A 51,419-nucleotide genomic window follows, 5' to 3' on the forward strand; every position below is an offset into this window, starting at 1 on the left:
CAATATCGATGCCAGCACAATTTTTAATAATTTTCTCTAAACTACTCATTGATTACGATTTAATGAAATAGAAATAGGCTCAAAGTATATTATGTGAAAAGATATTACTACCATGGGGGAAATTCATTTTAATAGAACTCACCAATATTGTTTACTATAATACTTTGAAACAAAACTCGAAGTCAGGTAATTAACACTAATTGATTTACTGTTACACTGCCTAATTCTAATTCAGATTATATACAAAGTTAACGTCATTTTATATTGCTTTTTTTGTATAAAAAATTATACCTCGAAGTGACAAACAAAACCCAACTTAGCAACCATAGACCTAGCCCCGATAGAAGTAAAAATCCTTTTGTGCCGGGGTTCGGCACAAAAGATTGAAACGGATAGCGGGAAATAGCTTCAAAAAATCACTCTTATATATATGTATAAAATTAACTTCATTCAAAAGCACAAAAAAACCTGCCTAGTTTAGAACGAGACAGGTTTTATAGATTAAAACAAATTCTATTTCCTAAATATTACTTAGTAGAAAACTTGAAAGAAGTTTTTGTTTTATAGTTTTCACCCGGGTTTAAAACCGTAGTTGGGAAATCTTTTTGATTTGGAGAATCCGGATAATGCTGTGTTTCTAAACAAAGTCCTGTTCTATGCGCGTATGTTTTACCGTCTCTGGTTGGTAAAGTTCCGTCCAAGAAGTTTCCTGTGTAAAGTTGGATTCCAGGCTGGTCAGTGTACACTTCCAATAATCTTCCGCTAGTTGGATCATAAGCAGAAGCTGCAAAACGGAATCCTTTGTCTTGGTTATTCAACACCCAGCAGTGATCGTAACCCAATCCTTTTTTCAATTGGTCATTTGTTACTTCAATATCTTTACCAATAGCCTTTGGTTTTCTGAAATCAAAAGGAGTATTAGTCACATCGTCTAATTTACCTGTTGGAATAAGATCAGCATCTACAGGTACTAATTTATCTGCATCAATAGTAATTTCATCATTTAAGATTGTTTTAGTGAAATCTCCAGATAAGTTGAAATAAGAATGCTGTGTTAAATTCACCACTGTTTTCTTATCAGTTGTAGCCTCGTAAAGCACATCCAAAGAATTGTCTTTGTTTAAAGTATAAGTAACAAAAACTGTTAGATTTCCAGGATAACCTTCTTCCAAATCTTTACTGATATACTTCAACTTTAAAGTTGCAGCATCACCACCTTTAGCCTCTTCAACAGTCCATATTCTTCTATGAAATCCTTCAGGACCTCCGTGCAACGCATTTTTACCATTATTAGTTGCCAATTGATATTCTTTACCATCCAAAGTAAATTTACCTTTAGCAATACGATTTCCATAACGACCGATTAAAGCTCCAAAATAAGGATTGTCTTTAGTATATTGTTCGAAATTATTAAAACCAATTACCACTTCTTCAAAAACCCCAGCTTTATTAGGCACTTTTAAAGAAGTAATAATTCCTCCATAAGTCATAATATCCACTTCCATTCCTTTTTGATTTTTCAACTTATAGCTGTCAATCTTTTCTCCTTTAGCAGTAGTACCATAAGCTGATTTCTCAATAGTAACACTGTCTTTTTGAGTAACATTTTGCTCTTGGTTTTCTTTCTTATCACCCTTACACTGAACAGAAAGTCCCGCTGTAGTAATAACAGTCAATCCTAAAACACAACTTTTTAATAGATTCATAATTTTTTATTTTTATTGGTTAATAGAGAAGTCATAAAGCCAAAAGCTATCTTAACTTCTGACTTTATGACTTGGTAAATTTATTATTTAAAAAAGATTATAATCCAGTTTGAAATAAATGGTAGTATGCTTCATTTGCATTCAAAGTATCTTTGAAATTACGAATTCTAGTATCGTTATCAATAACTACTAATTCGATTCCAGCAATATCAGCAAAATCTTCCATGAACTCAGTAGTTACCGCCTGACTGTATACTGTATGGTGTGCACCACCTGCAAGAATCCAAGCAGTAGCAGCGATATCCAAGTTAGGTTTACAATCCCAAAGTACACGAGCAACAGGTAATTTTGGTAAATCAGCCATTGGTTTTACAGCAGTTACTTCGTTCACAATTAAACGGAAACGAGTTCCCATATCTACTAATGATACATTGATAGCCTCTCCAGCAGGTGAATTGAATACCAAACGAACTGGGTCTTCTTTTCCACCAATTCCTAATGGATGAATTTCGCAAGAAGGTTTTCCATCAGTAATAGAAGGACAAATTTCTAGCATGTGAGAACCTAAAACATATGATTTCTCAGGTGTAAAGTGATAAGTATAATCTTCCATGAAAGAAGTTCCTCCTTCAAGACCGATGTTCATTACTTTCATAACGCGAACCATAGCAGCTGTTTTCCAGTCACCTTCACCACCAAAACCGTAACCATCAGCCATTAAACGCTGAGTTGCAATACCTGGTAATTGTTTTAATTCTCCTAAGTTTTCAAAAGTATCAGTAAAAGCACCAAAACCACCTTCTACTAAGAAAGCTCTCAAACCTAATTCGATTTTAGCAGCATCTTTTAATGATTGTCTTTGCTCTCCTCCTACTTGTAATTTTGGAGCTAAATTATATGATTCTTCATAAACCGCTACTAAAGCATCTACTTGCGCTTCAGTAACTAATTTCATTTTATTAACGATATCAGAAGAGTCGTAACCGTTTACGGACATTCCAAAACGAATTTGAGCCTCAACTTTATCTCCACAAGTAACAGCAACTTCACGCATGTTGTCTCCAAAACGCGCTACTTTTAAGTTTTGCATTTCATCCCAACCTAAAGCTACTCTAGACCAGTTTCCTAATTTAGTTTGTACTCTTTTATCTTCCCAGTGTCCAACAACAACTTTACGTTTTTTACGCATTCTGGACATAATGTAACCAAACTCTCTGTCTCCGTGAGCTGATTGGTTCAAGTTCATGAAATCCATATCGATAGAAGCCCATGGAATTTCAGCATTGTATTGTGTATGTAAATGACATAATGGTTTTTTAAGAATGCTTAAACCGTTAATCCACATTTTTGCCGGAGAAAAAGTGTGCATCCAAGCGATGATACCAACACAGTTTTTGTTTGAATTGGCTTCCATACAAATATCAGTGATTTCACTAGGTGATTTTGCCACTGATTTGTAAATCACTTTTACAGGAACATGAGAAGAAGCATCAATTCCTTTTGCAATTTCCTGAGAATGCACAGCAACCTGCTTTAAAGTTTCTTCACCATATAAGTTTTGGCTTCCTACTACAAACCAAATTTCTTTTTTAGAAATATCTATCATTTTTTATTTTGTTTATTTATTGTTCTTATTTTACTTAAACCTCAACCCATTCCAAAGGAGAAGGAGTCGAAATGGAAGTCTATTTTCTCTATTCTATTTTCTGCAATCTAAAATTTACTGTCCGTAATAAGCATCTTTTCCATGCTTACGATCGTAGTGTTTTCTAATCAAAGAATCCTTCAACTTAGGAGCAGCAGGATTAATTTGCAAAGTCAAATATGCCATTTGAGCTACAACTTCTAAAACTTTAGAATTGTAAACTGCTTTAGCAGCATTTTTTCCCCATGCAAATGGACCGTGATTTCCAATTAAAATCATTTCTACTTCTTCATAAGAAAGATTTTTTTCTTTGAAACAATCCAAGATTTGAATTCCTGTATTGTGCTCATAGTTTCCTTCAATAAGATGATCGGCCATTGGCGGAGCACAAGGAATATCAGCTGTCAAGTGATCGGCATGAGTAGTTCCGAAAATAGGAATATCTCTTTGTGATTGTGCCCAAGCTACTGAAAAAGTAGCATGCGTATGAGCAATACCACCTATCTTTGGCCAATGTTTGTATAAATAAGCATGTGTTTTAGTATCCGAAGAAGGACGTTTGTCTCCTTCGATAATATTATTATCAAAATCAACAATAACAATATCTTCTGCTTTTAAATCCTCATAAGGAACTCCACTTGGTTTAATAGCAAAAACGCCATTTTCTCTGTCTACAGCACTTACATTTCCAAAAGTGTACACTACTAAATTCAACTCGTTCAGTTGCATATTAGCCTCGTAACATTCTTGTTTTAACGCTTGAAATTTTGAACTCATACTACTTATTATTTTATTATCGATTCTTCCTAAAAAATATTTAAATTTTGGTTGTCAGGAACCCACTTTTTATTCTATCGTTACAAGAGATCTTTTTTCGATCTGGGTTTCTATAAATTGAGCTAATTCAGAATAAGAATCCATCAATTCCTCGTATTTTTCAATTTTGTCTGCTTGAGGGAAATATTCGCTTTCAAAATCACTTCCCATTTTTTTAGCAGCTTCAATCACGTTTGGATAAATTCCGGCAGCAACGGCAGCATAAATAGCAGCTCCTAAAGCCGGTGCCTGATCAGAAGCACAAACTTTAATTGGCTTGTTCAACACATTAGCCAAAGTTTGCATGATAAATGGTGATTTTCTAGCTACACCACCAATTCCGATAACGCTATCAATACGAACACCTTCTTCTTCAAAACGGTCTACAATTTTCTTAGAACCAAAACAGATTGAATTGATTAAAGCTTTGAAAATATGTGGTGCTTTTGTTCCTAATGATAAATTAGTCATCGCACTTTTCAATCCTTGATTAGCATCAGGAGTTCTTCTTCCATTTACCCAGTCCAAAGCAGTTGGAATACTTTCAGACAAAGGAATTGCCTCAGCTTGCTCTGTTAAAGTCTTGATGAAATTAGATTCTACTTCTTCTTTTAATTGTGCTTTTTGCTCTTCAGATAAAATAGCTGAATTGTAAACCAAATTATCCAATGGCCAAGAAAGCGTATCTTTAAACCAAGCCAATACATCTCCAAAAGCAGATTGCCCCGCTTCAAGACCGATATATCCTGGAATAACTGAACCATCTACTTGTCCACAAATACCTTTAACAGTTTTGCTTCCTACATTTTCTTTAGCAGAAACAATAATATCACAAGTTGAAGTTCCCATTACACGAACTAAAGCGTACTCGTCAATTTTAGCACCAACAGCTCCTGAATGTGCATCAAAAGTTCCAACAGCAATAATAGTGTCAGTAGTCAAACCTAATTTTGTTGCCCATTCCTGATTTAAAGTTCCGGCAACTAGATCTGAAGTATAAGTCTCATCGTATAATTTCCCTCTTAGCTGAGCCAAATACGGGTGTAATTTCCCTAAGAATTCCTCTGGTGGTAAACCATTCCAGTCTTCGTGCCACATTGCTTTATGCCCTGCTGCACAACGGCTTCTTTTGAATGTTTTTAAATCTTTATTGTCAATTAACAAATAAGTCATTAAATCACAGTGCTCTAACCAAGTATAAGCAGCATTTCTAACTGCTTCATCCTCACGAGCGATGTGTAATATTTTTGCCCAAAACCACTCAGAAGAATAAATTCCTCCTTCGTATTTTGTGAAATTTTCTCCACCCCAAGTAGCAGCAAGTTCGTTAATTTCATCAGCTTCGTTGATAGCCGTGTGGTCTTTCCACAAAACCATCATTGCATTTGGGTTTTCAGCAAATTCTGCTGTCAAAGCTAGTGGAGTCCCATCTTCGGAAACTGGAACAGGCGAAGAACCTGTTGTATCAATACAGATACTTTTTATCAAAGAAGGATCAACCTTACTTGATGTTACAATATTTTTAATTGTTGATTCCAATCCTTCGATATGATCCAAAGGATGTTGACGGAATTGATTGATTGACGGATTGCAATATTGTTTGTTTTTCCATCTTTTGTAATGGCAAACATCTGAGGCTAATTCTTGCCCGTTTTCGGTATCAATTAATACGGCACGAACTGAATCCGATCCGTAATCTAAACCTATTACATAATTTTTCATCTTCATTATTTAAAATATGGCTACAAATATATAACAAAAAAACATTAAGTGTACCACTCACACTTAATGTTTTTTATTAAATTTTGAACAATTAAGTTAAAATTTTACTCAACTAAAGTTTCTCGAAAAAATAAGACCTATTTCATCTTTAATTTCAATACTACAAAAGAATAAGCCGGTAAAGTTACTGATGCCTTTTTTCCACTTAATTTATATTCTTTTTCAACAGGAATAATTTTAGTTGGCTCAGCCAATGTATTGTATTCTTCAAGATTTTGGCTAGTTAAAAGAATCATTTTCCCTTTAGATTCAACACTTTTTCCTGATAAATTAACTTCAAGATCTTGAGCTTTCGCTGATGTATTAACCAGTTTTAAAATCAACTCTTTTTTATCTACATCTTTTGCTGCAGTTGCATACAAATCATTTTGTCCTGTTAAAGCTTTTCCATCCTTTGTAATAGCTACTACATCAGTTCCTTTATTGTTTGAATACATTTTTTGAACATAATAATTAGCTGTACCGTAAGAATTTAAATTATCAAACCAAATCATATCCGGTGCCCATTGAAAAGCATCAACATGAGCCATTAAAGGCGCATAAGAAGTTAAATGAACTACATCAGCATTACGTTCTAAACCTGTCATAAATGCCGATTCAGAAAGTGCTGACAACCAATTATTCTCTTTGAATCCGTCCTCTACTCCTTTAGGATGTGCTGCATATTCTCCAGCAAAAATCTTAGGCCCTTTTCTGTCATACTTATCATATCTTGTCGCATTTTCTTTAAACCATTCCGGATTTTTATAATAATGCTCATCGATAATATCTGCATTTAATTTTTTCAATTCATCCCATCCATAATCAAAAAAAGCTCCGTCAGGCGAAGGTCCTGAACCTGAAACAATCGTCATAGTAGGATATTTTGCTTTTATAGCTGCTGCAAAAACCTTATATCTTTCAATGTATTGTGGTCCCCATTGTTCGTTTCCAACACCAATAAACTTAAGATTAAATGGCTTTGGATGCCCCATATCGGATCTTAATTTTCCCCATTTAGAAGTTACAGCACCATTAGCAAACTCGATCAAATCCAAAGCATCCTGAACATAAGGATCTAATTCTTCCATTGGAACTAATTCACCCGAATTATACTGACAGGCAATTCCACAACTTAAAATTGGCAATGGCTGTGCTCCTACATCTTCCGCAAGTTGGAAATATTCAAAAAATCCTAAACCAAAAGACTGGAAATAATCAGGTGCTTGTTTGTTTTTAAACTCCACATTCCATCTGTTGATCATGGTTTCTCTGTCTTCAACAGCACCAACGGTTTTTTTCCATTGGTATCTGTTTTCCAATGTTTTTCCTTCAACGATACATCCACCAGGAAAACGTATAAATCCAGGTTTCAAATCATATAACAATTGAACAATATCTTTACGCAAACCATTCTTTCTATTATTCCAGGTTTCTTGTGGAAATAACGAAATCATATCCAAATCGATTGTTCCTGTTCCTTCAAAAGTAATTTTCAATTGTGCTTTTGCTTCAGTTCCTATAGCTACAATTTGAGCTGAATAATCTTTCCAATTAGTCGATGATGGAACAATAACAGTCTCTCCCAAAACCTTTTTGTCAGCATCAATAAATTGTACAATTATTTTTTTGATAGCATTGTTATGATTCGCTGCTTTTAAGGAAAGATTGTATTTTGCATCTTTCTTAATACCCATTCCTCTAAATCCCTCATTTAAAATTTGGTATCCTTTATCATTATTGATGATAATTCTACAAAAATCAGGATTATTTGTATTTTCAGAAGTACGCATTGGAGTTGCCATCCCCGATTCCTTATTCAAAGAATGAACATTACTATTAGGTTGTGACCAGCCCATAAGCGGAGCATCAAACCCAAAAGTTCTATTCTTAACCATTTCGGCATATAAACCTCCATCGGCAGCAAAATTGATATCTTCGAAAAAGATACCATACATCGTTGGTTGGATTTTAGTAATTGATTTTGTTAAATCTACTTCCAGATTCGTTTTTTGGGCTGTTGCCAAAAAACTACTAAGTAACAAACCGTAAACGGCACTTTTAGTTCTTAAATTTAATTTCATTTTTAGTTTTTAGATATTTTTTCCAAATATATTTTTCTTATTCCTAATTTTTTAAAAAATCCCAGATTATTTCATCTTTAACTTCAAAACAGTTACTGAATAAGCCGGTAAAGTCAATTGTGCTTTTTTTCCATTCAATTTAAATTCCTTTTCTGTAGGACTTATTTTTTTAGGATTAGCAAATGAATTTTCGTCATCTAAATTAGCACTTACTAAAGTCACAAGCGTTCCCTTAGAAGCTAATTTATCCCCATTTAAATCTACCTCAACACTTTGTGTATCTGATTTTGTATTTACTAATTTTACGATTACTTCTTTAGTATTGCTATCTTTTGCAGCCGTGGCGTACAAATCATTTTGTCCTGTTACTGCTTTTCCATCTTTCGTAATTGATAATAAATCAGTTCCTTTATTTGTCGAAAATATTTTTTGTACATAATAATTAGCCGAACCATAGGCTTCCAAATTATTGAACCAAATCATATCCGGAGTCCATTGCCAAGCTTCTTCATGTGCCATCAAAGGAGCATAAGATGTCAAATGTACCACTTCGGCATTTCTTTCCAAACCAGTCATAAAAGCAGCTTCAGAAAACGCACATTCCCAATTGTTTTTATTATCAGGACTGGCAATAGCAACACTTTGAGCAGCATATTCTCCAGCGAATATTTTAGGCCCTTTTCTATCATAACTATCATAACGGGTAGCATTTTCTCTAAACCATTTTGGGTTTTTATAATAATGCTCATCTACAATTTCAGCATTTAACTTTTTAAGTTCTTTCATGCCGTACTCAAAATAATCTCCTTCCGGGAAAGGTCCCGCACCAGAAACAATAGTGATATTTGGGTATTTAGATTTAATGGCTTTTTCAAACACTTTGTATCTTTCAATATAAGCAGGCCCCCATTGTTCATTTCCAACACCAATAAATTTAAGATTAAATGGTTTTGGGTGTCCCATTTCTGATCTGATTTTCCCCCAAGGCGTTTCAACAGATCCATTTGCGAATTCAATTAGATCCAAAGCATCTTGCACATAAGGATCTAAATCTTCCATTGGAACCAATTCTCCTGTATTGAACTGGCAAGCCATTCCACAACTTAAAATCGGAAGCGGCTGCGCTCCAATATCTTCAGAAAGTTGAAAATATTCAAAAAATCCGATTCCAAAAGTCTGAAAATAATCCGGAGCCAGTTTATGACTGAACTCGGTATTCCATCTATTGATTAATGTTTCTCTTGTCTCAATATCTCCAACCGTTTTTTTCCATTGGTAACGTTGTGCCAACGTTTTTCCTTCAACAATACATCCTCCAGGAAATCTTAAAAAACCAGGTTTTAAATCATAAAGCAACTGAACAATATCTTTACGCATTCCATTTTTTCTGTTTTTCCAAGTATCTTCCGGGAATAATGAAATCATATCTAAATCAATCGTTCCTGTACCTTTAAATGTGATTTTCAGTTGCGCTTTTGCTTCTGTTTGAGTTGCAGTTAATTGTGCTGTATAATTTTTCCAATCCGATGATAAAGGAACAATAGTAGTTTCTCCTACTGTTTTTCCATTTTTATCGATAAATTGAATATTAATTTGCTTGATGGCTCCATCATGATTGGCAGCTTTCAAAGAAAGATTGTACTTGGCATCCTTTTTAATACCCATTCCTCTGAATCCTTCATTGATGATTTGATACCCTTTATCATCTTTTACAACAACTCTGCAAAAATTAAGATTGGTTTTATTTTCAATTACTTTAATAGTGGTTGCAATTCCCGATTGCGTATTAAACGAATGTCTATCACTATTAGGCTGAGACCATCCCATTAGAGGATTTTCAAACTCAAAAGATCGGTTTTTAATCATTTCTGCATATAAACCACCATCAGCAGCAAAATTGATATCTTCAAAAAAGACACCATACATTGTAGGCTGAATTTTGGTGATTGAATTAGCGATATTAACTTTTAAATTTGTTTTCTGAGCATTCGAATAAAAGCCATTTAGCAAAAGCCCGAAAAGGGCAATTTTAGTGATTAAATTATGGTTCATGTTTTTTAGTCTTTTATTTAACTTGGTTCCTTTTTAGTTTCAAAACTTAATCTTTATTCATTTTATTAACTCAATTATTCAATCAAAATTGGCCATAAATCAGCATCCCACTTTAACTCTTTAACAATTAAAACAGGTTTTCCGTTCTGTTTTACATCGTAGCCATGATAAAAGATATAATCTACGCCATCAAAAGTATAGGCGCTGTTATGCCCTACACCATAATAATTTTCGCCACCCTGAACCACTAAAGTACCTCCTCCTTCAGTTAATAATTTACCATCTTTATCAACATAAGGTCCTACAATATTTTTTGATCTTCCAATAACTACCTTATAAGTGCTTTCTTTTCCTCTACAACATAAATCCCATGACAGGAACTGATAATAATAGCCGTTCTTTTTAAATATAAAAGGAGCTTCTAAGGCTGCATCTCCTGGGTTAGCATCGGCTAATTCGAAAGTTCTCTTTCGTTTTGCAATAGTGTGCCACTTCTGCGGCTGTGCAATTGACAATAAATCGGGATTCAATTTCACCATTTTCAGTCCTTCCCAAAAAGAACCAAAAGCTAGCCAAGGCGTTTTATTTTCATCGAATGTCAAATTGGGGTCTATGGCATTCCATAAATCACGATTTGGAATTGATTGAATGACAATTCCGTGATCAACCCATTTGTAAGCAGGATCTTTTGAATCCAAAGTCGTATTAGTTGTAACTCCAATAGCCGAAGTATTTTTTGCGAAAGCGGAAACCGAATAATACAAATAATACGTATTGTTGTGAAAGGAAATATCCGGTGCCCAAATATGATTCTTAAAATCAGCCGCAACAGAATCAGCCCAAACAGGCTTTTCATTAAATATTGCCGGCTCTTTATTCCAGTTTTTTAAATCTTTTGAACTAAAAACACTAATTCCGCGACCCGTACAGTACAAATAATAGATGTCTTTTTGTTTGATCATCACTGGATCGTGAACGCTAATATCTTGAGCTGAAGAAAAACAGCAGATTAGCAGCGTTACTAACGAGAATAGGATTTGTGAGTTTTTATTCAATTTCATTTTTGGTTTATTTTTGAATTCCTTCTGATGTCATAATTACTCGTTTCATGGTTCCATCTTCATTATAAAAAAGACGATCTACACAAACTGATCTTCTGAAACTACCTCCCTCAGTAGGAATAACTCCATTATGATAAATAAAATATGACTTGCCTTTAAAGTCAATTATAGCTTGATGATTGGTATTGGAATTCCCGGCAACTTCGTTTAATATCCCTTTGTATTCCCAAGGCCCTTTAACCGATTTACTCATGGCATAGGCAATTTTTTCAGGGAATTCAGTTGCAAAGGACAAATAATACCAATTTTTACGTTTGTGAATCCAAGGTGCTTCGGTAAATTTTGGTAAATCGACAGTTTGCATTGGTCCGTCCATTTCAATCATGTTTTCTTTTAATTTCACATAGTGACAAACGGTATTTCCCCAAAATAAATAGGCCTGACCATCATCATCTATAATAACAGATGGATCAATATCATCCCAACTGATTTTGGTTTCAGTGGTCATATCATTAGTGATTAATGCTTTTCCTAAAGCATCTGTAAAAGGACCAGTTGGACTATCCGAAACGGCAATTCCTATTGCTTTTCCATGAATTGCTCCATGCGTAATAGCAACATACCAATAAAATTTTCCATTTCTTTCAATGACTTGTCCTGCCCAGGCATCGCCTTTAGCCCAAGCAAAATCAGAAGTTTTTAAAGGCACCGGATGTTCTTGCCAATTGACCATATCCGAAGAAGAATACACCAACCAATCGTTCATTCGATAAGTATTAACACCTTTTTCAGGAACATCATGTCCTGTATAAAGATATACCTTGTCTTTATAAACCAAAGCAGCTGGATCAGCGGTGTATTTATCGGTAATGATAGGGTTATTCATTTTCAGCGACGGCTGATTTTTAGTTTGAGCTGTTTCTTTTACAGCAGCTGTTTTACAAGAAACAACTGCTGATAAAAGACTCACACTTAATAATAGTGTTGTGATTTTCATTATAATAATTTTATTTCCCTTCTAATACTACAACAGAGAATGCTGGAATAGTTACTTCTAATTTGCCTTTGGCATTCTTAAACCCTTTAAATTCTTTAGGTTCAATTGCATTGGGTTTATCAAATGAATTATAATCTTGTAGTTTTTTAGAAGTTAAAATTGTTGCTGTAACATTTTTCAAACCCAATTCGGCCAAATCAATTTCTATCTTATTTTCTTTCTTAGCATCAATATTTACTAAAGAAACGTGTACCAATCCACTTTTATCCTTTGAAGCCGAAGCCGAGATTGCAGGAAGAGTTTTTCCTTCAAAAGTATATTCTGGAGATTTGAAATCAATAGACAACAATTCAGCATCTTGATGCACACGGTACATTTTCATGATATGGTATGTTGGCGTCAAAATCATTTTTGCCTTATCAGTCAAAATAACCGCTTGCAATACATTCACACATTGTGCTAAATTAGCCATGCGTACTCTGTCGGCGTGATTGTTAAAGATGTTTAGCGTCGAACCTGCTAAAACAGCATCTCTCATTGTATTTTGTTGGTATAAAAATCCAGGATTAGTTCCTTGTTGTACTTCGTACCAAGCTCCCCATTCGTCCACCATCATGGCTACTTTTTTCTCAGGATCATATTTATCCATAATAGCAGCATGTTTGCTAACATATTCTTCCATTTTCAAAGCCGAAGTCATCGTTTTAAAATAGCCATCCTCATTAAAATCTACAGCATCTCCTTTTTTAGACCAATTGATTACAGCATAATGGTGTACTCCAACTCCACCCAACATATTTATGGGAATGTTTTTCATCAAAACTTCTGTCCAATTGTAATCGCTTCCATTAGCTCCAGAAGCAATACGAGTTAATCCACCAGTATTCTCCCAATCTGACATGAATGTTGCAAATTTTCTATATTCACCAGCATAATATTCTGGAGTCATATTTCCTCCACATCCCCATGCTTCATTACCAATTCCCCAAAATTTCACTTTCCAAGGTTCTACTCTACCATTTGCTTTACGCAAATCACTCATCGGACTTTTCCCTGAGAAATTAGTGTATTGAACCCAATCAGCTAATTCCTGAACGGTTCCACTTCCTACATTTCCAGACAAATACGGTTGAGCACCAAGCAATTCACACATATTTAAAAAATCATGTGTTCCAAAACTATTATCCTCAGTTACACCACCCCACCATGTGTTTACAATTGTTGGTCTTTTTTCTTTTGGTCCAACACCATCTTTCCAGTGGTATGTATCAGCAAAACAACCTCCTGGCCATCTTAAATTTGGTATTTTTAATTCTTTTAAAGCGGCAATAATGTCATTTCTAACTCCATTTGTATTTGGAATTTTAGACGTATCACCTACAAAAAAACCTCCGTAGATACATCTCCCCAAATGTTCTGCAAAGTGACCATAAATATTTTTGTTAATAGTAGTAGGCTTTTCAGCCTTTTTGATACTCAGAATTGTGCTTTCCTTTTGCGAAAAAATAAGTTGATTACAAAAAGTAAAAATCAACAATAAGAACAGATTTTTTTTCATTCTAATTACATTTTTGATTGGTTATAAGTGTATTTTTAACATTTGTAAATATACTCAAAATAAAAGGATTAAAACAAACTAAAAGTTCGAAATAAAAATACCATAATAAATAGTGAGTTATTATGGTATTTTTTTTAGATAAATTACAAAAAACAAATATTATTCTAAACAAATGCCTTTTCCTATGCTGTAGAAAAAGCATTTATTTTAAAGAACTAATCTATTTTTTTACCCCAAACCGGTCTGCCGTCTGAAGTCAGCCCAGAATAAGAAATAGTGACTTTACGAGTGCTTTTTTCCCAGTCCCAAGCATCACTCACTTTGCATTTTACACCATTTACAGTTAGTGTTTTGTTGGTGCTGTCATACGCCCAGGTTCCAGTAACTCCTCCGCTTACTTTCTTATCTGCTGTCAAATATATTGTAATTGATTTTTGAATGGTTGCGTATTGATAGTTCATTGTAATTTGCTCCCATGTTCCAATGAATGCTGCATCGCTAATAGTAGTTTCTGGTACTGCTGCATATCTTTCAGCATCAACTACTGGCCACCCATCTTCTGTCCATTTTATGGCGCGAACGTGTCCCATCATTACTGCATTTGATGCATTTATACCCGGTACATCCTTTGGCAAACGAGCCTGAGAAGCATAGAACCATTGTTTGGTATCTGGGTTTTGGAAAATAGAACAATGAGAGAAACCTACCCATCCAGTGTGGTTATTAAAAGAATAAGGATGTGTAAGCATGGGCCAAGCATCTGCTCCATTGGTTACATTGGCACCGTTGATTCCTACATAAGGACCTGTAATGCTTCTGGAACGACAAACTCTGGTGTTGTAAGGAACATCAAGACCATCATAGGCCAAAAAAAGATAATAATAGCCTGTTGTTTCGTTGTACATTATCTCTGGACCTTCGGAACCTTGCCAACGACTAGTAGCACTTCGGGTAGCAATACGAGTTCCGTAATCACTTAAGGTTTTTAGTTGGTCTGGTTTACCTGTGGTAGGATTCAGTTTCAAGGCTGCAATTCCCGAATGCCAAGAACCATAAATCAAATAATGTTCCCCTTCTGGAGTGATGGTAAAAGTGGGATCGATGGCATTGAATTTGAAATAAGCATTTTCCCAATTTCTTGTACCCGTGTAAGAATAAGGTTTTAATCCATCCGGTTCAGAGCACACTACCATTCCTTTGTCAACCCAAACATTGGTTGCTAAATCGTCTGATTCTGCTAATCCAATAAAGGCTCTTTCTGACCATGAATAAGTAAAATCGGCACCTATAATTGGTTCATCTACCACTATGCTGTAATACATTCTGTATTTATTGCCTACCTTTTTAATAAAAGGCGCCCAATACCCATATCTAGGATTAGCTATTGGCGCTAGAGCAGGAACCATTCTGGCTCTTTTGTTATTCAAAGAATCTTTAACCCAAGCAGGTGCCGTGGTCATTGAGGATCCCATAAATTCCCAATTCACAAGGTCTTTGGAACGTCTGTACATAAAATGTCCGTTTCCGTCATGTGCGTTTCCATAAGAAGCATCGGTTTGATACATATAATAATACTCCCCACATTTTTCAACAGAAGGATCGTGTACATTGGCTAAATTCCATTGCGAACGGTTACTCCAGGAAGCAATAGAAGTATAATTATCCGAATAAGTAGGTCCTGGAAATGTAGGTGGAACAATCACTACTGGCGGAACAACCACAGGGTCTGGAGTAGTGGAATCATCACTGCTGGAGCAACCCACTACAGAAAGTACCAAGCCTAAAATTGCCGGGTAAAATCCTAATCTTACGATGAATGCTATTTTTTTCATTTTCTGTTTTTATTTTCCCTCAAGCATTACAACTAAAAAAGGAGGGATGATTAATTTAGTTTGTCGTTTTTGATTTTAAATCCTTTAAAAGTTGTTGGTTGAATTTTTATAGGATTATCAAATGTATTGTGGTCTTGTAATTTTGTAGATATTAAAATCGTTGCCAAAGTGCTTTTGATTCCAAACACTGTAATTTCTATTTTATATTCTTTTTTAGAGTTGACAGATAAATAAGGCTTTTTTCCTGTTCTCTTTAAGTTATAATATCACACAGTAAACTTTTTAAGAGCTTACCATGTGATATTAAAAAACAAATTAACTAACTAATATTAATAACCATCATTTTGACTTGTTCCAGGATTGTTGTCCATTTCCAATTGCGGTATTGGGAAGAATTCTCTTCCTGCTGCATAAGAATTAAATTCAACGTCTCTTGTTTTTAACCATGCTAATTTTACTGGATCTTGCAACCAACCCCAACGACGAATGTCATCAAAACGATGTCCTTCTAATGGAAATTCCAGAAATCTTTCGTGCCCAATTTGATCTCTCATGGTCACTTGTGTCAATCCTGGTTTTACAGTAGCTAAATTTGGCAAACCTACACGAGTTCTAACCATTTGAATAAAACTATAAGCACCTTGTGTATCGCCAGTTTCGTTTAAACATTCAGCATACATTAACAATATGTCCGCATAACGTAATAAACGTTCGTTTATACCAGAACGCCAGTCGAATTCGTTCGCATAAGCCCCGTCTGAATTTTCATATTTTCTACAAAATAAATCATTTAAATCAGCTGAATTCCCTGCATAAACAGTAGCGAAGTTTTGTCCATAAAGCTGCATTCCTCCAGGCTTGTTATAGAACATTGTAGCATCTAAACGTGGATCTACTGTATTTGCAGTCGTTTTTTCTTGTTGGAATTCGTTGTATAAAGTCCAAGTAGGTTGTACGTCTGTCCATCCAAAGGCTCTAGGTCCATAAGTAATGGCTCTTGCTGATGTTTTCCCCCATCCCGAAGCAGGAGCACCACCCCAACCTAAATCAACACCGCCTGCAGATCTGCTGAATTGTACTTCAAATAATGATTCTGAATTGTTTTCGTTAGTGTCAGTAAAGTTATCACGGTAATTAGAAACTAAAGAGTAAACTCCTAAATCGATTACTTGTTTAAATGCTATTTTAGCATTTGCAAAATCTTTAGTAAATAAATAAGCTTTCCCCAAATACCCTAAAGCAGCACCTTTGGTAGCACGTCCTTTTTGACCTGCATCTAAACCAGAAACAGTAGTGTAAGATGTAGGTAATAATTCAGCTGCCTTTTTAAAATCGGCAATTACTTGTGCCCATCCTTCTTCGTTGGTTTTTTGAGGATAAAAGGCTGCGATTTCAGTTGGTACCGGTACTTTCTTAAACATATTAACTGCGTGAAACAAGTACAATCCTCTTAAAAAATAAGCCTGACCTAAAATTCTGTTTTTAAGAGCTGCATCAGTCATATTAATACTCGGAACATTGGTCAAAACTTGATTGGCGCGGTAAATCCCTTGATAGTAGGTTTCAAAAGCCCAACCATAAATGGCCGAATTTGATACATTCGAATTGAAACGACCTACATTGTACATCGCATCCCATGGGCTGTTACTTCTACAATCGTCTCCTTTTAAGTCTAGTAATAAAGGAGTACTTCTCATGTAAGTACCATCAGTTAATAAACTACCGTAAGCAGCATTTACACCTTCTATAGCGTCTTGGTCATTTTTCCAGAATGAATCTGCAGCATCATTGTTTGGGTCAACTTGAATTAAATCCTCATCGCTAACACAGCTTGTTGTTATGATAACTAGTGAAAAGAAACCAGCTAAATAATTATATATTTTATATTTCATTTTGATTCGTTTTTAATGGTTTGCTAATTTTAAAAATTTACTTCAAGTCCTAAAGAAACAGTTCTAGGATTTGGGAATGAACCTCCATCATAACCTCTTGAGAAAGATCCGTCGTTGCTGTTAAAATCAGGGTCGCCTCCACGGTATTTAGTAATAGTCCATAGATTTTGTCCGTTTACAAACACTTTTGCTTTTTGAATAAAACTTTTAGCAGGAAATGGAATTTGATATCCAATTTCCATAGTTTGCAATTTTAGATAGTCTCCTTTTTCAATAAATCTATTAGAATCTCTTCCATTGGCATTAGGATCACCAATGATTGGTCGAGGTACATCTGTATTAGTATTTGTAGGTGACCAATAATTAAGCATATCAGTATGGTGATTTCCATATTGTCCAGCCATTAAGTTACGATAGATACTATTGAATACTTTGTTTCCACCAGCACCTTGCCAAAACATAGAAAAATCCCAATTTTTGTATGTACCACTAAAGTTGAAACCATAACTGTATTTCGGAATTGTTTTCCCTTGATAGGTCCTATCAAGATCACTAATCATTCCGTCTCCATTAATATCTTTGAATTTAATGTCACCCACTCCTGCGTTGGTTTGTGTTGGAGCAGCAGCAATTTCGGCAGCACTTTGAAAAATCCCATCGGTTTCATACGCATAAATTTCACCCATAGATCGTCCCACTTCTGTTTTTGAAGCAGCACCATAGATTGGATTCCCATTGATACCAATTTGCAATACTTCGTTTTTTAAAGTTCCTAAATTGGCAGAGATGCTGTATTTGAATGCATGATTATTGTTGTTATAAGTTGCTGCGAATTCGAGACCTTTGTTTCTCATAGCACCTGCATTTGTTGTAATACTTGCTGGGAATGCACCAGTAGAGTATGGCAACGGAACTCCAATTAAAAGATTTGTCGAATTTTTCACAAAATACTCAGCTGTAAACTGTAAATCATTGTCAAATAATCCAAGTTCAACAGCTACATCGGTAGTTTTTACATCTTCCCATTTTACATTTGGATCTAGAGAAGCAACAACAGTTGTACCTGGAGCCAATGCATTATTGAAATCATATCCCGCAAAACTATTGATTGTTGTAGCGAAGAAATACGGAGCAATAGTATTATTTCCTAATTTACCATAACTAGCTCTCAATTTGACATTGCTTACCCATTCCGGCAAGTGGATGAATTTTTCATTGCTTAATTTCCAGGCTCCTGAAAAAGAGTAAGCATTAGTAGAATTGAAATTTTCACTAAAAAGAGATGATTTATCTTGTCTAAAGTTGGCTTGAAACAGATAACGGTCATCATACGAATAGTTAATACGGCTTATATATGATTTACCAGTTATAGTTACGTTACTTTCTCCCGTACTAGTATCATCAGCATATTGTAGTTTACTTATTTCACCATAATCATAACCTACACCTCTTGACCAGTGATTGAATGAATCACTGCGTTCTTGTACATAACCAGCTAACACATCGAATTTATGTTTATTGATTTCTAATCCATAAGTCAATATGTTGTTAAAGAATGTTTTGTCCGTACTTCCAGTTGAGACATCTAGAGAAGCTTCTTCTTTTGTAGTAATATAATACCATCCCAAATCACTTTGCGGAACGTACTTTCTGTTTTCATAATCCAATCGATCAAAACTGGCATCAATTTTATATTTTAAACCTTTTACAATTTCAAATTCTCCCCATACATCTCCAATAAAACGGTTTCTTTGTCCCTTATTTTCGATTAAGTTATTAAATCCAATAACGTTAAGCGAAATAGCTCTTTGTGTCAAGTTGGTTGTACCACCATAACCACCTAATCGGTTCGCATCATATACTGGCATTGTAGGTACCGCTCCAACTAAAGCTCCAATTGCAGTTTCTCCAACATAACTATTGAAGTTTTCTTTGTCAGATTGAGTATATCCGATTTTTGTACCGTATTTGAATTTCCCTTTTTTACCATTTAAATTCAAATTCATAGACATTCTTTCATAATCCTGAGGAGATTTGATATAGCTACTATTTTTGAAATAATCCATATTCAGGTTGTAAGCCAAAGTTTCGGCACCTCCATTAAAGGCCAAGGAATGATTTTCAACAACTCCTGTTTCATAAGCTTCTGCCTGCCAATTTGTGTCAACATTAGAAATATAACTACTACTAGTTGGGTCATTACCCGGAGCTACTGTTAATCCTGCGTTTTTTTCAGAAGCACTTGTAATCGTTTGATAACCGACTCTATCGGTTACATCCCAAGTTCTAGCCACATTTTGAAAACCTACAAGCGATTTGTATTTAATGTCTAGTTTTCCTGTTTTTCCCTTTTTAGTAGTAATAATTACGACCCCATTAGCACCTCGAACACCATAAATAGCTGCCGAAGACGCATCTTTCAAAACCTGCATCGACTCAACATCACCAGGTGCAAAATCAAATGGAGCATCTACAATCATTCCATCAATTACAAAAAGAGGATTGTTGTTACTAAAGGAATTTAACCCTCTAATTTTGATATTAACAAATCCGCCAGGTTCACCTGAAGATTGTACGGTAACACCCGGTGCCTGACCTTGTAACATTTTAGCAACATCATAAGTAACTGTTTTTTTCGCACTTTCCATGTTTACAACAGCAACAGATCCAGAAAGATCTGATTTTTTTTGTGTACCATATCCGATTACAACAACTTCATCCAACTTAGCGTAATCATCTAAAAGTTTAACTGTAATATTGGTTTGATCACCAACTTTAATTTCTTGATTTACATACCCAATATAAGAAATTACAAGTACTGTATTTGGTCCGGGGACATCTATAGCAAATTTTCCATCAAAATCAGATTGCACACCATTTTTAGCACCTTTTATTAAAATATTCACTCCAGGCAGCGGTGCACCATCAGAATTATTTATAACTCCTGAAACCTTTATTTTCTGTTGTACCTTTTCTTCAGGTTTAACTTTAGTTATTACAATTTTATTTTTTCCAATAAGTTCAAAATTAAAACCTTCACTGGCAAGGTTTTCATTTAGCAACTTATCAGCACTAATTGTTCCTTTTTTAAGTTTTATTTTTGGAACATTTTTAAACATATCTTCCTGATAGATAAATGTAAAATCGGTTTGTTCTCTTAAAAGATCAAAGACCTCATCAATGGTTACAATCTTATCTTTATCTACAACAATTTTTACATTCTGCGTAAAAACTTTACTTGAAGAAAAACTAAAAGCAGTCGTACAAAAAAGTAATATAAAAGCTTTCATAGTGGTTAGTAAAAATTTTCTCTTAAAAAAGAAAAAATGGTTAGTAAATTCAATTTTCATATATTTGTGTTTATTGGTTAAATAATTAATTAATAATCTGATGGGGGGATAAAGTAGAGTACTGTCCAGGTATTACTTTGTTCCCTTTCTTTTTTATTTTATTATAATTTTCTGGTCTTTTATCTCATATTCATTTATAAAGTTAGTTTTCTTAATTATTGTCAGGATCTCTTTTATATTATCATTTTTGCTAAGTACTCCATTGAATTTAACTTTTTCAATTTCTGAATTTTGAAACACCACTTGAACATCATACCATCGAGACATAACATTCATAATTTCTTTTAATGTTTTGCCCTTAAAGCTAAAGATTCCTTTTGTCCATAATATTTCATTATAAGCATCAATTGGATTAATAGTAATATTTCCATTTTTAAGATTAATAATAGATTGTTGATTAGGAACCATGTATTTCTTTGAATTAAAACCGCTAACAGTTACTTTTCCTTCAACTAAAGTGGTATATATTTTATCTTCATCTTTATACGCTTTTATATTGAACTCCGTACCCAATACCTCCACTTCCTGATCTTTATTTAAAACTTTAAACTTAGCCCCTTTATGTTCTGTACTTGGTGATACATCAAAAAAAGCTTCTCCATAAATTAATTCTACTTCACGTGCTCGGCCATCTGCAAAAGCTACTGGGAATTTTAGCTTAGAGTCAGAATTCAACCAAACTTCTGTTCCATCAGCTAATTTCACATGAAATTGCCCTCCTCTTGGGATTGTCAAATAATTATATGCTAATCCTGATTTTGCCTTGTTGTTATTATTATAAACTAATTCTTTGCCATTGCTAACCACATTGTCTTTCTCATAAACTTTATCTTTTTCCAATGTTACAACCGATCCGTCTTCAAGAGTTAATATTGCTTTGTCTTTTCCCGTTTGAATAGTATTGTTTACTACTATTACAGGTGCCGCTATGGGTTTATTTACTAAACTTGTTCTGTAGAAATAAGTGGTCGTTACTATTCCTAAAACAACAGCTGCAGCTGAATAATAAATAACTTTACGTAATTTTTTAAGCTTTTTTGCTTTCTGTTCTCTGGCAAATGCTTCTAATAGTTTGCTCTTTATTGTATGGGAATCAAATTGCTTCATATTATATTCGATTGCATAGTTAATTTTAACATACTGATTAAATAACTCTTTATTATTCGAATCTTCTACCCATATTTCTAACTCAGTCAACTCAGATGCTGAAGCTTGATTGGTTAAAAATTTAGCTATTATATTTTCAATTTTAGCACTTATCATTTTTATACTATTTTCTATTAATACGTGTGGATTTTACACTACCCTAACTTTTTTATATTTTTTTTTATACATTGCATAAAAATTAAGCTAATTATTTCTACTTCACACAATGCAAGAGGTATATTCTGACAACACACAACTTATACATGCTTTAAAAACGGGAGACCCTAAAGCTTATACCTTTCTGGTAAATACTTACCATCATAAACTATGCGTTTATGCTTACAGTTTTACGCATGATCATAATTTATCAGAAGATATTGTACAGAATGTATTTATGCGTATCTGGAACAAACGAAAAAACTTAAAAGAAGATTTTGTACTTATTAGTTTTCTATATAAATCGGTTTATAATGAATTTATTGATCAGTATCGTAGCCAAAAATCAGTTTATCCTCTAGAAAAAAAATATATTGATGCTCTTAATACTATTGTAGAAAATGAAGATGAACATTCTCTTGAGCGCATCATAAAATTGGTAAAACGGGAAATTCAAAATCTCCCACCTAAATGTAAGGAAATCTTTTTATTAAGCAAAGAAGAAGGTCTCACTAATATAGAAATAGCTGAGTACAAGAACGTTTCTATTAAATCAGTTGAAGCTCATATAACCAAGGCCTATTCTATATTACGTAATTCCCTTGGAGAAAATACAAACATTTATTTGTTTTTATTGTTTAGATAATTCGTATCAAAATTTAGCTGATTTATTTTTAAAAGTATAAATTTTCCGACGTTGTATTATCTATATTAATATTGAATCTGATTTGTTTTAGAGAAATTCTAAGGTTTCTTTAAAAAAGTTCACTAAGTGCTCATTCTACACTAATTAATTATGAAACGTTTAAGTAAGTTTATATATTTACACTAAAATAGATGACAAAGATGTTAAACAATTATAATTCCGAAGACAAAGTTTTACTATCAGTCGATTGTATCATCTTTGGATTTGACAATGAAGGCTTAAAAATTTTATTAATCAAAAGAGATTTTGAACCAGAAAAAGGCAAATGGTCTTTAATGGGTGGTTTTCTTAAAAAAGATGAGTCTTTAAATAAAGCAGCCATACGAGTTCTTAATTTTTATACAGGATTACAAGACATCTACATGGAGCAATTCTATGCTTATAGTGAAGTAGATCGTGATCCGGTAGAAAGAACCATTTCTGTTGCCTATTATGCATTAATCAATATTGAAAACCATAATGCTGAATTAATAAAGAACTATGAAGCACAATGGTTTAGCATTTCAAAAATGCCAAAATTAATTTTTGACCATAACGAAATGGTTTCTCATGCCATGAGAAGATTGAGATACAGAACATCAACAAAACCTGTAGGCTTCGAACTTTTACCTGAAAAATTTACTATGCGTCAGTTGCTTGAATTATACGAAGCAGTTCTTGACAAAAATTTGGATAAACGAAATTTTATTAGCAAAATCAATTCCTTGGATATTCTAGTCAAATTAAATGAAAAAGATATGTTGTCTTCCAGAAAAGGTTCTTATCTCTATAAATTTGACAAAGAAAAATACGATGCGCAATTGTTGAATCATTTTGTACTAAACTTATAAGAAAACAGTATTCAAATAATTAGAAACAAAAAAGGAAGTCTTGAATAAAGACTTCCTTTTTTTATGCAACAAAATTTACTTGAAATAATCTTAATTCTTTGACTAACTACAATTTCAATAATTAAAGATTATCCCTTAAACTGACCACACTATTTTAAATGACAAAAAAATAGTGCAATCAATCTATTTGATTTAAAAATTAGCGATTCCTTTTTTTATAATCAGCTAAAAATGTTGCTAAACCAATATCAGTTAAGCCTATTTCAAAACTTTCCCAATAGTAGTTTATGTTTAAACATTTACGTTATTTTCAATTAAATATTGAACAATCTCTTCACTCACTTTTTTACTGTTAAAGCCAAATTTTTCGTCTAAAACAGCTGCAGGAGCGGAATAACCAAAATGTTCCAATCCAATTATTTTTCCACTATCACCAACCAAACCTTCGAGATTAACAGGTAATCCCGCTGTAAGACCAAATACTAATTCCCCTTTTGGAATCACACTTTCCTGATACGATTTAGACTGCGATTTAAACAATCCTTCTGATATAATAGAAGCTACATTTAGCTTTAATCCTTTTTCATTTTCTAAAATTGCTGCCGCATCTAATAAGGTGGAAACCTCTGAACCGTTTGCAATTAAAGTAATATCTGGATTTGGAGTTGACTTTACTAAGTATCCACCTTTCGCTGCTTGTTTTGCGTCCTCATATCTGGATGTTCCAGTTGCCGGAATATCTTTAATTCCCTGTCTTGACAAAATTAAAGCCGTTGGAGTAGTAGTATTTTTTAAAGCCATATCCCAAGCTACAGAAGTCTCAATAGCATCAGCTGGACGCAATGCTACCAAACTTTGATGTCCCGAATGATTTTTTAGTTTTTCCAATAAACGAATTTGCGCTTCTTGCTCAATTGGTTGATGTGTTGGGCCATCTTCCCCTACTCTAAATGAATCATGAGTTAATACATATTTTACAGGAAGTTCTTGAATAGCTGCTAAGCGAATAGCTGGTTTCATATAATCAGAAAACACAAAGAAAGTAGCTACTACTGGAATAACTCCTCCGTGTAATGCAATTCCATTTGCAATGGCTGTCATAGTAAGTTCGGCCACACCTGCCTGTAAAAACGCTCCGTTGAAATTATTTTTTTGCAGAACAGATGATTTTTTCAAAAAGCCATCCGTTTTATCACTATTCGATAAATCCGCAGACGAGACAATTATGTTTTCAACATTTTCAGCTAAATAAGCCAACACTGCTGACGATGCATCTCTAGTTGCTGCATTTGCTTTTTGAACTACAGTACTTAAATCTAATTCAGGTAATTTACCCGATAAAAACAACTCTAATTTTTCTGCCAATGCTGGATTTACTTTTTTCCACTCCGCAACTTGGCTTTTCTCTTTAGCAACTTTTGCAGTTTTCTGAGCTAAAATAGTTGCATAATGAGCTTTAACCTCATCATAAGTATCGAATGGCTGTTCAGGATTAGCGCTTAAATTAATCAGTGTTTTTACATAATCTGCTTTGGTATCTCCAATTGGTTTTCCATGTAATTCACATTCTCCTTCATACATTCCGCCATCTACAGTAACACAGCCTTTACCCATAATCGTCTTACCAATGATCAATGTTGGTTTTTCAGTTTCAGCATTGGCATCGCTCAGCGCTTTTCTTATTTGTTCGTGATCATGGCCATCAATTGTAATTACTTTCCATCCCCAAGCCTCATATTTCTTAGCAGTATCTTCAGATGTTACTTCATCGGTCATTGAAGAAAGTTGCACATCATTAGAATCATAAAACATAATAAAATTATTCAATCCTAAATGTCCCGCAATTCTTCCTGCTCCTTGCGAAATTTCTTCTTGTACCCCACCATCCGTTATAAAACCATATATTTTATGATTAAACAATCCTGTAAATCTGGCTTCTAAAAATTTAGCTGCAATAGCCGCACCAACTCCCATTGTATGTCCTTGTCCCAATGGTCCTGAAGTATTTTCAATTCCCCTAAGTACATCAACTTCGGGATGGCCTGGAGTAACAGAACCCCATTGTCTAAAATTTTGCAAATCTTCTTTCGAATAATTTCCTAACAAATGATATTGAGAATACATCAACGCCGATAAATGCCCTGCGTCCATGAAAAATCGGTCTCTAAAAGGCCAATTCATTTCAGTAGGATCAAAATTTAAATATTCACTATACAAAATGTGCATGAAATCGGCACCTCCCATAGCTCCTCCCGGATGTCCTGAATTTGCTTTTTCAACCATCGAAATAGCTAAAGCTCTGATATTATCAGCAGCTAAATTGTCAATTTTTTTATTCATAGTATAATTATAAATTATTTTAATAATGTCATGATTTAGAAATCTCAAAGAAAATGGTAAAACAAATTATTTTTATCAATCCATCTTTAAACACATTACAAACCAAAATCAATAATTGAGTTATTGAACGAAATGTAATTACTTTATTTAAACAATAAAATTTTGAAGATTTTGAAAAAAATAATAAGTGTAAAAAACACATTTGCAAATGTAAACAAATTTTTGAATTACAAACAAAAATTTATCTAAAATAAAAAAACCGTTCCGAAAAAATCGGAACGGTTTTTTTATTTTTAGTCTGAGTTTAGTACTACAAGATATAATCGGTATTAATAAAGTTTGATTCTTTACTATTCAATAATTCTTGTAATATTTCGTTATTGTAAGCATTGTCTTTAGAAGCTACAAAAGTTCTAATAGAGAATGAACGCAAGGCGTCAAAAACACTTAATGTACCTACAGCTGAGTCTTTACGACCTGTAAACGGATACACATCCGGTCCACGTTGACATGAACTGTTCAAGTTTACTCTACATACTAAATTTACTAAAGCATCAATAAGTGGTGCAATTGTTTTAATATTTTTTCCAAATAAACTTACTTGTTGACCATAGTTAGATTCTGCCATATCGTTCAAAGGCTCTTGGATATCTTTGAAAGTCATAATTGGCACCACTGGTCCAAATTGCTCTTCATGATACACTCTCATTTCTTTATTTACAGGGAATAAAACCGCTGGAAAAATATAGTTATCAAAGTGTTCTGCACCTTTTGAATTTAAAATTTTAGCTCCTTTAGCTGTTGCATCATCAATTAAACTTTGAATATAAGCTGGTTTTTCAGTCTCCGGAAGTGGAGTCAATGAAACTGATTTCTCCCAAGGATTTCCAAAAATAAGTTCGTCTACTTTTTGAGAGAATCTTTTATTAAATTCTTCTGCAATCGATTCGTGAACATATAAAACTTTCAAAGCCGTACAACGTTGTCCGTTAAAAGATAAAGTTCCTGAAATACATTCTGAAATAGCCAAATCTAAATCGGCGTCAGGTAAAATAATAGCAGGATTTTTAGCTTCTAATCCTAAAACTAAACGCAATCTGTTTTTATTTGGATGTTGATCTTGCAATGCAATTGCCGATTTACTATTTCCAATTAAAGCCAAGATATCAACTTTCCCGGATTTCATGATTGGAGAAGCAATTTCTCTTCCTCTACCGTAAACGATATTGATAACCCCTTTTGGAAAACTACTTCTAAAAGCTTCTAACAATGGTGAAATCAACAATACTCCGTTTTTAGCAGGCTTGAAAATCACCGGATTTCCCATAATCAAAGCAGGAATCAACAATGAAAATGTTTCATTCAAAGGATAATTGTATGGACCTAAGCACAAAACAACTCCAATTGGTCCTCTACGAACCATAGCATTTACTCCTTGACTTTTAGTAAAATGAGCATTACTTCTATCTAATTGTTTGTAATGTTCAATCGTATCGTAAATATAATCTACCGTTCTGTCGAATTCTTTTTCCGAGTCACCTAAAGTTTTCCCAATTTCCCACATCAATAATTTAACCACTTCAGTACGGGTAGTTTTCATTTGAGAAACGAAATTTTCCATGCATTTGATTCGGTCAACTACTTTCATCGTAGGCCATAAACCTTGACCATTATTATAAGCTAAACTTGCTGAATTAACAACTTCTGCCGCTTCTTCCTCGCCCATAAAAGGGATTGTACCTAACAAAGTAGGAGCATATTCTTCGGTAGAAGAAATAGTAGAAAAAACTTCAGTTGTTTTACCTGTCCATTTTTTCAACTCGCCATCAACTAAATAAGTATCTTGGTGTAATAATGTTTTTATCTTAAACTCTTCTGGAATTGAATTCATCTAGTTTTAATATTTTAGTTAGTGTTAAAATGTATCAGTGATTAAGGAGCAACTACTTCTCCATCCCAATCTAACATACCTCCCAATAAGTTATAGGCATTTTCAAATCCTAATTCATTCATAATTTCGCAAGCCTTTCCGCTTCTAGCACCAGAACGACAATAGATATAGTAATTTTTACTTTTATCTAGTTTTTCTATTTCAGAAATAAAACCTTGACCTTTATGAATATCAATGTTTATGGCATTAGGAATAATCCCTTCGTCACATTCGTCTTCTGTTCTTACATCTAAAATTACTGCATTCTCATCTGCTTCGAGTTGAGCAATCCAATCTTCTTGTGTTAAATTCATAATATTGTTGTGTTTTTTGTAAAAATACGATGTTTTTGTAAAAAAATGGGACTCCAAATTTGATTTAGGGAATAATTTAAAGAAAACGTTTTAGTAGGATTATAATAATCAACAAATTTTACAATTACTTAACATTTTGTTAAAAAAAAATGCGTTATCCTTATTAGAAATGCAATATCTGCAATTTAATATTTCCAAATTCAGCATACAATTCTTAGCAAAACAGTCAATAACTGTCACGATATTTTAATTACTTTTACCAAAGTCTTAGAATTTTACCCAAAAAATCATCATATTAACAAGATATAGCCTCAAAACTTATAGTCATGTCAGAAGAAATAATCAGCCTAAAAAATGCCTTCCCTAATTTCTCTAATGAGCTCATTGAAGAAATTGTAGCCAATTCCAGTTTTCAGTCCTTTAAGGCGGGGGAAGTAATAATGCGTACCGGCCAATACATTAAAAGCACCATTTTAATACTTAAAGGCCAATTAAAAATATACAGAGAAGGCGAAGATGGCGAAGAGTTTTTAATGTATTATTTGCAAGCGGGACAAGCCTGTGCTATTTCGTTAATCTGTTCGACAAAAAATCAAACGAGCCAAATTACAGCTAAAGTAGTAGAAGATGTCGAAGCGGTAAGTATTCCAATTGCCTTAATGGACAAATGGATGATGAACCACCGCTCCTGGTACGAATTTGTAATTTACACCTACCGAACCCGATTTGAGGAAGTTCTGGAAGTCGTCGACAATATTGCTTTTAGAGCTATGGACGAACGGCTTGAATTCTATTTAAAACGTCACGCTAAAGCTTGTGGCTGTAAAGAAATCAATTTGTCACATCAGGAAATTGCTCTCGAATTAAATACTTCCAGAGAAGTGGTTTCGCGTTTATTAAAAAAAATGGAACAACGTGGTTTGGTTAATTTACACCGGAACCAAATTGAATTATTAATGTAATTTTTGCCCGTGTGACAAATGTTACTGTGGCTGGCCGAAATACTCCCAACCTTTGTAAAAAAATTACAAATGGAATATATCGGTTATTTTGCTTCAATAATTATTGGAATTTCATTAGGATTAATCGGAGGCGGAGGCTCCATACTGACTATCCCTATTTTAGTTTACTTATTCAAAATCAATCCAGAATTAGCTACAACTTATTCCTTGTTTATTGTTGGAGTAACTGCTTTGTATGGCGGTTACAGCCATTACAAACTGGGAAATCTAAAACTAAAAACAGCCTTGTATTTTGCGATTCCATCGGTGATTTCCATATTAATTATTAGAGAAGTTATCTTTCCACAAATTGCTTCCACCCTATTTACGATTGCCTCTTATGCGGTTTCCAAAGATTTATTAATCATGATTGTCTTTGCAATTCTGATGATTAGTGCTTCGATATCGATGATAAAAAAGAGTAAAACTGAAATTAAAAATTCTAAAACTAATTATACACAACTGGCTTTCATTGGTTTTCTGGTAGGAATTGTAACTGGGTTTCTGGGAGCCGGTGGTGGGTTTTTAATTATTCCTGCTTTGTTATTTTTTGCCAATTTACCTATGAAACAAGCCGTAGGAACTTCGTTATTGATTATTTTCATCAACTCAGCAATAGGCTTTGCTGGCGATTTATACCTCAACACTCCTATTGATTATGGTTTTCTGTTATTGATTTCTGCCATGGCATTTTTAGGAATGTTTCTCGGAATCTTAATTTCTAAAAAAATAGACGGAAATAAACTGAAACCCATTTTTGGATGGTTTGTATTGGTAATGGGAATTTATATCATTATTAAAGAAGTTTTACTGTGATGGTTTTATTTAACTGCGAAGTATTTTTAAACCGCTAAGAACACTAAGGTTTCGCAAAGTTGTAGGTCTTAAAGTATTTTACTGATAGCTATCAATATTTACTCTGATGCTTACTTTAATTCAAATAATCTATTATTAAAATCTTCTAAAACATATACCTTATCAAATTGTGTTTTCATTTCTAGTATTAAATTTTCATCCATTTCAAATGAACTTTCTCCATTACTTCCAATTACTAGTAATAACCATTGAATATTTATACCACTTTCTTTATAACTCGAAATTTTTGTCTCTTTCTTTCTAATTGAATTTTCAATAATATCAATAGTTACTTGTTTTTGCCACCAAGCTCCCATATTTGCAACTATATTTTTTTTCGAATGTGGTTGTTTATTTATTCTTTCTATAATAGGATTCTCTATGAAATGGTCATTTAAGATATATTCTTTAACTACTGTTTTAATAGTTTCTATTAAATATCTCTTTTCATTTAACTTAAAATTCTCATAAGGTTGAATAAAACAAGAAGCTAGAAAATTTGGCAATTCAATATCTATTTGTAATTCAGTTTCTGCTAATAAAAAAAGATTTCTAAAAAAACCTTCTCTTTCTTTTGATTTTGCATCAACAACTATTTGATGTTCAACCCCTATTCTTTGATTACCATCAAATAAAATAAAATCTGGTTTTTCAGTAACCTGATCAATTTTTAAATTTTTAAAAAACAATAAAAATTTACCAATGTGGCATATCTCGAGAGTTTTTTGTTGTTTTTTCGAATCATCATTTAACGATTCTAAATGTTTGCTAATTAATTCATCAAGTAACTTATAGTTTTCTAAAACTGACTTATTATTTTCCAATATTCTTGTCATAACAAAAAAACTACTAACTAATATATTATCAATAAAAACACAAAACTTTCTTTTTACGAATCACTCTTCGATAATTACTAAAAAATTCAATGCTCCCCATAACCCACATCATCCATTTTGCCATTAAACACTTTGTACTGAATGATGAAATACCCAATTACTAAAACCAACGCAATAGCAAACCAATACACACCCACTGATAAGGCATATTCGCCATTGGCAACATTGTAAATGGTCAAAGAAGGATTGACTTTATTGGTTGACGGCAATACTACTGGAAAAATAGAAGCCGTTGTAGATGTAAATCCGCCAACGAGGAAAAGACTCGAAAATAAAAATCCTGTTCCGTCTTTTTGAAATGTTCTCACTTTAAAAAGTCCAAACAAGCCCACAAACGTAATCAACGGAAAGACAAAAAGTATAGGATTATTCAGGAAGTTATGAAAAGGTTCTTTCTCAATAATATGCCAAACAGAAAGTGAAACAATCACCAGTGCCAGCAATACAAAATTCATTTTGTAAATCATCTCTTTTAACTGAGTATTCAACGACGAATTGGTTTTATAAATAATCCAATTGGCACCATGAATCATCAAAGCCACCACACTTACTACACCCAGAAAAAGCGTAAACCAGTCGATAATTCCGAGTTCAGAATCCACCGGACTCAGCGTAGGATTCCACAACGGCAGGAAGAAAAAATGCGGTTCCTGAGTAGAAACTCCGTTAACCACCATTCCGAGATTCACCCCACGAACTACGTTTCCTAACGCCATTCCGAAAAACAAAGCCAATAACAAACTAGCAATTCCAAAGGCTTTATCCCAAACCGCTTCCCACATGTGATTGTGAATTTGTCCGCGCAATTCTAATCCTACTGCTCTAAAAATAAGCAACCACAAAATCATCATCAATGGTAAATAAAATCCGCTAAACGAGGCTGCATACAACGTAGGAAAAGCATAAAATAAAACGCCTCCTGCAGCAATCAACCAAACTTCATTGGCATCCCAAAAAGGCCCAATAGCATTCGTAATTGCTTTTTTATCTTTCTCTGTTTTGGCAAAAAACAAATGAATGATTCCCGCTCCAAAATCATAACCGTCCAACACCAAATAGGTTGCCAAAATGCCAATTAATACCACATACCAAAAGAATTCCATACTCTATTTTTTTACTGGTTCTGGACCATTATAAATTATTTTCCCAACTAAAATCGCAAACAACATTCCCAGCAAGGCATACAAACCTACAAATCCCATCAGGGTAAATAAGGTGTTTCCTGAGGAAACCGTTGGCGAAGCACCATCGGCAGTACGCAATAAATCATACACTAACCAAGGTTGGCGACCTAATTCTGCCGTGTACCAGCCCGTAATATTAGCTATATAAGGAAATGGCATTAGGAATAAAAACGCCCATAACAGCCATTTGGTTTGAAACAATTGCTTTCGGGTCAATTGAAAAGCAGCCAACACCATCACACCAATAAAAAGCGTTCCTAAACCCACCATAATATGATAAGCATAGTACAATCCCGAAATATTTGTAGGATGCTTGTCTACGGTAAACTGGTCTAATCCTTTCACTTCGGTATCCCAATTGCCATAAGTTAGAAAACTCAACACATTAGGCACTGCAATTTTATTATCCAGTTTTTTGTCTTTGACGTCTGGTTGCCCAATAAGGACAATTTCGGCTCCTTTTTTCTCCGTATGAAAAATTCCCTCCATGGCTGCAAAAGTTACCGGCTGGTGCTTGACCACGTTTTTAGCCAATAAATCTCCTGTTGGCATCGCAACAATAATGCTCGAAATCAATCCGAAAACAACTCCTGTTTTCAAAAATAATTTTCCGTAAGAAACATTTTTGTTTAACAAAATATAAAAAGCGCCAATTCCAGCTACCACAAAAGAACTGGTAACCATAGAAGCCATTTGATTGTGCAAATACGAAGGCCACAACCACACATTGGTAAACAAAGCCGAGAAATTAGTCAATACAAATTTTCCGTTTTCCAATACTTCATAACCTACCGGATGCTGCATCCAGGAATGCGTAGCGATAATCAAAAATCCGCTGGCCCAGGAACCCAAACAAATCAATAATCCGGTTACAAAATGCCATCGGTGTCCGAGGATTTTTTCACCAAATAAAAACATCCCTAAAAAAGATGATTCCAAAAAGAAGGAAAACATGCCTTCCATCGCTAAGGTTTGTCCAATAATCCCACCTGTTAGCTCCGAAAATTTAGCCCAATTGGTTCCAAACTGAAATTCCATTGGGATTCCCGTCACGACACCCATAGCAAAATTGAGTGCAAAAATGCGCATCCAAAAATGAGTGGCTTTATTGTAATGGGGATCATTTGTTTTTAAAAATTTCCATTTGAAATAAACAATGATTAACGAAAGTCCCATTGTTAATTGTGGAAATAAATAGTGAAAGGTAATGGTAAACGCAAATTGCATTCGGTCATAAAAGAGCATTTCTTCCATTGAAAAGGAGTTTTTTTTTGATAGCCCAAATTTAATTCAAATGCCTCGAAAAGCCTTATAAAAAACCCTATTTTAATTTACTTTTTTTCTGGTTTCCAAAAAACATCCAATTGAAATTCTTTGTGTAACTTTAGTCACCATATACACCTAAAGCAAACTTTATCTTTGTTATATCAAATTAAAACTCCTTTTTATGAAAATCGAACAAATATATACGGGATGTCTTGCTCAAGGCGCTTATTACATTACTTCAAATGGCGAAGCGGCTATTATTGACCCTTTGCGAGAAGTGCAGCCTTACCTTGATCGTCTGGAACGGGATAAAGTGAAACTAAAATACATTTTCGAAACCCATTTCCATGCCGATTTTGTTTCAGGACATGTGGATTTGAGTAAAGAAACTAATGCTGCCATTGTGTATGGACCAACAGCCAAACCTGAATTTGACGCCATCATTGCAACTGATAGCCAGAAATTTAAAATTGGTAAAATCACTATAAAAGCGTTACACACTCCTGGTCACACGATGGAAAGTACCACTTATTTATTGATAGATGAGAATGGTAAAAAACACGCTATTTTCTCTGGAGACACGCTATTCATTGGCGATGTGGGAAGACCTGATCTGGCTCAAAAAGCAGCCCACATGACCCAAGAACAATTAGCAGCCATCTTATTCCATTCGTTAAGAGACAAAATCATGACTTTGCCGGATGATGTAATTGTATATCCTGCACATGGTGCCGGAAGTGCTTGCGGTAAAAACATGAGTAAAGAAACCGTTTCAACTATTGGCAACCAAAAAGCAACTAATTATGCTTTAAGAGCCAACATGACCGAAGCCGAATTTATAAAAGAAGTAACCGAAGGACTATTGCCTCCTCCTGCTTATTTTGGAATGAATGTGGCTATGAATAAAAAAGGCTATGAAAGCTTTGAATCGGTTTTAAACCACGGAATGAAAGCTATCGAAGCAAACGATTTTGAAGCTGTTGCCGAAGATTCGGGAGCTTTAATTCTGGATACCCGAACAAACAATCAATTTGCCAAAGGTTTTATTCCACAATCCATCAACATTGGGATTGAAGGCGATTTTGCACCCTGGGTGGGTGCCTTAATTGCCGATGTCAAACATCCGATTATTTTAGTAACTGAAATCAACCAGGAAGAAGAAACGGTAACGCGATTGAGCCGTGTAGGTTTTGATAACATTATTGGACATCTAAATGGCGGTTTTGAAGCCTGGCAAAAAGCGGGTAAAGAATTTGATTCTATCAATCGTATTTCTGCCGAAGCATTTGCTAAAGAGGTAAAAATTGGCGAAAGCACAATTATAGATATTCGCAAAGAAACAGAATACGCTGCCGAACATGTTGAAGAAGCTTATTCCAAACCCTTGGCCTACATTAATGACTGGATAAAAGACATTAATCCTAAAGAAACTTTTTACATTCATTGCGCTGGTGGTTACCGCAGTATGATTGCAGCTTCTATTTTGCAAGCAAGAGGTTTTAGAAATTTTACCGAAATTGAAGGCGGTTTTAGTGCCATTGCAAAAACGACTGTTCCTAAGACTAATTTTATATGCCAAAGCAAAATTTTAAACAGTTAAAATATTGATTTTAAGAAGATTAATCGCTAAATTTGTATTGTTATTTGAATGCATTTTTTTAACCCTTAAATTCTAGAAATCATGAAACATAACATGGGAAAAACCGACAAAACAATTCGTGTGATTGTTGCCCTCACCCTAGCAACATTGTATTTTACACACACTATTACCGGAAACCTTGGTATCTTTTTATTAGCTTTTGGAGTAGTCTTATTAATTACTGTTTCTATCAATTTTTGCCCATTTTATACTCCTTGGGGCATCAATACTAATAAAAAGAAACTGAGCCATTAAAATTATAGACAAGCTCTGCCTAATCCATTTTAGAAGTTTATCAAACAGTACAAAATTAATTTTTACTTTTTGTAAACTTCTTTTGTGTTTAATCGAAAAGTCATTCATTACAAAAAATCATCATGAATAAAGAACAATGTTCTACAATAACTAAATTCAACAAACAATAAACTATGAACAGTAATTTCAATAAATTAATACAATCTGAAAAACCAATATTAGTCGATTTTTTTGCTACATGGTGTGGTCCTTGCCAAATGCTTAGTCCTATTTTAAAAGAAGTAAAAGAACAATTAGGAGAGCAAATTTCAATCATAAAAATTGATGTCGATAAAAACCAACAAATTGCTTCACAATATCAGGTACGCGGTGTTCCCACGATGATTTTATTCCAAAATGGAAAACAATTATGGAGACAATCAGGTGTTATAGATAAAAACACCATTATTACTACAATTTTAGAAAAAAGCAAACAATGACAAAAAGAACAATCATAATAACTCTCATTGGAGTTTTAATTGGTGCCATATTGGGGTATTTGTATTATCGATATGTTGGATGCATTACAGGAACTTGTGTCATAACTTCAAAACCTCTAAATGCAACACTTTATGGTAGTTTATTAGGTGGATTGATATTTAATTCATTAGTTAAAAAAGAAAAAAAGTAATTCCAATTGCTTTTTTTTCTATCTTTATTAACCAAAAGGTTAAACCAAACAGTTAAAGTAAAAAATGACTACCGAAGAAAAAATATTCAATGCCGCCCGAATCGTTTTTCAAAAAAAGGGATTCGCAGGAGCACGAATGCAGGAGATTGCAGATGAAGCCGGAATAAACAAAGCCATGTTGCATTATTGTTTTAAAAACAAACAGCAACTCTTTGAAGCCGTTTTCATGAAAGCTTTCAGCCAGCTGGCGCCTCAAATCAATACTATTTTTAATTCGGAGAAAACTGTTTTTGAAAAAATCACCCAGTTTACCCATGATTATATTTCGTTTGTAATCGAAAATCCTTTTTTGCCCCAATTTATTATCCAGGAAATGAACAACAATCCTGAGTTTGTGATGTCTATCCTCAATCATGAAAACAGACCCAATCCTACTTTACTAATTGCACAAATTGAAAAAGAAATCGAAACAGGAATTATAAAACCCATCAAACCTAAACAACTCTTATTGGATATTTTTTCGATGACCGTTTTCCCTTTTGCAGCGCAAATTATGGTAAAAGGAATACTTCATCTATCTGATACAGAATTCAAACAAATGATGGAAGAACGAAAAACAATCATTGCCCAACAAATTATTAATTCGATAAAAAAATGAAACTCATCAACTTCATATTATTGCTATTGATAGTGCCATTTTTAGCATTGGCACAACAAACAGTATCATTAGAGAATTGCTATGAATTGGCTAATAAAAATTATCCTTTAGCGAAACAAAATAATCTATTATCCCAAAAAATGGATTTGGAAATAGAAACACTTTCAAAAGACTATCTTCCTAAGATCGATTTGAATGCTCAGGCTACCTATCAATCAGACGTGACACAAGTGCCTGTGAAAATTCCAAATTCAACCATAAATCCGCTTAACAAAGACCAATATCGCGCTACGCTGGACATCAACCAGATTATCTACAATGGCGGATTGCAGGAAGTCAACAATAAAATTAAGGAAACACAAACCAAAGTACAGCAACAACAAGTGGCAATCAATTTGTACCAACTTAAAACAAGAATAAACCAACTCTTTTTTTCGATATTTCTTTTACAGGAACGTGCTGAGATACTACTGGCAAAACAGGAACAATTAAAATCTAAAATTGCCGAGGTAAAAACTGCAGTGAAATTTGGCGCAATATTACCCACATCTGAAAAAGTATTAGAAGCCGAAAATTTAAAAATAAAACAACAACTCAGCGAAATCAAATTTGATAAAAAAAGAGCTCTGGAAAGTCTTTCCTTGCTTACCTATACTCCATTTGAAGAAAATGTGAATTTGGTTAAACCAATATCAAATTTAGATACAAACACAGCAAACAACAGACCTGAACTGAAATTATTTGATTTACAAAACGAACAAATTGAAGTTTCTAAAACAGCAATCAGTAAAAACAATTTACCCAAAATAAAAGCTTTTGGTCAGGCGGGTTACGGAAATCCGGGACTCAATATGCTCGACAACTCCTTCCAGACTTTTTATATGCTGGGTTTGAAAGCCAATTGGAATGTATTTGACTGGAACAAATCAAAAGCCGAAAAAGAAATCCTTTCCGTTTCTGAAAACATAGTTTCCACTGAAAAAGAGACCTTTTTACTCAACAACAAGCTGCAATTACAGGAAATGAACAATGAGATTCAAAAACTACAAGAAATCATCAATACTGATTTAGAAATCATTGCATTGAGAGAAGCTGTTTTAAAATCATCGGATGCCCAACTTAAAAATGGAGTTATTACCGCTTCGGACTATCTTGTGGAATTCACCAATTTGTATGAAACAAAAACCAATTATAAGTTACATGAAATCCAGTTGCTTTTGGCAAAAGCCAATTACAAAACGATACAGGGATATTAAAGAAAAACATCATGAAAAAAATAATCACACTCTTACTCACAGTCGGTTTAATTTCTTGTAATAAAGACAACGAAAAAGCAGACGGTTACGGCAATTTTGAAGCTACCGAAGTAACTATTTCGGCAGAAGCCAATGGAAAACTCATCTCTTTTTCTGTTGAAGAAGGAAATATTCTTAAACCCAATGCTAAAGTAGGACTGATTGACACAACACAATTGTACCTAAACAAGCAGCAATTAATAGCCACAAAAAATACCGTTTTTTCGAAATCTAAAAATGTGTTGTCACAAAATAGCGTGCTGCAAGAACAACTCAAAACCACTTTGATTGAGCAAAAGAGAATCCAAAATATGTTTGCAGAAAATGCCACAACCCAGCGACAAGTAGATGAAATTAATGGAAAAGTCAATGTACTGAAAGAACAAATAAAAAGTGTAGGAACCCAGAATGCCCCTATTGCCAATGAAGCCCAATCGATAGATATTCAAATCGAGAAAATCAATGATCAGATTCAAAAATCTAAGATTATCAATCCGATAAAAGGAACGGTTTTAGCAAAATATGCCGAACCAAATGAAGTCACTGCTTTTGGAAAACCATTGTATAAAATTGCCGATATTTCTGAAATGACATTGCGTACGTATGTAAGCGAAACCCAACTACCACAATTAAAAATAGGGAAAGAAGTCAATGTCAAAATAGACTCTGGTACAGAAATGAAAAGCTATCCCGGCACTATTTCGTGGATTTCCTCTTCGGCAGAATTCACTCCAAAAGTGATTCAAACTAAAGAAGAACGTGTCAATCTGGTGTATGCAGTGAAAGTAACCGTAAAAAATGATGGCAGCCTTAAAATAGGAATGCCCGCCGAAATGTGGATTAAATAAAAATAGAAGTTAGAATATAGAAAAAAGAATATAGACGAAAAAAAGACGCTATTCTAGTTGCCACTTCAATTAATTGAAAATTGAAATTGCCATTGATTTTTGCTATTGTTATTGAAATTTGAAATTGCCATTGACCATGAGTATCCAAGTCCAAAATATTTCTAAATCCTACCGAAACAATGTAGCGGTTTCCAATATTTCTTTTGAAGTAAAGGAAGGAGAATTATTTGGACTCATTGGCCCTGATGGAGCGGGAAAAACAACTCTTTTTAGGATCCTGACCACTGTTTTACTGGCAAACGAAGGAACGGCTGCTGTGGCTGATTTTGATGTTGTAAAAGAATACAAAAGCATTCGGAAATCCATTGGCTATATGCCCGGAAAATTTTCTTTGTACCAGGATTTGACCGTGGCAGAAAACCTGACCTTTTTCGCTACCATTTTTGGAACTACACTGGAAGAAAACTACAACTTAATCAAAGAAATTTATGTTCAAATTGAACCTTTTAAAGACAGAAAAGCAGCGGCACTTTCGGGTGGAATGAAGCAGAAATTAGCTCTTTGCTGCGCGTTGATTCATAAACCTAAAGTTTTATTTCTGGACGAACCCACCACCGGTGTTGACCCTGTTTCCAGAAAAGAATTTTGGGAAATGCTAAAGCGTTTGCAAAAAAAAGGAATCAGCATATTAGTTTCGACGCCCTACATGGATGAAGCCGCCTTATGTGACCGGATTGCATTGATTCAAAAAGGTCGTATTTTAAAAATTGACACTCCGGAAAATATCACCTCAAAATACGATAAAACGATTTACAACATTCGAACAAAAAATACCCATCAATTAATTCAGGATTTAAAAAAGTATCCCAGTCAATACAGTGTTTATGCTTTTGGGGAATTCATTCATTATATCGACAAAAACAGCGATTTCAATTCATTGGAATTAGAACATTATCTAAAAGAACAAAATCATACTGAAATCAGTATTACAGTTTCAGAAACAACCATCGAAGATGTTTTCATGGATTTAACTACACTAAATCAATAAATTGTGGATCAGGAAAAAATCATAACGGTAAAAAACCTCAGCAAGAAATTTGGAGATTTCATCGCGGTAAACGATATTTCTTTTGACGTTTACAAAGGCGAAATCTTTGGATTCCTTGGTGCAAACGGCGCTGGAAAAACTACCGCTATGAAAATGCTTATCGGGATTTCTAAACCTACTTCAGGTGAAGCTTTAGTGGCTAATTTTGATGTGAAATCCCAAACCGAAATGGTCAAAAAAAGCATTGGTTATATGAGTCAAAAATTTTCGATGTACGATGATTTGACTATCAAAGAAAACATTACTTTTTTTGGAGGAATCTATGGTTTAAATCGGAATCAGATTAAAGAAAAAACAGCCAAATTAGTTACCGAATTAGGTCTTGAAGATGCCTTGAACAAACTCGTTGGTGATTTACCTTTGGGCTGGAAACAGAAACTTTCTTTTTCGGTGGCCTTGTTACACGAACCCAAGATTGTTTTTCTGGATGAACCTACCGGCGGCGTTGACCCTATTACGAGAAGGCAATTTTGGGAAATGATTTATGCCGAAGCTCATAAAGGAACCACCATTTTTGTTACGACCCATTACATGGATGAAGCCGAATATTGTGACCGTGTTTCCATTATGGTCGAAGGAAAAATTGAAGCTTTGGATTCGCCCAAAAATTTAAAACAACAATACAATGTAGCTTCTATGAACGAAGTATTTTTAAAATTGGCTCGAAATATCGAATAAAAACTCGTTGAGTGAAATTAGTTTTTGATGATAATTTTTCGTCAGTTCGAGGTATAATTTTTTTACAAAAAAATGCAATATAAAATGACGTATTATTTTTATATATTGTTTTGTCTAAATAATTGAAAATCAATTTTTTAGACAAAAACGTCAATGGTAGTGATTTTCGATAGAAAATCGTATCGAGAACAAGACAAATTTCATTAAAAACGGTTCTCGATACCTGCCTGTGGCAGACAGGCATTTTTTGTTCCGTCCCGAAGTGTCGGGACTACACAAAAAACATTACCAATGACGTTTTTATTAAAAGTGAAATTATGGTTTACTAATTTTCTTTTTTGCTTGATCAAAAAAGAAACAAAAAAATCAAGTCTTACGCTTCCTCGTCGGTCAAATTAGTTTTCGAATACTAAAAGAAAAGAACTCGCTAACGCTCAAACAGCTTTTCTTTTTACGCATTCTTCAAACATTTGACACTCGACTGCGAAAGCTAAGGACAATTGAAACTCGTAAATAACGAGAGTTTAATTTTTAATTAATTAACGTCATTTATATTGTTTTTTTTAGAATAAAAGATTAATCCTCGAACTGACGTTTTTAATAATTTCAACCAACACGTTGAATAAAAATGAAGTAATATGAAACGATTTCTTGGCTTTATAAAAAAAGAATTTTATCACATCTTTAGAGACAAACGCTCGATGTTTATTCTCTTTGGGATGCCTATTGCCCAAATCATGTTATTTGGTTTTGCCATTACTAATGAAATCAACAATGTCAGTATTGCTATTCTAGATAAATCAAAAGACAGCGAAACACAAAAAATCATCAACAAAATCAGTGCTTCTCAATATTTTCACATTGAACAAACCATAAGCAGCGAATCACAAATACAATCCATATTCGAAAAAGGAAAAGTCAAAGCTGTTGTTATTTTCGAAAATAATTTTAGCAAAAACCTGCAAACAGCTAGACAGGGAAAAGTACAAATCATTACCGACGCCACTGATCCCAATATTGCCAATACCATTACGAATTATACCAATGCGATATTGCAAAATTATATCCTGGAAGTAAACAAAACGAATATCCAAACTTATACTATAGACACTCAAACCCAGCTGTATTACAATCCTGAATTAAAAGGCGTTTTTACCTTTGTTCCCGGAGTAATGACGGTGATTTTAATGCTGGTATCAGCCATGATGACATCTATATCGATTACCAGAGAAAAAGAACTCGGGACCATGGAAGTATTGCTCGTTTCGCCGCTAAATCCATTACAGGTAATCTTAGGCAAGGTGTTTCCTTATGTTTTTCTTTCGATAATCAATGCCACTGTAATTGTCCTTTTGGGAGTTTTTGTTTTTGGAATGCCTATTCAGGGAAGCTTGTTTTTATTGGCAGCCGAAAGTATTCTTTTTATCATAACAGCACTTTCATTGGGAATCCTAATTTCAACCATTGCCCAAACACAGCAAACCGCTATGATGATGTCCTTAATGGGATTAATGTTACCAGTAATTATTTTATCGGGATTTATATTCCCCATTTCGAGTATGCCGATTCCTTTACAAATTATCAGCAATATTATCCCGGCCAAATGGTTTATCATCATCATCAAAGCCATCATGCTCAAAGGAGCGACTATAACTATAATTTGGAAAGAAACCTTGATTCTTATCGGAATGACTTTATTTTTTATTCTGTTAAGTATTAAAAAATATAAAATCAGACTAGAATAAATTGAGATTGCAGATTTTTAGAAAATTAAATTTTAAACCGACAATTTTGAAAACGATATTATTCATCATACAAAAAGAGTTCCGACAAATCTTTAGAAATAAAGCGATGTTGCCTATTCTCTTTGTATTGCCTTTTGTTCAATTACTGATTTTGTCCAATGCGGCCAGTTTTGAAGTAAAAAACATTCGGTTTTCTTATATTGACCAGGACCATTCAAAAGCATCCAGAGAATTGATTAGTAAGTTTGAATCTTCTAATTATTTCAACATTATTGAAAATTTTTCTTCTAAAAAAGAGGCTAACCTACAAATGCAAAAAGGAAAAGTAGATGTGATACTCGAAATCCCAAATCATTTTGAACGCAATATTTTAACTGACAAAAAAACAAGCTTATCCGTAAGTATTAATGCCATTGACGGAGCTGCTGCCGGAATTGAAAATGTGTACATCAACCAAATTATTGGCAGTTACAATCAAAAAATAAGAAGCCAGCTTTATCAATACAATGATGCTTCTTTTATACAGCCGCAAAGCATTATCAGTATTCCTTCCTTTTGGTACAACAACACCTTAAATTACAAAACATTGATGGTTCCCGGAATTTTAGTTTTACTGGTTACTATGCTGTCGTTGTTTTTGTCGGCAATGAATATCGTTAGGGAAAAAGAAATAGGAACATTGGAACAAATTAATGTGACACCCATAAAAAAACACCAATTCATTATTGGCAAATTATTTCCATTTTGGGTATTGGGATTAGTAATTCTAACAGTAGGTTTGATTATTGCTAAGCTGGTTTTCAGCATTCCAATGTTAGGAAGCGTGGGACTTATCTACTTTTTTACCTCAGTTTATTTATTTGTGATTCTCGGAATTGGATTATTAGTCTCCAATTATACCGAAACCCAACAACAAGCCATGTTTATTGCTTGGTTTTTTACCGTGATTTTTATTTTAATGAGTGGATTATTCACCCCTATTGAAAGTATGCCTAATTGGGCACAACAAATTACTTTGTTCAATCCTATTCGCTATTTTGTCGAAATTATCAGAATGGTAATGCTTAAAGGAGCTACATTTTCTGATATTGCTAAGCCTTTTTTCATCATTGTTTTTTATGCTATCATAATTAATGGTTTAGCCGTTTGGAGTTATAAAAAAACAAACTAATCACTCAACCATTTAAATAAAATTGTTTCTAAATCAGAAACAATAATAGGCTTTGTAATATAATCATTCATCCCCGATTTTAAGCATTGTTCTTTTTCTTCTACAAATATTCCTGCTGTCAGGGCAACAATAGGAGTAAAACTATTTTGTTCTATTTTTCTAATTTCATAAGTGGCCTCAAATCCGTTTTTATTAGGCATTTGAATATCCATCAAAATAATATCCGGTTGTTGAATTTTATATTGTTCAATAGCTTCATCACCATCAATAGCTTCTAGAATAAGACAATCAGGAATGATTTTTTGAATCAATGTTTTTGCTAAAAACATATTAATTCTATTGTCCTCAACAATTAAAACTTTTTTGGTTCCTAAAATATTTTTCATAATTGACTCATCATTTGTTTTCAGCAATTGCTGATTTTGCATATCCGATTTTTTTAATCTGATGTTAAAATAAAAATTACTGCCTTGTCCGAAAGTGCTTTCTAATTGTAAAGTGGAACTCATTAAACTCAAAAGCTGATTAGAAATAGCTAATCCAAGTCCTGTTCCTCCAAACTGACGACTCGTAGAATTATCTTCTTGTTCGAAAGAATGAAAGATTTTGTCTTGGTTCTTGGGCTGAATCCCAATTCCAGTATCTTTTACAGAAAAGCAAAGATTGATAAAATGGTCTTCGACGGGTAAAATGGTTTTGATTTCTAATCGTATTTCTCCTTTTTGGGTGAACTTTATGGCGTTTCCCAATAAATTAATAATAATTTGCTTTATCCGTAATGTATCAACAAACAAAAACTGTGGCACATTCTCTTCAATATTTAAAACCAAATCAATTTGTTTTTGACTTGCCTGATACTTAAACAATGAAATCACCTGAGTTGTTAATGCAAACAGGTCGATTTCTTCTATTTTTAATTCTAATTTTCCTGCTTCAATTTTAGAAAAATCCAATATATCATTTACAATATCCATCAATGTAGTTGCCGATTCATTAATTGTCAGCATATATTTAAGTTGGGTTTCTGCTAATTTTGATTCCATTAACAACGAAGTAAAGCCTATAATCCCATTCAACGGAGTTCTGATTTCATGACTCATATTAGCCAGGAAATCTGTTTTCGATTTATTAGCTGCTTCGGCTTGATCTTTGGCTTTTTTAATTTCAAAATCCATCATTTTTTGCTTTGTAACATCAATAAAACTAATAACGACCTCTTGAATATCTCCATTATCATCAAGCATTGGAAATCCGTTTACTAAAACCCAAACAATCGTTTTTTTAATAGGTTCAATAATTCCTAATGGGAAATTTTTAATCGCTCTTTTAGAATGAATAATCTGATTGATAGGATGATTTTCAATCTGCATTTCTGAATAATCCTCATTCAAAAAATTCCATTTTAAAGATTCATTATTGCCTGACATCAATTCTTCGGTAGTATAACCTAATAATTCGGCCGATTTACTATTGCACATAATAATAGTGCCATGAGCATCATAAACCACAATTCGTGCTTCAAGATTATCTAATAAACCACTATATCTTTCTTTATTTTTTAGCAAAGCCTCGTCAGCAATTTTTTGTTCGGTAATATCTCTGGAGATAACTATAAAGTGTTTTTCTTTACTTTCATCTTCTTTCATAGGAGCTAATGATAACTCAAACCAACATTTGCCAATGCTTAACTCTAATGAATATTGTTTTCCTCTGGAGAAACCTTTTTCATTTGCTTCTTTTAATGCTGAGAGACAAACAGCGGCAGCATCTGCAGGTAGGACTTCAATAATCTTTTTATCAAGAAACTCAGACGGCGGCAATAATAACAAATCATTTTTTGGAGTATAATAATTAAAAATCGTTCCTTCTAAATCAATTTCAAACATCATATCTGGAATAGCTTCAATAATAGCTTCCATCTTTTTACTGGTTTTAACAAACTTATCTTCGGCTTGTTTACGCTGGGTGATATCAGTAATGGTTCCAATAAGCCCTATGATTTTATTTTCGGCATTGGTTTCGGGAGTTGCCTGACCTATTACCCAAACAATGGTTCCGTCAGCTTTCATAAAACGATATTCTAAAACCGACCTTTGTCTATTTCCTACTACTTTTTTCCATTCGTTATACAATTTGATCCGATCTTCAGGATGAATCGCTATATACCAACCGCTACCCATGGATTCATCATAAGTAATTCCTACTATTTGAGTCCAACGTTGGTTGACATAAGTTGTAGCTCCAGTCAAATCGGTTCTATAAATCCCTACAGGAGAAACTTCGGTTAGTGTATGAAATCTTTTTTCGCTTTGAACAACAGCCTCTTCAGCTTGTTTTCTCTTTATTTCTTCTTCAAAAAACTCTAAAGCAAAAGAGACATCTGTAGTAGCATTGTTTAGTAGACTTATTTCTTCATCATCAAAATAATTTTTCTCGGCAGCATAAATCATAAAAACACCTATTGTCTTATCAAACATTTTAATAGGTAAGGCAATCAGGGAACGATAGTCTCTTTTTAAAGCTTCTACTCTCCACAACTCCGTATTAGAGTCGTCTTCAATAGCATTACAAACATAATAACTCCCTTTTCTAATAGCTATTCCGGCAGGTCCTCTTCCTGTTTCTTTTTCAATTTTGGTAGAAATTGTTTTTATCATCGACAAATATTCTTGATCATAACCTGCCATTCCCACAGGAATTACATCTTGAGTATCCGGATCAATCATCCCAATCCAGGCCATTTGAAAACCTCCTATTTCAACAGCAATATTGCAAACTTCTTTAAAAAGCTGATTTCTATCCTGCGCACGAACAATTATTTGATTGATCCGACTTATAAAAAGATACAAGCGTTTCACTTTATTCATTTTTTGTTCTTGAACATTTATCTTAGCCAATAAATCTTCATATGTAGGTTTTCCTTCTTTCATTCGATTAAGTATATACCAATATGTTTGCATGATAAATATACTTAATAATAATCAGAAAAGTAGTAGGATTTTAAACAAAAGTACTACTGGAAATATATTTTTTATCCTTAAATTTGAACATCGCTGTGTTTAAACTTCTAATAAATAGCTCCGTTAAAAAATATGTCAGAAATACTTAAGAAACATTTAGAGAAGTTTATCCAAATAAATGAAGAAGAATTTCTGGAAATTGCTGCTTTTTTTAAAACAATAACTGTTCAAAAAAAAGAGAATCTACTCATTGAAGGTGCTATTTGCAAATCGCATTTTTTTGTTCTTGAAGGCTGTTTGAGAAAGTTTTTTATCAACGACAAAGGAATTGAACAAACCACCGAATTTGCCATAGAAAACTGGTGGATTACTGATAACATTGCCTACGAACATGGATTAGCAACTTCTTTTTATATTCAGGCTGTCGAAAAATCAGAAATATTGGTTATTGAGCGCGAGGCCCAGGAAAAACTTTTAAAAGAATTCCCTAAAATGGAGCGCTATTTTAGATTCATTTATCAACGTGCTTACGCCGCTTCGCAAATGAGAATAAAATATCTATATGATTTTACAAAAGAAGAATTTTACGAACAGCTTTGTAAAAGCCAACCCGAATTTGTCCAACGCATTCCTCAATACCTCATTGCTTCTTTTTTGGGATTCTCCCCTGAATATTTAAGCGAAATCAGGAAAAAAAAGCGTTCTTAAACCAGTTTAAGTTTTTACTGTTTCTTATTGCTGACCTTTGCTTTATTAAAATATAAAACTATGAGCAAGCGAGTAAACATCAACGAAACAGAACCCCAGGCTTTTAAAGCCATGTATGCCTTAGAAGGTTATTTAGGCACTATTCAATTATCAAAAATCGAGAAAGAATTAATTAAAATTCGTGCTTCCCAAATCAACGGCTGTGCCTTTTGTATCGATATGCACACTAAAGATGCACTTAAATACGGAGAAACTACCCAACGTATTTTTCTATTAAATGCCTGGCGCGAAACCCAATTATTTTCGGAAAAAGAAAAAACAATTTTGGCTATTACGGAAGAAATCACCTTGATTTCCAATAAAGGATTATCGGATGCAACTTATGCAAAAGCCGAACAATTTTTCGACCAAAACCAAATTGCACAAATTATTATGGCAGTAGTTACCATCAATGCCTGGAACAGAATTGCCGTAAGCACCAATTTAGAACCTGCTGAATAAAATTGGGCTACTAAATAAAACACCTCGCTTGAAGCAATTTAAGCGGGGTATCTGTTTTTAATCAGGATAGTTTTCTTTAAAGGCTTTTATATATTTGCTTACTCCATTAAAAAATGGAAAGCAATTAAAACCCAACTGGATTATTTCAGTTTTTATATAATTAATCAAAATTACCTTTTAATGAAAAAAATTATTCTGTGTGCTTCACTAATTCTTTCACTTTCACTTTATTCTTTCAAAATTGATCCTCCAAAGGTGACTCAAAAAGAAACAAAAGTTAAAGCACCTTTTGGAACCACTAAGATTAAAACTCCTGACTTTAGCAAATGTGCCACATTCTTAATCACTGATTTTGGCGCTATCAAAGGAGACCAAAATAAAACTACCCAAGCCATTGCAAAGGCTATTGACCAGGCAAACAAAGCAGGAGGCGGAATTGTTGTTGTTCCGGAAGGAGAATGGCTTACCGGAAAAATCCACTTTAAAAGCAATGTCAATTTACATTTAAACAAAGGAGCTTTACTGCTTTTTTCAGATAATCCGAACGATTATTTACCTGCCGTACATTCCACCTGGGAAGGATTAGAATGCTACAATTATTCCCCATTAATTTATGCTTACCAATGTAAAAACATCGCTATTACCGGAGAAGGTGGCATTAAAGCAAAAATGGATTTTTGGAAAAAATGGGCTGATCGTCCCGCAGGTCACATGAATAGTTTAAAAAGACTGTACAATTTATCAGGTCAAAATGTTCCTATTGAACAACGAGTGATGGTAAACGATACGGCAAATCTTCGTCCGCAATTTATTCAATTCAACCGAAGTGAAAACATTTTACTTGATGGAATTTCAATAACCAATAGTCCGTTTTGGACCGTTCATATGTATCTTTCTAAGGATATTATTATTCGAAATCTAAACATCTATGCACATGGTCATAACAACGATGGTTTTGATCCTGAAATGAGTCAGAACATCTTAGTAGAAAACGTAACTTTCGACCAGGGTGATGATGCCATTGCCGTAAAATCAGGAAGAAATCCTGAAGGATGGCGCTCAAAAACTCCAACAAAAAACTTAATTATTCGAAATTGCATCATCAAAAACGGACACCAATTATTGGCCGTGGGAAGTGAACTTTCTGGCGGAATAGAAAATGTTTTCATTGACAATTGCGAAGTTTTAGACGGAGCAAAAATGTTCAATTTGGTATTCATTAAAACCAATGAACGCATGGGCGGTTATGTGAAAAACATTTATGTTCAAAACATTAAAGGAAGCAAATTGGATTTTGGAATTCTGGGCATTGAAACCGATGTTTTGTACCAATGGAAAAATTTAGTCCCAACAGTGGAACGTCGTTTAACGCCTATCTCGAATGTGTATTCGACCAATGTTCATGCTAAAAACGTAAAATTCATTTCCAGAATTAAAGGTGAAAAAGAATTACCTATTAAAAATATCTTTCTTAAAAACGTAACGGCAGATACGATTCAGGATAGTGAAAAACATAGCAATGAAAACGTACTTAATTTTAACGTATCTCCTAAGACAAAATAATTTCTAAAAATCTAGTTTTCATGTTTTTAAAAAACAGTAAAAAGACAATACTGACAATAGCATTCTTTAGTATTTATACTTTGGCTACAGCCCAAAAAGGAAAAATTGACGCTATTTATTCGGGAATTCCATGGTTTGACAACAATGGAAATGTCGTTAGCGCGCATGGAGCTAACATTATAAAAGACAACGGCAAATACTACCTTTTTGGAGAATACAAAAGCGACGATAATAATGCTTTTAATGGATTTAGTTGTTATTCTTCAACTGATTTATACAACTGGAAATTTGAAAAAATGGCCTTGCCTGTACAAAAATCAGGTAATTTAGGTCCAAATCGTGTTGGCGAAAGACCTAAAGTGATGAAATGTCCTAAAACCGGAGAATACATCATGTACATGCACGCCGATGACCTTAAATACAAAGACCAATATGTGGGTTATGCAACCTCAAAAACCATCAATGGCGAATATACTTTCCAAGGGCCAGTACTTTTTGATGGCAAACCCATCAAAAAATGGGATATGGGTACTTTTCAAGATACCGATGGCAGCGGTTACATCATTACGCACTCGGGAAATTTATATAAACTGAGTGATGATTACAAAAGTGTAACTGAACAATTGGTAAAAGATATGACATCGCATTGCGAAGCACCGGTGATCATTAAAAAAGACAATACTTATTTTTGGTTAGGTTCTGAATTAACTTCTTGGGAACGAAATGATAATTACTATTTTACTGCTACTTCATTAAAAGGGCCTTGGAAATCTCAAGGTATTTTTGCTCCTAAAGATTCATTAACCTGGAATTCGCAATCTACATTTGTACTTCCAATCGTCGGTTCAAAAGACACCACTTATCTATTCATGGGAGATCGTTGGGCTTTTCCTCGTCAAAATTCGGCGGCGACTTATGTTTGGCAACCACTTTTAGTAACCGGAACCAGTATTTCACTTCCGGATTACAAACAAAGTTGGCAAATAGATATTGCAAAAGGTACTTGGTCTACATCAAAGATAAACGGAATCGAAATTGAAAATACTGATACCAAAGCGATTCAATATTCAGGGAATTGGTCACAAGATAAATCGTCCAAAATAAGTCAATCAGATGCTAAAGGAGCTTCTTTTTCAGTTGATTTTAAGGGAACGCAAGTTGGTTTTTATGGCACTTCAAAAGTAGATGGCGGTTATGCTTCTATCGTAATCAAAAATAAAAAAGGAAAAACTATACTATCGTCCACTATTGATATGTATTGCAAATACACCGAAAACGCTTTAAAATTCCTTAGTCCTGTTTTACCAAAAGGAAACTATAACATAACAGTTAGTGTAGTGGGAGAACACGGGAATTGGTACAAAAAAGACGGAACTGGTTTTGGAAGCACAGGAAATTTTGTTTCAGTAGACAAAATAATCGTTAAGAAATAATTACAGTCCAAACATCGAATAACAAGACATAAAAAAATCGGAAGAGGAGTTAATCCTGTTCCGATTTTTTTTATGTATTCAGACGTTTAAAAATCATTCAAACTACTCCTCTTCTTCTGTAGCATGTGATTTGGAATAATTGCGCCATTTTTCGATACAATCTTGAAAATCCTGTGGTAATTCGGTATCAAAACGCATCAATTCTCCCGTATTCGGATGCACAAAACCCAATGTTTTTGCATGCAAAGCCTGTCTTGGTAAGATTTTAAAACAATTTTCAATAAACTGCTTGTATTTGGTAAACGTAGTTCCTTTTAAAATCAAATGACCACCATAGCGCTCATCATTGAATAATGGATGCCCAATGTGTTTCATGTGTGCCCTAATTTAATCTGTTTTTCACATTTTTAATGAGTACGAAATCAAAAGAAATTTCTCTATTATATTTTTTCCTTAAATACTCCATTCATTTTAAACTTGAAAAACAGAAACAGCTTTTGCTTTATTATAATACAAAATAGATCCTAACTCCTACTTCTACCTCCCGTTTTTGAATCTCTATATCAAATGTCACACTACAGGTTGTTTTTTTTGTCTTTGGGATGGGCTATTCTTCCTATTCAAGGAACAAATGTAGAAATCATAACCTTTAAACATAATAGAAAAAATTGTGCAATAAAATTATTTTGAGTTAGTCATTTAGTTTCTGTATTTTTATGTCTTTAAAAACAGTCGTTATGGAAGTATTTGAAGGACAAAGCATACTAAACTTTATAAAAGAATTGCCAAATGATGAAGCTTGCAAAGCT

39 protein-coding genes and 2 pseudogenes are annotated in these 51,419 nt (G+C 33.8%); 19 read left to right on the forward strand and 22 right to left on the reverse strand.

The window, feature by feature from the left end; all coding sequences use genetic code 11:
* Positions 1-527: 527 nt before the first annotated feature.
* The 14 genes and pseudogenes from GTZ96_RS14805 to GTZ96_RS14870 form a co-directional block, all read right to left on the reverse strand.
* Positions 528-1,706 (reverse strand): aldose epimerase family protein, encoded by a 1,179-nt coding sequence (locus GTZ96_RS14805; RefSeq protein WP_161644688.1) that lies wholly within the window; start codon positions 1,704-1,706, stop codon positions 528-530.
* A gap of 97 nt (positions 1,707-1,803) precedes the next feature.
* Entirely contained in the window at positions 1,804-3,312 is a 1,509-nt protein-coding gene (gene araA, locus GTZ96_RS14810) for an L-arabinose isomerase (protein ID WP_161644689.1), read from the reverse strand.
* A 114-nt stretch (positions 3,313-3,426) separates the two neighbouring features.
* Positions 3,427-4,128, reverse strand: a complete 702-nt coding sequence (locus GTZ96_RS14815; protein ID WP_161644690.1) for an L-ribulose-5-phosphate 4-epimerase — start codon at positions 4,126-4,128, stop codon at positions 3,427-3,429.
* A 69-nt stretch (positions 4,129-4,197) separates the two neighbouring features.
* Positions 4,198-5,889 (reverse strand): ribulokinase, encoded by a 1,692-nt coding sequence (locus tag GTZ96_RS14820; protein ID WP_161644691.1) that lies wholly within the window; start codon positions 5,887-5,889, stop codon positions 4,198-4,200.
* A 137-nt stretch (positions 5,890-6,026) separates the two neighbouring features.
* Entirely contained in the window at positions 6,027-8,012 is a 1,986-nt protein-coding gene (locus tag GTZ96_RS14825; protein ID WP_161644692.1) for an alpha-L-arabinofuranosidase C-terminal domain-containing protein, read from the reverse strand.
* A 66-nt stretch (positions 8,013-8,078) separates the two neighbouring features.
* Positions 8,079-10,064 carry an alpha-L-arabinofuranosidase C-terminal domain-containing protein gene (locus GTZ96_RS14830; RefSeq protein ID WP_161644693.1) on the reverse strand — a complete coding sequence of 662 codons (1,986 nt, stop codon included), beginning with the start codon at positions 10,062-10,064 and terminating at the stop codon, positions 8,079-8,081.
* A 74-nt stretch (positions 10,065-10,138) separates the two neighbouring features.
* The gene (locus tag GTZ96_RS14835) at positions 10,139-11,125 is read right to left on the reverse strand and encodes an arabinan endo-1,5-alpha-L-arabinosidase (RefSeq protein WP_161644694.1); all 987 of its coding nucleotides are present in this window, start codon (positions 11,123-11,125) and stop codon (positions 10,139-10,141) included.
* A 7-nt stretch (positions 11,126-11,132) separates the two neighbouring features.
* The gene (locus GTZ96_RS14840; protein WP_161644695.1) at positions 11,133-12,122 is read right to left on the reverse strand and encodes a glycoside hydrolase family 43 protein; all 990 of its coding nucleotides are present in this window, start codon (positions 12,120-12,122) and stop codon (positions 11,133-11,135) included.
* Positions 12,123-12,132: 10 nt separating this feature from the next.
* Complete coding sequence (locus GTZ96_RS14845; RefSeq protein ID WP_161644696.1) at positions 12,133-13,680, reverse strand: alpha-N-arabinofuranosidase; 1,548 nt, start codon at positions 13,678-13,680, stop codon at positions 12,133-12,135.
* A 215-nt stretch (positions 13,681-13,895) separates the two neighbouring features.
* Positions 13,896-15,512 carry an arabinan endo-1,5-alpha-L-arabinosidase gene (locus GTZ96_RS14850; protein WP_161644697.1) on the reverse strand — a complete coding sequence of 539 codons (1,617 nt, stop codon included), beginning with the start codon at positions 15,510-15,512 and terminating at the stop codon, positions 13,896-13,898.
* A 50-nt stretch (positions 15,513-15,562) separates the two neighbouring features.
* Positions 15,563-15,718: pseudogene (locus GTZ96_RS18490) on the reverse strand (alpha-L-arabinofuranosidase C-terminal domain-containing protein); the annotation flags it as partial.
* 123 nt (positions 15,719-15,841) lie between these two features.
* Complete coding sequence (locus GTZ96_RS14860; protein WP_161644699.1) at positions 15,842-17,404, reverse strand: RagB/SusD family nutrient uptake outer membrane protein; 1,563 nt, start codon at positions 17,402-17,404, stop codon at positions 15,842-15,844.
* A gap of 29 nt (positions 17,405-17,433) precedes the next feature.
* The gene (locus tag GTZ96_RS14865) at positions 17,434-20,694 is read right to left on the reverse strand and encodes a SusC/RagA family TonB-linked outer membrane protein (protein WP_181033210.1); all 3,261 of its coding nucleotides are present in this window, start codon (positions 20,692-20,694) and stop codon (positions 17,434-17,436) included.
* 153 nt (positions 20,695-20,847) lie between these two features.
* The gene (locus tag GTZ96_RS14870) at positions 20,848-22,017 is read right to left on the reverse strand and encodes a FecR family protein (protein ID WP_161644701.1); all 1,170 of its coding nucleotides are present in this window, start codon (positions 22,015-22,017) and stop codon (positions 20,848-20,850) included.
* Positions 22,018-22,126: 109 nt separating this feature from the next.
* On the opposite strand from GTZ96_RS14870, the gene GTZ96_RS14875 reads away from it, so the two are divergent.
* Positions 22,127-22,702: an RNA polymerase sigma factor gene (locus GTZ96_RS14875; RefSeq protein WP_161644702.1), complete on the forward strand. Its 576-nt coding sequence runs from the start codon at positions 22,127-22,129 to the stop codon at positions 22,700-22,702.
* Between the two features lie 200 nt (positions 22,703-22,902).
* The gene (locus GTZ96_RS14880) at positions 22,903-23,592 is read left to right on the forward strand and encodes an NUDIX hydrolase (protein ID WP_161644726.1); all 690 of its coding nucleotides are present in this window, start codon (positions 22,903-22,905) and stop codon (positions 23,590-23,592) included.
* A gap of 291 nt (positions 23,593-23,883) precedes the next feature.
* On the opposite strand, the gene GTZ96_RS14885 is transcribed toward GTZ96_RS14880, so the two are convergent.
* The 3 genes from GTZ96_RS14885 to GTZ96_RS14895 all read right to left on the reverse strand — a co-directional run bounded on the left by GTZ96_RS14885 (position 23,884) and on the right by GTZ96_RS14895 (position 28,176).
* Complete coding sequence (locus tag GTZ96_RS14885; protein ID WP_161644703.1) at positions 23,884-25,932, reverse strand: transketolase family protein; 2,049 nt, start codon at positions 25,930-25,932, stop codon at positions 23,884-23,886.
* A gap of 310 nt (positions 25,933-26,242) precedes the next feature.
* Positions 26,243-27,823 (reverse strand): NADP-dependent glyceraldehyde-3-phosphate dehydrogenase, encoded by a 1,581-nt coding sequence (locus GTZ96_RS14890; RefSeq protein ID WP_161644704.1) that lies wholly within the window; start codon positions 27,821-27,823, stop codon positions 26,243-26,245.
* Positions 27,824-27,864: 41 nt separating this feature from the next.
* Positions 27,865-28,176: a rhodanese-like domain-containing protein gene (locus GTZ96_RS14895; protein WP_161644705.1), complete on the reverse strand. Its 312-nt coding sequence runs from the start codon at positions 28,174-28,176 to the stop codon at positions 27,865-27,867.
* Between the two features lie 326 nt (positions 28,177-28,502).
* Between GTZ96_RS14895 and GTZ96_RS14900 the strand changes: the two genes are divergently transcribed.
* A complete protein-coding gene (locus tag GTZ96_RS14900) occupies positions 28,503-29,138 on the forward strand; it encodes a Crp/Fnr family transcriptional regulator (RefSeq protein WP_161644706.1) in 636 nt (211 codons plus the stop codon).
* A gap of 69 nt (positions 29,139-29,207) precedes the next feature.
* Positions 29,208-29,993: a sulfite exporter TauE/SafE family protein gene (locus GTZ96_RS14905; protein ID WP_161644707.1), complete on the forward strand. Its 786-nt coding sequence runs from the start codon at positions 29,208-29,210 to the stop codon at positions 29,991-29,993.
* 110 nt (positions 29,994-30,103) lie between these two features.
* Here the strand turns inward: GTZ96_RS14905 and GTZ96_RS14910 are convergent, their stop codons facing one another.
* The 3 genes from GTZ96_RS14910 to GTZ96_RS14920 form a co-directional block, all read right to left on the reverse strand.
* Positions 30,104-30,868, reverse strand: coding sequence for a hypothetical protein (locus tag GTZ96_RS14910; RefSeq protein WP_181033211.1), 765 nt, complete (start codon positions 30,866-30,868; stop codon positions 30,104-30,106).
* 86 nt (positions 30,869-30,954) lie between these two features.
* Positions 30,955-32,031 carry a cytochrome d ubiquinol oxidase subunit II gene (cydB, locus tag GTZ96_RS14915; protein WP_161644709.1) on the reverse strand — a complete coding sequence of 359 codons (1,077 nt, stop codon included), beginning with the start codon at positions 32,029-32,031 and terminating at the stop codon, positions 30,955-30,957.
* 3 nt (positions 32,032-32,034) lie between these two features.
* Positions 32,035-33,366 (reverse strand): cytochrome ubiquinol oxidase subunit I, encoded by a 1,332-nt coding sequence (locus GTZ96_RS14920; protein WP_161644710.1) that lies wholly within the window; start codon positions 33,364-33,366, stop codon positions 32,035-32,037.
* 193 nt (positions 33,367-33,559) lie between these two features.
* On the opposite strand from GTZ96_RS14920, the gene GTZ96_RS14925 reads away from it, so the two are divergent.
* The 11 genes from GTZ96_RS14925 (at position 33,560) to GTZ96_RS14970 (ending at position 43,445) form a co-directional block, all read left to right on the forward strand.
* Complete coding sequence (locus GTZ96_RS14925; protein WP_161644711.1) at positions 33,560-34,978, forward strand: MBL fold metallo-hydrolase; 1,419 nt, start codon at positions 33,560-33,562, stop codon at positions 34,976-34,978.
* Positions 34,979-35,059: 81 nt separating this feature from the next.
* Entirely contained in the window at positions 35,060-35,272 is a 213-nt protein-coding gene (locus GTZ96_RS14930) for a YgaP family membrane protein (protein WP_161644712.1), read from the forward strand.
* Positions 35,273-35,445: 173 nt separating this feature from the next.
* Positions 35,446-35,751 (forward strand): thioredoxin, encoded by a 306-nt coding sequence (gene trxA / locus GTZ96_RS14935; protein WP_161644713.1) that lies wholly within the window; start codon positions 35,446-35,448, stop codon positions 35,749-35,751.
* Entirely contained in the window at positions 35,748-35,942 is a 195-nt protein-coding gene (locus GTZ96_RS18345) for a DUF6132 family protein (protein WP_128196503.1), read from the forward strand. Before trxA ends, GTZ96_RS18345 begins: the two co-directional genes overlap by 4 nt.
* Before the next feature lie 64 nt (positions 35,943-36,006).
* Complete coding sequence (locus GTZ96_RS14940) at positions 36,007-36,600, forward strand: TetR/AcrR family transcriptional regulator (protein WP_161644714.1); 594 nt, start codon at positions 36,007-36,009, stop codon at positions 36,598-36,600.
* A complete protein-coding gene (locus GTZ96_RS14945; RefSeq protein WP_161644715.1) occupies positions 36,597-37,856 on the forward strand; it encodes a TolC family protein in 1,260 nt (419 codons plus the stop codon). Before GTZ96_RS14940 ends, GTZ96_RS14945 begins: the two co-directional genes overlap by 4 nt.
* An 11-nt stretch (positions 37,857-37,867) precedes the next feature.
* Positions 37,868-38,743 carry an HlyD family secretion protein gene (locus tag GTZ96_RS14950; RefSeq protein WP_161644716.1) on the forward strand — a complete coding sequence of 292 codons (876 nt, stop codon included), beginning with the start codon at positions 37,868-37,870 and terminating at the stop codon, positions 38,741-38,743.
* A 136-nt stretch (positions 38,744-38,879) separates the two neighbouring features.
* Complete coding sequence (locus GTZ96_RS14955) at positions 38,880-39,791, forward strand: ABC transporter ATP-binding protein (RefSeq protein WP_161644717.1); 912 nt, start codon at positions 38,880-38,882, stop codon at positions 39,789-39,791.
* A 3-nt stretch (positions 39,792-39,794) separates the two neighbouring features.
* Positions 39,795-40,529, forward strand: a complete 735-nt coding sequence (locus GTZ96_RS14960; RefSeq protein WP_161644718.1) for an ABC transporter ATP-binding protein — start codon at positions 39,795-39,797, stop codon at positions 40,527-40,529.
* A gap of 638 nt (positions 40,530-41,167) precedes the next feature.
* Entirely contained in the window at positions 41,168-42,274 is a 1,107-nt protein-coding gene (locus tag GTZ96_RS14965; RefSeq protein WP_161644719.1) for an ABC transporter permease, read from the forward strand.
* Between the two features lie 46 nt (positions 42,275-42,320).
* Positions 42,321-43,445, forward strand: a complete 1,125-nt coding sequence (locus tag GTZ96_RS14970) for an ABC transporter permease (protein WP_161644720.1) — start codon at positions 42,321-42,323, stop codon at positions 43,443-43,445.
* On the opposite strand, the gene GTZ96_RS14975 is transcribed toward GTZ96_RS14970, so the two are convergent.
* Positions 43,442-46,375 carry a PAS domain S-box protein gene (locus GTZ96_RS14975; protein WP_161644721.1) on the reverse strand — a complete coding sequence of 978 codons (2,934 nt, stop codon included), beginning with the start codon at positions 46,373-46,375 and terminating at the stop codon, positions 43,442-43,444. The genes GTZ96_RS14970 and GTZ96_RS14975 overlap by 4 nt on opposite strands.
* Positions 46,376-46,537: 162 nt before the next feature.
* On the opposite strand from GTZ96_RS14975, the gene GTZ96_RS14980 reads away from it, so the two are divergent.
* The 4 genes from GTZ96_RS14980 to GTZ96_RS14995 all read left to right on the forward strand — a co-directional run bounded on the left by GTZ96_RS14980 (position 46,538) and on the right by GTZ96_RS14995 (position 50,610).
* On the forward strand, positions 46,538-47,113 hold the full coding sequence (locus GTZ96_RS14980; protein WP_161644722.1) for a Crp/Fnr family transcriptional regulator: 576 nt from the start codon (positions 46,538-46,540) through the stop codon (positions 47,111-47,113).
* 60 nt (positions 47,114-47,173) lie between these two features.
* The gene (locus tag GTZ96_RS14985; protein WP_161644723.1) at positions 47,174-47,614 is read left to right on the forward strand and encodes a carboxymuconolactone decarboxylase family protein; all 441 of its coding nucleotides are present in this window, start codon (positions 47,174-47,176) and stop codon (positions 47,612-47,614) included.
* Positions 47,615-47,794: 180 nt separating this feature from the next.
* Positions 47,795-49,177: a glycoside hydrolase family 28 protein gene (locus GTZ96_RS14990; protein ID WP_161644724.1), complete on the forward strand. Its 1,383-nt coding sequence runs from the start codon at positions 47,795-47,797 to the stop codon at positions 49,175-49,177.
* Positions 49,178-49,197: 20 nt separating this feature from the next.
* The gene (locus GTZ96_RS14995; protein WP_161644725.1) at positions 49,198-50,610 is read left to right on the forward strand and encodes a family 43 glycosylhydrolase; all 1,413 of its coding nucleotides are present in this window, start codon (positions 49,198-49,200) and stop codon (positions 50,608-50,610) included.
* Between the two features lie 102 nt (positions 50,611-50,712).
* On the opposite strand, the pseudogene GTZ96_RS15000 reads toward GTZ96_RS14995, so the two are convergent.
* Positions 50,713-50,997 (reverse strand): annotated as a pseudogene (locus GTZ96_RS15000) (RluA family pseudouridine synthase); the annotation flags it as partial.
* Between the last annotated feature and the right edge of the window lie 422 nt (positions 50,998-51,419).

Origin of the sequence: Flavobacterium undicola, from assembly GCF_009909155.2 — a bacterium.
GTDB classification, from domain to species: Bacteria; Bacteroidota; Bacteroidia; order Flavobacteriales; family Flavobacteriaceae; genus Flavobacterium; species Flavobacterium undicola.

Bases quoted from the DNA above. Each gene is read 5' to 3' on its own strand.
- GTZ96_RS14820 (WP_161644691.1), bottom strand. From the start codon at position 5,889: ATGAAAAATTATGTAATAGGTTTAGATTACGGATCGGATTCAGTTCGT.
- GTZ96_RS14905 (WP_161644707.1), top strand. From the start codon at position 29,208: ATGGAATATATCGGTTATTTTGCTTCAATAATTATTGGAATTTCATTA.
- GTZ96_RS14910 (WP_181033211.1), bottom strand. From the start codon at position 30,868: ATGACAAGAATATTGGAAAATAATAAGTCAGTTTTAGAAAACTATAAG.
- GTZ96_RS14995 (WP_161644725.1), top strand. From the start codon at position 49,198: ATGTTTTTAAAAAACAGTAAAAAGACAATACTGACAATAGCATTCTTT.
- araA (WP_161644689.1), bottom strand. From the start codon at position 3,312: ATGATAGATATTTCTAAAAAAGAAATTTGGTTTGTAGTAGGAAGCCAA.
- GTZ96_RS14920 (WP_161644710.1), bottom strand. From the start codon at position 33,366: ATGGAAGAAATGCTCTTTTATGACCGAATGCAATTTGCGTTTACCATT.
- GTZ96_RS14825 (WP_161644692.1), bottom strand. From the start codon at position 8,012: ATGAAATTAAATTTAAGAACTAAAAGTGCCGTTTACGGTTTGTTACTT.
- GTZ96_RS14950 (WP_161644716.1), top strand. From the start codon at position 37,868: ATGAAAAAAATAATCACACTCTTACTCACAGTCGGTTTAATTTCTTGT.
- GTZ96_RS14845 (WP_161644696.1), bottom strand. From the start codon at position 13,680: ATGAAAAAAAATCTGTTCTTATTGTTGATTTTTACTTTTTGTAATCAA.
- GTZ96_RS14865 (WP_181033210.1), bottom strand. From the start codon at position 20,694: ATGAAAGCTTTTATATTACTTTTTTGTACGACTGCTTTTAGTTTTTCT.
- GTZ96_RS14850 (WP_161644697.1), bottom strand. From the start codon at position 15,512: ATGAAAAAAATAGCATTCATCGTAAGATTAGGATTTTACCCGGCAATT.
- GTZ96_RS14945 (WP_161644715.1), top strand. From the start codon at position 36,597: ATGAAACTCATCAACTTCATATTATTGCTATTGATAGTGCCATTTTTA.
- GTZ96_RS18345 (WP_128196503.1), top strand. From the start codon at position 35,748: ATGACAAAAAGAACAATCATAATAACTCTCATTGGAGTTTTAATTGGT.
- GTZ96_RS14860 (WP_161644699.1), bottom strand. From the start codon at position 17,404: ATGAAATATAAAATATATAATTATTTAGCTGGTTTCTTTTCACTAGTT.
- GTZ96_RS14980 (WP_161644722.1), top strand. From the start codon at position 46,538: ATGTCAGAAATACTTAAGAAACATTTAGAGAAGTTTATCCAAATAAAT.
- GTZ96_RS14925 (WP_161644711.1), top strand. From the start codon at position 33,560: ATGAAAATCGAACAAATATATACGGGATGTCTTGCTCAAGGCGCTTAT.
- GTZ96_RS14965 (WP_161644719.1), top strand. From the start codon at position 41,168: ATGAAACGATTTCTTGGCTTTATAAAAAAAGAATTTTATCACATCTTT.
- GTZ96_RS14930 (WP_161644712.1), top strand. From the start codon at position 35,060: ATGAAACATAACATGGGAAAAACCGACAAAACAATTCGTGTGATTGTT.
- trxA (WP_161644713.1), top strand. From the start codon at position 35,446: ATGAACAGTAATTTCAATAAATTAATACAATCTGAAAAACCAATATTA.
- GTZ96_RS14985 (WP_161644723.1), top strand. From the start codon at position 47,174: ATGAGCAAGCGAGTAAACATCAACGAAACAGAACCCCAGGCTTTTAAA.
- GTZ96_RS14815 (WP_161644690.1), bottom strand. From the start codon at position 4,128: ATGAGTTCAAAATTTCAAGCGTTAAAACAAGAATGTTACGAGGCTAAT.
- GTZ96_RS14975 (WP_161644721.1), bottom strand. From the start codon at position 46,375: ATGAAAGAAGGAAAACCTACATATGAAGATTTATTGGCTAAGATAAAT.
- GTZ96_RS14895 (WP_161644705.1), bottom strand. From the start codon at position 28,176: ATGAATTTAACACAAGAAGATTGGATTGCTCAACTCGAAGCAGATGAG.
- GTZ96_RS14885 (WP_161644703.1), bottom strand. From the start codon at position 25,932: ATGAATAAAAAAATTGACAATTTAGCTGCTGATAATATCAGAGCTTTA.
- GTZ96_RS14990 (WP_161644724.1), top strand. From the start codon at position 47,795: ATGAAAAAAATTATTCTGTGTGCTTCACTAATTCTTTCACTTTCACTT.
- GTZ96_RS14835 (WP_161644694.1), bottom strand. From the start codon at position 11,125: ATGAAATTGAATAAAAACTCACAAATCCTATTCTCGTTAGTAACGCTG.
- cydB (WP_161644709.1), bottom strand. From the start codon at position 32,031: ATGGAATTCTTTTGGTATGTGGTATTAATTGGCATTTTGGCAACCTAT.
- GTZ96_RS14830 (WP_161644693.1), bottom strand. From the start codon at position 10,064: ATGAACCATAATTTAATCACTAAAATTGCCCTTTTCGGGCTTTTGCTA.
- GTZ96_RS14870 (WP_161644701.1), bottom strand. From the start codon at position 22,017: ATGATAAGTGCTAAAATTGAAAATATAATAGCTAAATTTTTAACCAAT.
- GTZ96_RS14840 (WP_161644695.1), bottom strand. From the start codon at position 12,122: ATGAAAATCACAACACTATTATTAAGTGTGAGTCTTTTATCAGCAGTT.
- GTZ96_RS14890 (WP_161644704.1), bottom strand. From the start codon at position 27,823: ATGAATTCAATTCCAGAAGAGTTTAAGATAAAAACATTATTACACCAA.
- GTZ96_RS14805 (WP_161644688.1), bottom strand. From the start codon at position 1,706: ATGAATCTATTAAAAAGTTGTGTTTTAGGATTGACTGTTATTACTACA.
- GTZ96_RS14900 (WP_161644706.1), top strand. From the start codon at position 28,503: ATGTCAGAAGAAATAATCAGCCTAAAAAATGCCTTCCCTAATTTCTCT.
- GTZ96_RS14875 (WP_161644702.1), top strand. From the start codon at position 22,127: ATGCAAGAGGTATATTCTGACAACACACAACTTATACATGCTTTAAAA.
- GTZ96_RS14880 (WP_161644726.1), top strand. From the start codon at position 22,903: ATGTTAAACAATTATAATTCCGAAGACAAAGTTTTACTATCAGTCGAT.
- GTZ96_RS14940 (WP_161644714.1), top strand. From the start codon at position 36,007: ATGACTACCGAAGAAAAAATATTCAATGCCGCCCGAATCGTTTTTCAA.
- GTZ96_RS14955 (WP_161644717.1), top strand. From the start codon at position 38,880: ATGAGTATCCAAGTCCAAAATATTTCTAAATCCTACCGAAACAATGTA.